The sequence below is a fragment of the Synechococcus sp. CCY9202 genome (assembly GCF_034931685.1).
Taxonomy (GTDB): Bacteria; Cyanobacteriota; Cyanobacteriia; order PCC-6307; family Cyanobiaceae; genus CBW1002.
The window spans coordinates 1-55389 of record NZ_JAYGID010000100.1; the positions used below are offsets into that span (position 1 = coordinate 1).

Consider the following 55389-nt stretch of genomic DNA (forward strand, 5'->3'; position numbering starts at 1 on the left):
GCGCCGCCGCCGCTGGCCGTTGGCCGCCAGCCATCCCAGGGCCCGCTGCTGGGGCCATGCCAGCGCCGCCCAGTGCCGGTCCGCCAGAGCTGCTGCCGTCCGGTCCGATCGGGTGCAGCCGCGAAAGGGTGAATTCCGCCCGCTTCTCCTTGACCCCATCGGGTCGGCTCACGGTGTTGATCCGCAGTCGACCTTCCAGCACCAGCCGCTGGCCCACCTGGACCCGGTTCTGCAGATCCTGGGCGAGGTTGCCCCAGCCCACCACCTTCAGCTGCCCCGGCGGATCATCGGGCCGCAGGCCATCGAGCCGCACCGCCATCTCCGCAATCGGGGTCTGGTTGTCCTGGGTGTAGCGGATCTGGGGAGCCTCCAGCACCTCCACTTCAAGCAAACAGTGATTCACGCCCCGCCGGCCGGTTGATCACCCCATCCTGATGCACCGCTCAAGCCCTGTCGCTGCTCCTGTGGCTCAGGATCGTCTCTGGTTGGTTGCCGGCACGGGCGAAGGGCCGCCGCTGGCGGCCGCTCTGCTGCAACGCGGCTGGCGGGTGCAGGTGAATGTGGTCACGGCCGCGGCCGTGCGCGCCTATGCCCCCCATCCCGCCCTGGAGATTGGGGTGGGCGCCCTCGGGCCGCAGGGTGTGGCGCAGGTGTTGCAGGAGGCCCAGCGGAAGGGGCGCCCCTTCCGCTGGGTCGTGGATGCCAGCCATCCCTTTGCGGTGCGGATCTCAGACGAGCTGCAAAGGGCCTGCGCTGCCCTGGAGCAGCCCCTGCTGCGCCTGCTGCGGGCCGACCCTGCGCGGGAGCCTGCACTGGAGCCGGCGACGGGCAGTGGTGCACCATGGCCGACCACGCCAAAGCCGTCCTCTCCAGAGCCTTTGCTGCTGGAGGGGGTGTCTGCCCTCGAGGGGTGCGGTCCCTGGCAGGGCCGACGGCTGCTGCTGGCGATCGGCTCGCGGCAGTTACCCGAGGCGCTGGCCTCCAGTGAAGGAGCGCGCCACTTCGCCCGGGTGCTGCCGGCTCCCAGTGCCCTGGCCTTGGCCCTGGCGGCCGGCTTGCCCCCCGAGAGGATCGCCTGTCTGCGGCCCGCCGTCGGTGCCGCGGTGGAACGGGCCCTGTGTCGCCGCTGGGCGATCAGTCACGTGCTCTGCCGCCAGTCCGGCGGGCGCACCGAAACCCTCTGGCGAACGCTGGCGGCGGATCTCGGACTGCACTTGCTGTTGCTGCGCGCTCCACAGGAACCACATGCGCGCCAGGGCCTCGCCTGGGCGGCTTTGCTGGAGCGGATCGGCTGGCCCGCTTGAGCCGCTCCAGCATGGGCAGCATCTGAAGCCCCCCATGCCCGCCATGGAGTCCAGCAAAACCGGTTGCCCCCAGGCAGCCGCCATGCAACAGGCGGATCCTCCGCCGGCCGCCATGCCGCAGGCTGGCCATCTGCCGGCCGAGGGTCCCCAGCCTGAACCCAGCGCGGATGGCTCCGCCGGCCCCGCTTCCCTGGTGCTGGCCCTCACCACGGAGGCCGATGTCGAGAGGGCCCAGGTCCTGGCTCGTGTCTTGGTGGAACGGCGGCTGGTGGCCTGTGTCGCCCTGACGCCGCTCCGTTCGATCTACCGCTGGCAGGGGGCGATCGAAACCGCTGAGGAGGTGCAGCTGCTGCTCAAGACCCATGCCTCCCGCCTGGTCGACCTGGAGAGCGCCGTGCGGGCCCTGCACAGCTACGACACGCCCGAGTGGATCCACTGGCCCGTGGCGGCCAGTGCCGCCTACGGGCGGTGGCTGGCCGAGAGCTGCGGGCTTGGCGAAGCTCCACTCAACCCAGGTGGGACGCCACCAGGTCCTTGAGTGAGCCCTGGGGGCGCGGACCCAGCTGGGTCACCACCGCACCGGCACAGAGCGATCCGAGCCGTCCGCAGCGCTCCAGGCTCTCGCCGCGGGTGTAGCCGTACAGGAAGCCGGCGGCGTAGAGGTCCCCGGCTCCGGTTGTATCGATCAGGTTGCCCAGCACCACCGGTTCCACCTGGATCGTGGTGTCGCCGCTGAGGATCAGGGAGCCCTGTTCACTGCGGGTCAGGGCCGCCACCTTGCAGCGGCCCCGCACCTGATCGGCGGCCTCCTCGAAGCTGTTGGCCCGGTAGAGGGCCGTGATCTCCATCTCGTTGGCGAACAGCAGATCGACGTGACCATCAACCAGCTCGAGGAAGCTGTCGCGGTGCCGTTCCACGCAGAAGGCATCGGAGAGGCTCAGGGCCACCTCGCCGCCAGTGGCGCGGATGGCTTCGGCCGCCGCCAGAAAGGCGCGCTTGGCCTCTTCGCTGTCCCAGAGGTAGCCCTCCAGGTAAAGCAGCCTGGCCTGGCTCACCAGGGTGAGGTCGAGGTCGGTGGGATCAAGCCCCACGGATGCCCCCAGATAGGTGCACATGGTGCGCTGGGCATCGGGGGTGACCAGGATCAGGCAGCGGGCCGTGGAGGGGCCGCTGCGGGCTGCGGGGGTGTCGAAATGAGCGCCCACCGAGCGGATGTCGTGGCTGAAGATCGCTCCGAGCTGGTCATCCCGCACCCGGCCGATGAAGCCGGCTCGGCCGCCCAGCTGGGCGATGCCGGCCAGGGTGTTGGCGGCGGAGCCGCCGGAGGTCTCCAGGCCAGGCCCGACACTGGCGTAGAGCTGCTCGGCCTGCTGCTCATCGATCAGGGCCATGGTGCCCTTGGTGAGGCCATGGTCGCCGAGAAAGCGGTCGTCGGCCTGCACCAGCACGTCCACGATGGCGTTGCCGATGCCCACCACGTCGAAGGATTTGGTCGTCATGGCGATGCCTCAGACGTTCAGGAGGGCGCGCTTGGGACCGTGGATCGGATCCTCGACCACGATCGTCTGATCCCGGCTGGCGCCGAGCGACACGATGGCGATCGGTACCTCCATCAGTTCGGCGAGAAAGCGGAGGTACGCCATCGCGGTGCCGGGCAGATCGTCGAGGCTGCGGCAGTCGGCGGTTGAGGTCTGCCAGCCGGGCAGGGTCTCGTAGATCGGTTTGCAGCGGGCGAAGGCTTCGGAGCTGCTGGGGAAATGGACGATGCGCTCGCCGTCGAGTTCGTAGGCGACGCACACCTGGATCTCGTCGAGCTCATCGAGCACGTCCAGCTTGGTGATCGCCAGGCAGTCGAGCCCGTTCACCTGTACGGCGTAGCGACCGATCACGCCGTCGAACCAGCCGCAGCGGCGGCGGCGGCCAGTGGTGGTGCCGTACTCGCCGCCACGATCGCAGAGGTGGTCGTTGAGGCTGCCCTCCAGTTCGGTGGGGAAGGGACCTTCGCCGACGCGGGTGGTGTAGGCCTTGGCCACGCCGATCACCCGGTCGATCAGGGTGGGACCCACGCCGGCTCCGATGCAGGCCCCACCGCTCACCGGGTTGGAGGAGGTGACGTAGGGGTAGGTGCCATGGTCCAGGTCGAGCAGGGTTCCCTGGGCGCCCTCGAACAGGATGTTCTTGCGGGCCCGGGCCGCTTCATGGATGGTGCGGGTGCACTCCACCACGTGGGGGGCGAGGCGCTGGCCGTAGCCCACGTATTCGGCCACCACCGCCTCGAAATCGAGCGGTTCGAGGCCGTAGAGCTTCTGGAGGATCTCGTTCTTCTCGGCCAGGGGGCCGGCGAGCCGGTCGCGCAGGCGGGTCTCATCGAGAAGATCGATCACCCGGATGCCGTTGCGTTCGGCCTTGTCCGCATAGGTGGGGCCGATGCCGCGGCCGGTGGTGCCGATGCGGCGATCGCCGCGCCGCTGTTCCATCGCCTGATCCAGCAGGCGGTGGTAAGGCATGGTCACATGGGCGGTGGACGCCAGCTGCAGGCCGCTCACATCGATGCCCAGGCCGAGCAGCATGTCGAGCTCGACCAGCATCACCTTGGGATCCACCACCGTGCCTGAGCCGATCAGGCAGGTGGTGTCGGCATAGAGAATTCCGGAGGGAATCAGGTGCAGCTTCAGCACCCGACCATCCACCACGATCGTGTGGCCGGCGTTGACGCCTCCCTGGTAGCGCACCACCACATCGGCGGAGCGGCTCAGCAGATCCGTGATCTTTCCCTTCCCCTCGTCACCCCACTGCGCACCGATGACGACAACGTTGGCCAAGGAAGAACACAGCGGCCCGAAGCCGCTTCAAAGCACAATCCGAAAGCCTCTCAGATCAGGTGGCTTTTCGTCAAAATCCCTGGGTCGACCGCCCTGGTGAGCCGGTTTCCATCCCTCCCTTTCGCCAACAGATTTTTTCGGGCCTGACTTCGCAGGCCGCCGCCATGAATCCTGCGACCCGCAGACAGAAAAAGCTGCCCAGACTGGAACGGCGTGTGCTCGTCGTTGGATTGACGCCGTCCTGGGGGGCAGCTCGACGGGCTGAGCGAGGACAGGGGGATCAGGTGCCTCGCACAACGTTGCGTTCGGCTTTCTGCAGCTCTTTCTCCAGCCGCTCCCTCAGGGCATCGGGCAGGGGCCGATTGGCGTAATTGGTGTAGTGGCCGGCCAGGGAGTTGAGCGCCGTCTGCATGGTGGTGAACGAGCTCAGGCCATTGACACTGCTCTGGGGCCGGTAGCGGGCCATGTAGCTGTTGATCAGGGCCCGGGCCTCGGTCTCGGCGGCGGCGTGTCCAGGATCGTCCTGCGGGATCGCGATCGTGGTCAGGAGGCTCTGCGCCACGGCCATGGTGTCGTCCACATAGTTGCCGCTCAGGCCCGAGGAGGCTCCACTGCAGGCCGTGAGCCCGAGCGCCAGGCACAGACCCAGAGCCACCAGTACAGCACGCAACCGGTGCTGGACGCGTTGCCAGAAGGCAGCCATGGGGAATTGGCAAAGGGTTGGGGAATCCTAGGGATTGGACATCGACAGGCCAGCGCTCAGCCCTGGGCCGGGTTGCGCAGACCCTGGCGGCCCGCCTGGATCCGGGGCAGCAGTTCGGCCAGGAGTTCGTCGGCGCTGAGATCCTGCTTGTCACCGCTGGCCCGTTCCACCAGCTCCACCTGGCCGTCAGCGGCGCCGCGGCCCACTACCAGACGCCAGGGGATGCCGATCAGGTCCGCATCCTTGAACTTGACGCCGGCGCGCTCGTTGCGGTCATCCAGCAGCACCTCCAGGCCCGCCTCCTGCAGCTCGCCATACAGCCGCTCAGCCAGGGTCACCTGCTGGCTGTCCTGGCTGCTTGCCACCACCACGATCACCTCGAAGGGCGCGATCGAGACGGGCCAGCAGATGCCGTTGCGGTCGTGGTTCTGTTCCACCGCGGCCTGGGCCAGCCTCGAGACCCCGATGCCGTAGCACCCCATCCACAGGGCCTCGTCGGCTCCGCTCTCGGCGGTGAAACGGGCGTCGAGGGCCTCGGAATACTTGCGGCCCAGCTGGAAGATGTGGCCCACTTCGATGCCTCGGGCCGCCTCCAGTTCCTGGCTCGGGTCGTGCTGGCAGCGGTCGCCAGGCTGGGCGGCGCGCAGATCCAGGGACTCCGGACAGGGGTTGGATGGCCCCCAGCGAGCACCGACGCGGTGGGTGTCGAGGCGGTTGGCCCCGCAGACGAAGCGTTGCAGAGAGGCGGCGGTTCCGTCGGCGAGCCGCAGGAAGCGCGGGGTCCAGTCCCGGGCTCCAGACAGAACCGCATCGCTCAGATCCGGGCCGAGGGAGCCGAAGGGAAGGGGCGCCAGTCCCTGTCGCTCCAGCTGATCGGCCGTGAGCGGGGCCAGCTCGAGCAGGCTGCCCCGTTCCGCACCCAGGCGGGCCTGAACGGCATTGGCCAGCTTGACCTCGTTGAGTTGCTGGTCTCCTCGCAGGCTCACCACCAGGGGCTGGTCAGCGCCATCGGCGAAGCGAGCCAGCAGCAGCAGCACCTTGACGATCTGGCTCGGATCGAAGCCATGCCCGCTGCACAGCTGTTCGATCGTCGTCTGCCCCGGCGTGCTCAGCTCCTGACAGGGCTGGTCCGTGAGCGCCACCGCTTCGGGTGCCAGGGAGACGGCCCGCTCCTGATTGGCGGCGTAGCGGCCGTCGGGGCTGGTGAGAATCAGGTCTTCGCCGGCCTCGGCGGTCACCATGAATTCCTGGCTGGCCGAGCCGCCGATGGCGCCGCTGTCGGCTTCCACCGCCACGGTCCGCAGCCCGCATCGGCTGAAGATGCGGCGGTAGGCCTGATCCATCGCTGCGTAGGTGTCCCTCAGGCAGGCTTCGCTGGCGTGGAAGGAATAGGCATCCTTCATGATGAATTCGCGCCCCCGCATCAGGCCGAAGCGGGGGCGGATCTCATCGCGGAACTTGGTCTGGATCTGGTAGAGGTTCACCGGCAGCTGCCGGTAGGAGCGCAGCAGCTCTGCCGCCAGCGCGGTGATCACCTCTTCATGGGTGGGGCCGAGGCCCAGCTCGCGGCCCTGGCGATCCTCCAGGTGGAACATGATTCCCTCGCCGGCGGTATAGCCGGCCCAGCGACCACTTCTCTCCCAGAGATCAGCAGGCTGGAGCTGGGGCAGCAGTGTCTCGAGGGCCCCGGTGGCGTCCAGCTCCTCACGCACGATCGTCGCAACCTTGCGCAGCACCCGCCAGAGCAGGGGGAGATAGGCGTAGATGCCCGAGGCGATGCGGCGGATGTATCCGGCCCGCAACAGCAGCTTGTGCGAGGCAATCTCAGCTTCGGCCGGATCGTCCCGGAGCGTCACCAGCATCAGGCGGGAGACGCGCATCGTTGTGGGGCAGTGGGTTTGGGAAATTACCACTGCCCAGGGCCTGACTGATGGTCGAAGAATCCTGCAAGGGTGAGCGGGACGGTTGCTGAAGGGGCCTGATCCCACGGCGGAGCCCCTGGCACACCTGGAAAGCTCTGCTAACGTCTGGCGCGTTTCCCACCTGTCTAACTGTCGTCTCATGCCACCCTTCCCAGGAACAAACGGTGGAGCGGGAGGGCTGGCTTCGAGCGCTGCGGCGCCTGTTTCGGCGGTGGCCAGCGGCTTCACCGGTCTGGCACCGGGCCTGCGCAGTGCCCCTGCTGCGACTCCCCCTTCTCCGCCCCGAGGGGTGGGTTATGGGGCAGTGGCTCCATCTGGATATGTTCTGGCCGCGTCCGGACCTGATCGCCCCGCCAGCGAACAGGAGCCGCCTGCCGCAGGGGCCGCTGCAGCGATTACCCCGGAGGGACTGATCGGCATTGATGAGGTCCAGAAGGCGCTCAACCGTTCAAGGGCTTCGGTCTATCGCTACACCAACACCGATCCGCGCAACCTCAATCCCCCCTTCAATCCACGCAAGCTCAATCCCGAGTACCGAAGCGACCAGAAGGATCCGCTGCTGTTCCATCCCCATGAGGTGGCTCGCTTCGCCCGGGATGTCCTGAGGATCAAGGAGGTGACCGTGGAGGTGCTCAACTCGCCGTCGACCGCGACCCAGCAGCTGCTCACATCGATTCTTGATGAGCTGCGCGCGATCCGCAGCCGTCTCGATGCGTTCGAGGAGGGCTCAGCCCCCCTGCCTGCGCCTGCCCACCGCGACAGCTTTGATCAGGCGCGACCGGCAGCCTGAGGAATCGCCAGCGAGCAGCCTGAGGAATCGCCAGCGATCCGTCATCGTCGACATCTGCCGTAGTGACATCCGCAGAGCCAGAAGCTGCACTGGCTCAATCGGCGGACTCAAATGAGGCGCTTGAGTTGTTGCCAAACTGGATGCATCGCTTGCCTGCAGGGAGACGTAAGATTCCTGTTCCTTCTTTCATCCCCGTCTTCAGGACCCCTCAGGCCGTTCGTCCCTTCCTGTGCTCCAGCTGCTGCGGCTCCTCATTCCCTCCTTAGGGCAGTGCCATGAGTTCCGCAGCTGAGCCGTCGCCACAGGTAGGACCCTTCAGGTCAGTTGCCCCTCCGGCCGCGGCTGACTTGCTCGTGGGTTCCGCTTTTTCATGGACCATCCTCCTCCTGCCACCGCCTCACTGATCGGGGCCTTGCTCCAGACCACTCCTGAAGATCAGAAGCAAGACGGTCTCGATACCGGTCAGGAATCCCTTGAGGAGCCCCCCAGTCCGGGGCTGATCCAGCTCTCGCTCTCTCCCATTCTGGGCTTCACCATCGCCCTTGCCACCGTTCTCGTGCCCCTCGGTAGCGTGATGGCTCAACGGCCCACCTGGCTGCCTTCCGCCGCGGCTCCAGGGCCTGCCGTGACAATCCCCCTGCGCGAGACGGGCCATGGATCTCAGCAAACTGGCGGCCTGTCCGGCACCGGGACTGGTCAATCTGATCGTTGAGATCCCGGCCGGCAGTCGCAACAAATATGAGTACAACGCGGAGGCCGGCATCATGGCCCTCGACCGGGTGCTGCACTCTTCGGTGCGCTACCCCTTCGACTATGGCTTTGTCCCCAACACCCTTGCGGAGGATGGCGCTCCGCTCGATGCCATGGTGATCATGGAAGAGCCAACCTTTGCCGGTTGTTTGATCACTGCGCGCCCGATCGGCATCCTCGACATGATCGACTGTGGTGCCAACGACGGCAAGTTGCTCTGCGTGCCGGCTGCCGATGCGCGTCAGGTTGGCGTGCGCAGTATCCGCCAGATCTCACCGAATCAGCTGGAGGATGTGGCTGAATTCTTCCGCACTTACAAAAGTATCGAGGGCCGCAAAACCACCATCACCGGCTGGCTGGATGTGGTGGAAGTACCCGCTCTGCTGCAGCGTTGTATGGAAGCTGCCCAGCTTGCCAACACCCCCATCTCGGTTCCATCCCTGGATCCCTGAGAGCGGGTGGGGGCTATATCACGACTTCCTCAACGTGCTCGCTGCAGCAGGAAGCCTTCGTAGTTGAGAGCCTGAAAGATCCGGGCAGGATCACTGAATCCCGCCGCGTTCACCAGGGCGCCGAGCCGGGCCAGGCCGATCGGGTGGGTCTGCTCCGTGAGAGGCGCCAGCTCCTCGGCGGCGGCATCAAGGCCGCTGGCCTCCTGGAAGCCGATCCAGGCAGCCTCGACCTGCTTCCGCAAGGGGGAACGCTCCGGCTGCATCCGATCCACCAGCACCAGCTGACCGCCCGGCTGCAGGCTGCGGCAGAGGGCGCTGAGGAAGGCCAGCTTGCTGCCGTCATCAGGGAGCGACTGCAACACCAGCACCGAAAGGGCGCCGGCAAAGCGTCCCTGCGACGCCTCGTCCTCGGCAAGTGCTTCAACCGTGCTCTGGCGCCAGTCGATCCTGCCGCCGCCTAAGAGCCGGCCCCGGGCGATGGCCAGCATCTCGGCGGAGGGATCGGTGGCGGTGAGGCTCCAATCGGGTCGCTGAGCCTGGGCTTCGAGCAGTTCGGAACCCGTACCGCAGCCGGCCACAAGGATGGCAGCTCCCTCACGGCTGGCCAAGGGCGAGGCTGCCAGCAGGGCCACGGCCAGGCGGGCCAGGCTGGCGTAACCCGGGATCAGCCGCTGGACCACCCGCTCGTAACCGTCATTATCGGCCGGGTGGCTGGTGTCGCTCTGGCGTTCCTCGACCACGGCTGGTGCGGATTGGAGGGTGAGCCGCGATGCTACGGGCGCTTTGCCTCCTCAACACTCCGTTTCAGGCGGGCCGTAACTGCAGGGGATGCTGCGGTGGGTGCCCTAAGTTGGGCGGCGCCCATTCCCCCCGGATCGACCGTGCCCACCATCCGTTTTGAACGCGAAGGCCAGCAGGTCGGTTGCATCGAAGGAGCCAATCTTCGTAAGGCAGCCTTGGATGCGGGCATCAACCCTTACAAGGGCCTCAACAACGTCAACAATTGCGGCGGCCTTGGCCAGTGCGGCACCTGCGTGGTCGAGGTGCTCGAGGGCCAGCGCAATCTCTCCCCCCGCAGTGATGTCGAGGAGGTGTACCTGGCTGATCGTCCGGCGAACTACCGCCTCAGCTGCCGCACGGCCGTCAACGGGGACGTGACCGTCCGTACCCGCCCTGATGCAGGCGTGGGCAAGGGCTCCAACAGCCTGGTGGGTGCACTCAAGGCTCTGGTCGGCAAGAAGTGAGCGGCTGGCGTCTCTACGCCTATGCCCAGTGCTCCACCTGCCGCAAGGCCCAGCAGTGGCTGGCCAGCCAGGGCCTCAAGCCTGAGCTGCTGGACATCACCCTCACCCCTCCCACACGCCTGGAACTGGCGGCGGCGCTGGAGCAGCTCGGTCGCCGTCGCCTGTTCAACACCAGTGGGCAGAGCTATCGGGCTCTCGGTGCAGCGGCTGTCAAGGCCATGGATGATGAGGCTGCCCTTGATGCCCTGGAAGCGGATGGCAAGCTGATCAAGCGGCCCTTCCTGGTGCGCGGCGACGGGCGGATCCTGACCGGCTTCTCGCTTGAAGAGTGGCAGACCTTCTGTCTGGATGCCTGAGGCTCAGGCTCCCTGTGGTTCAGGCTCTGTCGTGGACATGGGCAGGCAGCCATCCAGTCGTCACCGTCCTCCGCGCTTCGGATTCTGCCCCTGTCTGCCTGTGTCGCCTGGATCAGTCTCAACGCCTCCTGCTCCTTGAATGGTTCCGTCATGGCCAGCCAGTGAGGATGGCAGGGTGATTTCTTCGAGCTCCTCGATGAGGGCCTCGATGCTGGCTCGGTTGATCTGGCCGAGGTAGGTCCGCTTCAGCTGCTCCAGCAGCGAGCAGAGCAGCGCCTGGGATCGCAGCAGTGCCTCCCCATTTTCGAGGGCGGAGGCCAGTTCTTCCCAGAAGCGGTCGATGAAGCGCTGCAGCAGCTCCAGCTGTAGATCATCCCGGCGCTGCAGACGCTCGCCGGTGCCTCGGGAGACGTCCAGCAGACTTTCCACCATGCCGTTGGCCAGCTGCCGGCTCAGCCCCTGCTCCATCTGCATCAGCAGCTGAATCCGCCGCAGCGGCCCCGGCACGATCGTGTTCTGCAGGCTCTGCTGCAGGGCATGCCCCAGAACTCCCTGGATCTCTGGCTCCAACCGGGGCGCCACCTGGTTGAGCAGCAGCGGTGCCCAGATGCGCACCAGCTCCACCAGTTCCTGTTCGTCGGGGCTGATCACGCTCTGGTGGCTGCGCAGGGCCCGAAGCCGCTCAGGCCACCGCCGCGAGCGCACAAGCTGCTGGATCCCGTCGACCAGCTGCAGGGACAGCACCTCAAACAGTTCCACCGCCAGCATCGCCACCACCCCGCGGCTGATCACTGCCCGCAGCGGCTCGATGTTGATCAGGCCGCTGGACTGCAGGCGTTCCACCACAGGCACCAGGCGCAGCCAGCGCCAGAAGGGCAGCAGCAAGGGCAGATCAATCCAGCGTCGCAGCAGCGCATCCCTCCAGCTCAGCCCGGGCAGTCGCCGCCGGATCCGCAGGCAGCGCAGGAGGATGTCCAGGGCGAAGACGCTCTGAAACAGCACCAGGTCGTAGAACCAGAAGTGGTCGGTGGGGCGGCCGTTTTCGTCGATCGACCGCCAATAGTTGGTGGCGACCAGGGGCAGGAGCTGCTCCCGCCAGAAGACCCGCTCCGTGGCCCAGGGGTGGCTGCTCAGCCAGGCCGGATCGAGCAGTTCGGCCGAGGCCTGTTTGGCCGAGGTCTCGTCGGCCCGCTGCCGCAGCAGATTCTTGATCTTCTCGAGTGTGCCGGAGGCGTTGGCGGCCAGGAAGGGATTGCTGTCGATCATCTGCTGCGTCAGCTTCACCTGCTTCGCCAGCAGCCGCCGCTGCTCAGCGCTGAAGCTGTCTGCTGGTGAGCTTCCCTTTGGGGATGCGCCGGTCTGCAGGGAGTGATCCAGGCGCTCGAACTGATCGAGGTAGGCCTGGGTTTCGCGGTGGGGTTCGATGCCCTTGATCGGATCCACCAGGGGGGTGAGATCCGGCAGAAAGGGCACCGGCACCCGCAGGGGCAGGGATTGCAGTGGATACAGATTGCGCTGCAGCCAGAAATTGCGCAGGGGGATGTAGGTGAGATCAAAGGCCACCCACAGAAGATTCACCGTTGCCCACAGGGCCACAAAGCGATCCCACGCCAGGGCGAGGGTGCTGCGGGGGCGTGGGACCTGAGCTTGCCAGCGGGGTCGTGCCATGAAGGGGCAGCGGGCCGATCTCTGCCTAATCTGCCTTCCTCGGGCCAAGCCGCCGCCGTCGATGAGTGCATTGAGCGATCCCCTACCCCATCCGCCCAACGACGATGACGTTCCTGGGGCGCGGCCCGATCCACCCGCTGTTCAGGATGAAACGCCCCATCCGCATGCGGCCGAGAACCCCTGGGCCTTCTGGCGCAGTGTGCTGATCACCCTGGCGGTGGCCCTGGGTATCCGCCAGTTTCTGATGGAGGCCCGGTACATCCCTTCCGGGTCGATGTTGCCGGGCCTGCAGATCCAGGATCGCCTGCTGGTGGAGAAGCTCTCCTACCGCAGCCGCGAACCACGTCGCGGCGAGATCGTGGTGTTCCATTCCCCCTATCACTTTGATCCGGTCCTGACCGGCGAGAGCTCCCCCAATCCACTCCGTTGCCTCCTGGTCAACCTGCCCTTCATCGGCACCCTGCCGGGCCTGCAGGTGCCGGCCTGCGATGCCTACATCAAGCGGGTGGTGGCTGTGCCGGGTGATCGGGTTGCGGTGGATCCCCGAGGTCAGGTGTTCATCGATGGCAAGAGGCTGAACGAGCCCTACGTGCACAACTACTGCCCCGTGGACAGCCAGGGCATCGGCCCCTGCCGCACCCTCAACACCGTGGTGCCGCCTGGCCACGTTCTGGTGCTGGGCGACAACCGCGCCAACAGCTGGGATGGTCGCTTCTGGCCCGGCGGCAACTTCCTGCCCCAGAAGGAGATCATCGGCCGGGCGTTCTGGCGGTTCTTCCCCTTTGATCAGATGGGCAGCCTCAGCCCATCAGGCACCAGTCCGCAGGATCCATGAGTCCGCTGGCCCGCACCCGTCCCACCAGGGGCTGCCCCCAATGCAACTGGTTGGCGGCCAGCGACCGGCAACTCCCACCGTCCCAGTTCCAGGACGCTGCAGGATCGAACAGAATCCAGCGGTCACTGGGGACGATCAGGCTCTCGGGTCGTTCCCCCAGCAGGGCAGCCGGACCCCAGCAGAGCACCTGCCAGAGCTCCGCCACGGTCCAGCCCCTGCCCACGACCAGTTCTTGCCAGAGCAGGGACAGGGCCAGCCCATGGCCGGCCACGCCGGCGCGTCGCTGATCCACCGGCAGCAGCCGTTCCTCGGCATCAAGCGGCTGGTGTTGCACTGCCACCGCCGTGATCAATCCCTCCGCCAGGGCTGCGATCAGGGCCTCCCGATCGGCCGGATTGCCCAGGGAGGGGACCACCCGCCAGCCTTCATCACTTGGATCGAGACGGCCGCTGTCGGCCAGCAGGTGCCACCAGCTCACCGTCGTCGGCGGTGGCTGGCGATGGCGGCGCAGCTGCTCCACCGCTTCGCTGGTGGAGAGGTTCATCAGCACCAGTCGGGCTGAGGGATGGGCCTCGCCAAGGGCCAGTAAGGTCTGAAGGGGAAGGGTTTCGCTCACCACCGGATCCAGGGGCCAGCCGGCCCGCAGGCCCTCCACCCGTTCCCGAACAAACCCCTGACGCGTCAGCTGGGCCTCCCGCGGAGCCAGCAGCACCGGCCGTTCGGCCATCTCCGCCAGCCGAAAGCTGCTCTCCAGCAGCGCTAGGGGAGGCAGGTGGTCATCGCCGGCCAGGCCAAGGGCTCCGGTGGCCAGTTGATCGGCGTGGGGGGCCAGATCCTGATCGGCACCCTTGAGACTGAGGCTGCCCCAGAGGCGCAGGCGCAGGGGCTCTGGCCAGTGCAGCTTCAGGCGCTCGGGCCGGTCGCGCCAGTCGTGGGCACGCGGCAGCAGGGCCACGGTGCCATAGCCCCCAGTCACGGCTGCCGCAGCCAGGCTGCTCAGGGTTTCGGCGCGGCCGTCCCATGGATCTTCGAGAACGCTGTGGGGATCCACCAGGGGAGGCGCCAGCCAGCAGCCGCCAGCGTCGACACGCACAACGGGTGCCAGAGGCAGGAGACGGCGGGCCTCATCGCCCTCAGCCACCAGGCGACGGTCCTCGAGCAGCACGTCGGTGGTGCTGGGCTGCTGCTGCGGGCCTGGCAGCAGCGTCACTCCTTCCAGCAGATGGCGCACCATCGGCCGGATCAGAGGGCTCCCGCCGCGGTGCGGTCCAGGACCCCGCCGAGGTGGGCGGTCAGGTTGAGGCAGCTCACCACCGCTCCTGCCGCCACGCCGTGGGGATAGTCGATCACGGTCACACCACCGTTGCCCTGCTTGATCGCCCAGATGTCAGCCGGCCGGAGGCCCAGCAGGCCACAGAGGATCGTCTTGTTGACGGCGTCGTGGGCCACAACCAGGGCCGTTTCCTCGTGATCGAGGCTGGCGGCGATCACGTCCCAGGTGTGCAGGGAGCGATCCGACACGTGCTGGATCGTTTCCCCCTCCGGCATCAGCACCGTCTCCGGTGCCCGTTTCCAGTCAGCCAGCAGCTGCGGCCAGCGCTCAGCGATCTCGGCTTCGAGACAGCCCTCCCAGAGGCCATGGCCGATCTCCACCAGCCCGTCGGTGCTGGTGAGCGGCACACCGGGATGGTCTTCGAGAATCACCTCGGCGGTGCGACGCGGCCGTGACATCGAGCTGGTGTAGGCCCGCTGCAGGCTCTGATCCGCCAGGAAGGACCTGGCGGCCTGGGCCTGGGCCAGGCCATTGGCGTTCAAGGGAATATCGATCTGGCCCTGAAAACGCCCCTGGCGGTTCCAGTCGGTTTCGCCGTGGCGCACCAGCAGCAGCCTCGGTCCATCGCCCTTGACCGGCAGGCCGCGGCCGAGATGAACCGTGCCGTTCAGCGACTCGATCTGGACCTCCGGATCGCTGGCCGAGCCGCTCAGGTTCAGCACCGACACCGAGGCGTTATCGAGGCGCAGTCGGCGGAACTCACGGGCGGGCAGGCCCAGCAGGGTGAGCAGCAGGCAGCGCAGGATGCCGTTATGGGCCACCACCAGCACCGTGCTCGTGCTGGCGCTGGTCACGGCCTCGGCGTGATCCCGAAGCAACCCGTTCAGCCAGTCCCGGGACTGGACCATCAGCTCCTCGAGGGGGCGGTAACAGCTGCCGTCGGGGCGGCTGAATTCCAGGGTCTCGGGCGCCTCCCGCCAGCGGCGTTCCTCCTCGGGAAAGGTCTGCCTCAGCTCGCTGCGCAGCAGGCCGGTCCAGGGGGTCAGATCAATTTCCAGCAGCCCGTCGTTCGCTGTGGCCTGCAGGGACGTGCCCTGCGCCTGCAGCAGCTCTCGGGCCGTGTCACGGGCCCGGCTGAGGGGGGAGCAGTAGGCGGCGGCGAGGGGCAGATCCCGAAGGGCCTCACCGGTGCGGCGGGCCTGCTCGTGGCCCTCGGCGGTGAGGCTGGAGAGATCGTCGCGTCCCTGAATGCGGTGCTCGGTGTTGAAGGTGCTCAGCCCGTGACGGACCAGAACCAACCGGAGGGACACGGAGCTGTGGCGCAGGTGCGGCCATCGTATGGGAGGGGTCGGGAGCCAGGTCGCGGGGGGTGTGCGGCCCCTGCAGACCAGAATCCCAGGGCCACCGGCGCACTGCATGGCTCCGTCCTCCGCAACCTGGAAGCCCGCCCTGGCGTTCCTCAGCCTGGCTCTGAGTGCCCTGGTCTGGTTCAACGGCCTGCTCGACAGCCTGCAGCGGCCGTCGGTGGCCACCGCCCTCGATCTGCGCCAGCTGGAGCTGGCTGCTCTGGCGGCGCCGGCGGTTCCCGCTCCGTTGCAGCCCCTGCTGGTGGGGGCCGATCCGCTGGAAGCGTTGCGGAGGGAGTTGCAACGACTCGATGGCGACACGGCTGGACTGACCGCTCCGCCGCTGCGGCTGCAGTGGGCCCTGCTTGAGCGTGGCCGCGGCGACGACGCCCAGGCCCGGGCGTTGCTGCAGGATTTACGCGCAACCGCCGAGCTTCCCCCCTCCCGGCGCCCCCTGCTCGATGCCCTGCTGGGGTCTCCCTCCCCCTCCCGGTCCGGTGAGGAACCGGCGGCCAGCCCTTCGGCTCTGGCGGTCGCTGATCCCGCCCTGCTGGCCGCCCTGACGCCCGACGACCTGATCGCCACTCTGCTGGAGCCGTGGTCACCCTCGCCGCTGTTGCGGCGCCTGGGCTGCGAGCAGCTCAGCGCTGATGCCGAGGATCGGCCGCTGCGATGCCTGGAGGCGGGCCCTGCCCGTGCAGCCCTCTGGCGGCTGGTCGGCATCAACCTGCTGCCCGCTCTGCTGTTGCTGCTCGGACTGGCCCTGCTGGTGCGGCAGCTGTGGCTGGCCTGGCGTGGTCGCCAGGCGCCCCTTCCCCCCTTGCAGGGCCCCACCCTCTCCGGTGTGGATGTGACCCTGCTGATCGCCGGTGGTTTCGTGCTGCTGGGTGAAGTGCTCACCCCGCTGCTGCTCGGCCCGCTGCTCAGCTCCGCAGTGGCCGCACTCGGGGTGGACCTGGCTTTGGGCCAGGGGCTGCAGGTGCTCGGGCTCTATCTGGGGCTGATGGCCGCCCCCCTGACCCTGCTCGCTGTCCTGTTGGCTGGGTTGGGACCTGTACCGGAGGGTGGCTGGTTGCAGTGGCGCTGGCGGCCGCTCAGCCTCAGCCTCCGCTGGGCCGCCTCCCACCTGGTGATGGTGTTGCCGGTGGTGGCCCTGACCGGCTGGATCCTGCAGTGGATCTGGAGTGATCCAAGCGGCAGCAATCCTCTGCTGGAGCTGGTGCTCACCAGCGGCAACTCTGCGGCGCTGCTCTGTTTTGCCGCGACGGCCATGGTGCTGGCACCTCTGTTCGAGGAGACCCTGTTCCGAGGCGTGCTGCTGCCGGTCCTGGCGCGGCGTCTCGGTGGTACGGGAGGCGTGCTCGGCAGTGCGGCCCTCTTCGCCCTGGCCCACCTCAGCCTGGGCGAGCTGGCGCCCTTGTTTGTGCTGGGTCTGGGGCTGGGCTGGCTGCGGTTGCGCAGCGGCCGGCTCGGGGCCTGCGTCCTGATGCATGGCCTCTGGAATGCCCTCACCTTCTCCAACCTGCTGTTGCTTGGGGGCTGAGCCTGGAGCGGGCTGTGCTGTGCCGATTTGCGGATGGCGCCGCCACAGCTTGCGAGTGCCCCTGTTCAATGGTTCACTTGCGCAGATTCCATCCAGGCTTTGCTCGCCTCCCCCTCCTCCCCCAAACCCCCCCGGCGAGCCCCGATCCGGCGATCTCTGGAGCTGATCCAGGGATCAATGTCTCCGACCCGGATCGCACGCCGCTCGCCTTGGCTGGCGGGCCTTCACCGTGCGAGTGACGGAGCCTTGCTCGGTCTGGGTGTGGCCATGCTCGGCCTGAGTGCCCTCACTCTCTACTGGCAGGCCCACTGGGCCCGTAGCTATCAGGAACTGGAGACCTCTCAGGTGCTGGAGCATCGCCTCCAGGAAGCCACTGCTGTGCTGGAACAGCATCATCTCGGTGTGGCCAGGACTCCAGGCCTTGTCGAACCCACCAGCAGTGAGAAGCTGGTCTATCTGCCAGCTCCCCAGGCAGAGGCTGGACGACGGGGCCTGCCACTCTTGGCCAGTATCCAGATCGATCGCATCCCGTCTGGTTACTGAACGTTCCGGCTCACCGGTCTCTGCAGCGTCGATCCCTCCCATGGCGGCATCCTCGACCGATCTCCGCCCCCGTCGCCGCCCCCCGGGTCGGGTGGTTGATCTGCATCCGATCTCCCCAGGCCGGTTGCTGTCCGTCTATCTGATCCTGGCTGTTGGCCTCACTGGTCTGGCGGCACGACTGGCCTGGCTGCAGGTGGTCGATTCGCCCCGGCTGCAGGCCAAGGCCCGGGCTATCCAGACCCATTCCCAGGTGCCGATCGGCAAGCGCCGCACCATCGTGGATCGCACCGGACGTCTGGTGGCCCTGGATGAGGAGCGCTACACCCTCTGGGCCCATCCCCGGTACTTCAACCTCCCGGGTGACGATCCCCAGAAGCTGAGGCCCCCAGCCGACGTGATCGAGCGCCTGGCTCCAGTGCTGGCCGTGCCTCCGGCCAGCCTGGAAGACCGTATCGGTGGCCGCCGCAGCGGAGTCAAGCTGGCCACCGATCTCGACCCTGACACGGCCGAGCGGGTCCGGGAACTGGGCATCAGCGGCCTGGATCTCGAGGCCTATCCACAGCGGCTCTATCCCCAGGGTTCCTTGTTCGCCAATGTGGTGGGCTTCCTCAACCTGGAGCGGGTGCCGCAGGCCGGCCTGGAGCAGAGCCGCGACCGGGATCTCAAGCGCCATGAGGCGGTGCTGCGCATGCGACGCGGCGCCGATGGCACCCCCCTGCCGGAGGGTCTGCAGGCTGGCGTGCTCTACGGCGACGATCTGCGCCTTCAGCTGACCCTTGATGCCCGCCTGCAACAGGTGGCCCAGCAGGCCCTCAGCAAGCAGGTCAAGCAGTGGAAGGCGAAGCGGGGGGTGGCCCTGGTGATGGATGTGCGCAACGGAGAGCTGCTGGCCCTTGCGTCCACGCCGACGTATGACCCCAACAAATTCTGGAAGTTCAACCCCGGTCTGTTCCGCGAGTGGTCGGTGCAGGATCTTTATGAACCGGGTTCCACGTTCAAGCCGATCAACCTGGCCCTGGCCCTGCAGGAGAAGGCGATCGATCCCAACGGACGGGTCAACGACAGCGGCTCCCTCACGATTGGCGGCTGGCCGATCTTCAATCACGACAAGCGGGCCAACGGGGTGATCGATTTCCCCACCGTGCTGCAGGTGTCGAGCAACGTGGGGATGGTCAATGCCATGGCGCTGGTGAAGCGTGATCGCTTCTGGCACTGGCTGCATACGCTCGGCATCGATGCGGTGCCAGACACCGACCTGCCTGGTGCGGTGGCCGGCCAGCTCAAGGATCGCCAGCAGTTCGTCTCCCATCCGATCGAACCGGCTGTGGCGTCCTTCGGTCAGGGGTTCTCGCTGACGCCCCTGAAGCTGCTGCAGATGCACGCCATGCTGGCCAATGGTGGCCGGCTGGTGAGTCCCCACATCACCCGGGGACTTCGTTCCGGTGATGCCTTGGCCAGCCCGGCGTCGCGCTCCGGCGTCCAACTCCTGGATCCGGCTGTGACCAAGGTCGTGCTGGGTTGGATGGAATCGGTGGTGGAGAAGGGCAGCGGCAAGGGCGCCAAGCTCGCCGCCTATCGCATCGGTGGCAAGACGGGCACGGCCCAGAAGGCCCGCAATGGCGTCTACATCCCGGGCGCCCGGATCTGCAGTTTTGTCGCGGTGCTGCCCATCGAGGATCCCCGCTTTGCCGTCCTGGTGGTGGTGGATGAACCCCAGGGCGCTAACGCCTATGGCTCCACCGTGGCCCTGCCGGTGTCGCGCCAGATCATGGAGGCCCTGCTGGTGCTGGAGAAGATCCCCCCCAGCAAGCCGGCCGCCGCCGCCGCGGCCACTGCCAGGCCCGCCGCCTGAGGTCCGTGGGATCGGGCTGATCAGGCCTGTGGCCATTCCCACAAGTGGCTCAGGCCGCTGCTAGGGGTCTGGCTAGCCTTCAGGGAGCGGACGATATCCGATGGCCAATCTCCTGGATCAACTCGCCGCCATGACGGTGGTGGTCGCCGACACCGGCGACATCGATGCGATTCGACAGTTCACACCGCGGGATGCCACCACCAACCCGTCGTTGATCCTGGCGGCGGCCCAGATTCCCACCTACCAGAACCTGATCGACCGCTCGCTGCAGGAATCGCGGGCAGTGATCGGCGCGGAGGCTCCGGCCGAGGAGGTGGTGAACGAAGCCCTCGACGAGATCTGCGTCACCTTCGGCAAGGAGATTCTGCAGATCGTGCCTGGTCGTGTCTCCACCGAGGTGGATGCCCGCCTCAGCTACGACACCGAGGCCACGGTGGCCAAGGCCCACAAACTGATCGGTCTCTACGAGCAGGCGGGGATTGGTCGCGAACGGGTGCTGATCAAGATCGCCTCCACCTGGGAGGGCATCCAGGCTGCTGAGCGGCTGGAGAAGGACGGCATCCACTGCAATCTCACGCTGCTGTTCGGCTTTGCCCAGGCTGTGGCAGCGGCTGAAGCCGGCGTCACGTTGATCTCTCCCTTCGTGGGGCGCATCCTGGATTGGTACAAGAAATCAACCGGTCGCGATCACTACCCCGGTGCCGAGGATCCCGGCGTGGTGTCGGTGACACGGATCTTCAATTACTTCAAGACCTACGGCTACCGCACCGAGGTGATGGGAGCCAGCTTCCGCAACCTGGACGAGATTCTTGAGCTGGCGGGGTGTGATCTGCTGACGATCTCACCGGCCCTGCTGGATCAGTTGCGCAGCACCGAGGCAGAGCTGCCCCGCAAGCTCAACGGCAGCGATCCGGCGCCGAGTGAGCCGCGCATCAGCCTGGATGAGGCGGGGTTCCGCGCCATGCTGGCGAAGGATCCCATGGCCTCCGAGAAGCTCGATGAGGGCATCCGCGGTTTCTCCAAGGCGATCGAAACTCTGGAGGCCCAGCTGGCCCACCGACTGGCGGTGCTGGAGGGCGGAGCTGCCTTCACCCATGCGGTGCAGGAGATTTTCCTGCTCAACGATCTTGATGGCGATGGCTGCATCACCCGTGAGGAGTGGCTCGGCAGCGATGCGGTGTTTGATGCCCTCGACACCGACAGCGATGGCCGGCTCGCCCCTGAGGATGTGCGCGGCGGTCTGGGAGCCGCGCTGGCCCTGAGTCGTTGAGGGAGTGAGTCACTCCTGCCGCGTCTCCAGTCGCCGGCCTTGAGGCACCGTTAACCCGATCGGGCCCGGCATCGGCGACACTGTGGGGTCACTTCTCCCTGCTTTCTGTGAACGCCCTGGATACGATGCGCGCCCTGGCCAGCACCGGCGAGGTGGTCTCCGTTCCCCAGGGTGAGCTGATCTTCCGCTCCGGCGAATCCGGCGACTGCATGTTCGGCGTTCTGGAGGGCACGGTCCAGCTCAGCTGGAATGGGGACACCGGCCACGAGCAGATCGAGGCCGGTGATGTGTTCGGGGCCGGCGCGCTCGTCACCCACGACCACCGCCGCTATGGCAATGCCCGTGCCCTCAGTCCCTGCAGGCTGCTGGTGATGAACCGGGAGAAGTTCCTGTTTGCGGTGCAGGAATCTCCCATGTTCGCCATTGAGCTGCTCGGCTCGATCGATCAGCGGCTGCGGCACCTCAAAGACTGCATCAAGCCCTGATCACGCCAGCCGGCCCGGCCATGGAGCCTGGCGCTGTCGAGGCTGTACGCCAGAGGCTCTCAAGTGCCTTCGGATGTGCTGCGCTGGGTCAGCTCTGTTTCAGCCCTGTTGCAGCAGCAACCTGCGGATCACCCGTTGGGCGATGTCGCCGTAGCCCATCGATCCTGAAAGGATCTGGGCGATGCGCTGCGGCGCGGTAGGGCGTTTGATCCCCAGCTGATAGCCCACCCGCGGGAAGCGGTAAAACACCTGGGCGATCCGCCGGCCCCAGGCCATCGACTCGCCCCAGTCGGCTCGCATCTGGCTGGTGTAGGCCCCGAGAGCCTTGGAGTCTCCCGCCAACCAGCGCTCCAGGCAGGCGGCGCCGCTGCTCCCGCTCATCAGGGCCGGTCGCAGCCCTTCCGCCAGGAATGGATCGCAGAGTGAGGCGGCATCTCCCACGGCGATCACTCCATCGCCATGCAGGCGGTGGTGTCCGTCCCAGACGCGCAGGGGAGCGCCACGGCGCTCACCGGCCGTGGCGGCATAGCCGAGGCTGGGCAGCATCCGCTCCAGCACGGCCGCATGGTCGGCCGGGTCCCGGCCGATGAAGGTACCCACCCCCAGGCTCATGCCCCTCTGGCGGGGGAAGGCCCAGCAGAAGCCGTGGTGCACCAGGCCGAACTCGAAATGGGCGGTGTCATCGTCATGGGCGCTGGCTTCGTCTGCCGGGGTTTGGGTGGTTCGATCCACCTCGGCGGCCAGGGTGGTGGCAAAGCGGGGCCGGGCCGGGCCCAGCCCCAGCGGTGCACTGAAGGCGGAGGTGGAGCCATCGGCAATCACCAGGGCGTTTGCCCGAACCAGGCGGCCGTCGTCACTGCGCACCTGCCAGAGGGAGCCATGGCGGCTCACGTCGCTCGCGCTCCAGCGGCTCTCCAGGCTGCAGCCCGCCGCCACCGCCTGCTCGACCAGATATTGATCAAGCCGCTGGCGGCGCACGATCCAGAACGGCGCCTCTCCGGGGAGCTCGGCCGTGACAGGATCCTCCAGATTCCAGGTGAAGCGCACCCGGCGGATCACCCGGTCCACCGCCGGGCTGAGATCGAAGGGGAACCAGCGCTGCACCGATGCGGCCATGCCGCCGCCACAGGCCTTGGGCCGCGGCCAGCTCTGGCGCTCCAACAGCAGCACCCGGCGGCCGGCGTGGCTGAGATGGAAGGCAGCGGCGGCGCCGGCGGCGCCAGCCCCCAGCACGATCACCTCGGCATCACGCGTCAAAGGATCAGCCCTCAGACCTTGAGGATCTCAGCTTCCTTGGTGGTCAGATGCTTCTCCAGTTCGCTGATGAAGCGGTCGGTGAGCTTCTGCACCTTCTCCTGCTCGTCTCGGCTCTGATCCTCAGAGAACTCTCCCTCCTTCTCCAGTTTCTTGATCCGGTCAATGCCATCGCGGCGGATGTTGCGCAAGGCCACCTTGCCTTCCTCGGCGTATTTTGAGGCGAGCTTGCAGAATTCCTTGCGCCGATCCTCGGTCAGGGGTGGGATGTTGATGCGGATCGATTTGCCGTCGTTGTTGGGGGTGAGCCCCAGATCGCTCATGGCGATCGCCTTTTCGATCAGGCTGATCGAGCCGCTGTCGAAGGGCTGGATCTGGATCGTCTGTGAATCGGGGGTGGTGATCGTGGCGAGCGATTTCAGCGGAGTTTCAGCGCCGTAGTACTCCACACTGATCTTGTCGAGCAGGGAGGGGTTGGCCCGACCGGTGCGGATGGTGTTGAAGGTGCGCTGGGTGGCTTCCACCGACTTGCGCATGCTGGCTTCGAGATCCATGACGGGATGACGCAGAAGGGATGCAGTCGAAACGGCGCGAAGGTCACGCCACGGTGCTCAGCGCACGGTGATGCTCAGCACAACAGTGGTCAACGCGAGGGAACGATACGGGTTCCGATCGACTGGCCTGAAACGGCCCGCCCGATGTTGCCCGCACCAAACAGGTCAAACACCACGATCGGGATGGCATTGTCCTTGCACAGCGCGATCGCGGTGCTGTCCATCACTTCCAGTTCGCCGCTGAGCACGTCCATGAAGGTGAGCGTGTCGTAGCGCACCGCGTCAGGGTGCTTGGCCGGATCCTTGTCGTAGACGCCGTCAACCTTGGTGGCTTTGAACACCACATCGGCATTGATTTCAGCGGCTCGCAGGGCGGCGGTGGTGTCGGTGGTGAAGAAGGGATTGCCGCAGCCGGCCCCGAAGATCACCACCCGGCCCTTTTCGAGGTGTCGGATGGCACGGCGACGGATGTAGGGCTCCGCCACCTCCTGCATCGAAATGGCGCTCTGCACCCGGGTCGGGATGCCGGCCTGCTCGAGGCCATCCTGCAGGGTGATGGCATTCATCACGGTGGCGAGCATGCCCACGTAGTCGGCGGTGGCCCGGTCCATGCCGGCGGCGGAACCTTTAAGGCCCCGGAAGATGTTGCCGCCGCCCACCACGATGGCCAGCTCCGTGCCGCTGGCCACCACCTCGGCCACATCCCTGGCGATCGACTGAACGATGGCGGGATCGATGCCATAACCCTGGTCGCCCATCAGCGCCTCGCCGCTGAGCTTCAGGAGGACGCGCTTGTAGGCCATCGACATCCACAATCGCCCGCACCGTAGCAACCATGCCAACCCCGATCCAAGGAAGGCTTGAGGGTGGTGCTGGTTCCATGCGGCCCCAGAGGTCCTCGGCTCCGTCCTTCGCCCCGTGCCCGATGGCCAGCGATCCCCAGGCACCGCGCTCCAGCGCCGTGCTGGCCCGGCTCACTCTCTCAGCCCTGGAGCGGGGCAACGACCAGCCGGGTTTCTGGAGTGAACCGGAGGTGCATCGTGCTGTGCTGGTCAGCGGTCTGTCAGTGCTGCTGCATGCTCTGACGCCGCTGCAGCGGGACCTGGGCTGACCTCGGTCACCCGACGGAAACAGGCTCAGAATTCGATGCCCGCCTGGGCCTTCACCCCCTGCTCGCGGAAGGGGTGGCGGACCAGCTTCATCTCCGTGACCAGATCGGCCCGTTCCAGCAAGGCTGGCGGCGCCCCCCGGCCCGTCAGGGCCACGTGGGTGAGGGGCGGGCGCTGGGCCAGGCCCTCGATCACCTGCTCGATCGAGAGGTAACCCAGCTTGAGAGCCACGTTCACCTCATCCAGCACCACCAGCTTGCGCCCCCCGTCCGCCAGGTAGGAGAGGGAGCGCTGCCACGCCTGTTGCACCAGTTGACGGTCGCGCTCCCGGTCCTGGGTCTCCCAGGTGAAGCCCTCTCCCAGGGCGTGCCAGGCCAGGGCCTCGCCGAACAGCTGCAGTGCCTTGGCCTCGCCAGGCTGCCAGCCGCCCTTGATGAACTGCACCACCGCCACCTGCTCGCCGTGGCCGAGGGTGCGCAGCACCAGCCCCAGCGCTGCGGTGGTCTTGCCCTTGCCGTCGCCGGTGAACACCAGCACCAGGCCCTTTTCGAGGTTGCGCTCTCCGACGCGCTGCCGCTGCACTTCCTGGCGGCGGGCCATGCGGCGGCGGTAGGACTCCTGGTCGGCTTCGGGGGCCAGGTCGCCGCCTGGACCCAGCTCGGCGGCCACCTGATCGAGGCTGTTCGCATCGGGCGTCGTCGAGGAGGCTGCCGGATCGCTCATGCGCTGGTCGTGGGACCGCAGGACTGGGCCCACTCTGGCGGAAGGCGGCGGCGGTCTGAATCAGGTGGTCTGGATCAGGCGCGCTGAATCAGGCGGCCTGCTGGCCGTAGCGGCTGCGGGCCAGGGCCGCATCCACCGCCTGCTGCTGATCGCGCCGGGTGATCCAGTGGTGATAGGTGCGGGTGTGGATCGCCACCGAGTGGCCCATCATCCGCGCCGCCACCGTGTCCGGCAGGCCGATGTGGATCGTGCGCACCGCCCAGGCATGGCGCAGGTCGTAAGGGGTGAGCGGCAGGTCATAGCGGCGGAACTGCTCGGCCACTCGCCGACCCACCTGCTGCAGAGTGGTGCGGCGGAGGTCGGTGCACACCTTCGGCAGGGCCTCCGGCTCGAGCACGAGCCGTTCCAGCCCGAAGCGCTCCACCCAGTCGGGCTGGAAGGGCCAAACCTGGTGCTCGCCGGTCTTGCTGGTGGGCAGGACCCGCAGCACCCGATCACCGCCGGGGGCCAGGGCCGAGAGATCGCAGAAGAACACTTCGTGGTTGCGCAGCCCGTAGGTGGCCATCAGTCCGTAGGCCAGGCGCCAGCCGGGATTGGGAATCCGCTCGACCCACTGCTGCACCTGCGCGTCACTGGGGAGATGGCGGAACTGGGCGGTGTGGAGGCCGTAGCCGGCGGCGCGCTCGGTCCAGTCCGCCGGCAGGTCCAGGTCCAGGTGGCGCGCCAGGGCGGCCAGGGCGGTGCCGCACTGCTGGCGGCTGCGGCTGGTGGGGGCGTAGCTGTCCAGCACCTGCTCGAGCAGGGCCGCATCCAGAACGCACCGGCGGCCTGATGAAGCTCCGTCGCTGCTGCACTGGACCGCCAGACGCCGTAGGTAGGGCTGGTAGGCGCTGCTCCAGGTGGTGCGACTGCCGGCGGGATTGCGCCGCCGCTTCGGATCGCTGAAGAAGGCCGTTTCGAAGTCATCGATCAGGGCTCCCATCCCCCCGATCGTCGCTGTGGTGGTCGGTGCGGTGATCCGGCTGGCGATGGTGCGGCTGTTGGCGCTGCTGAGCTGGGACTGGCTTTGTCGGCGGAGCCGTGCGCTCTCCTGCCGCGCCGTGGCGCGGCGCCTGGATGTCGTGGTCGTACCGGTGGCAGCGGCGGTTGCCTGGCTACTGCCGATCGACCGCACGCTGGGCTTGGCTCCGGTTTTGACGGATCTCAATGGGGCTGCCTGGCTGGGGCGATCCCTACCGGCGCGGCTCCAGTCATCCCAGCGGAACCGCTGGTGTTGCAGCTCCTGCACCACCTGCCGCAACTGCTGCTCGGCCTCCTCCAGTCCCGCCTCGCTCAAGGGCAGACCGAGGCTGATCCGCTGCACCCGCATGCCGTCGCCGTTGCGGCAGGGCAGCGGCCCCCGCAGGCCGAGCCGCTGGCCGCGGGCCTCCAGCCGCAGGGCGATGCCGCTGCTGGCCATCAGGGCGTTCCGGCGGAGGATGCGCTCCTGAAGGGCGGGATCCACGGTTGATCCTGCGGTGGCGGGCGCTGAACTTACCGATCCGACTGCCGCGACACCAGGGGCAAAGGGACAGCGTTACGCTCGACCTCGTCTTTCGCCGCTTTTCGCCGGGCATGACTCAGGTCGACAGCAGCCCGGTCGAGACCAGCACGGGCGCAGGCACCAGACAGGAGGGCGGCTGTGCCGAGGGGCGCGGCAAGGTGGGCGTGGTTCTGCTCAACCTGGGCGGACCGGAGCGGATCCAGGATGTGGGGCCATTCCTCTACAACCTTTTTGCCGATCCGGAGATCATCCGCCTGCCGACGCCGGCGCTGCAGAAGCCCCTGGCCTGGCTGATCAGCACCCTGCGCAGTGGCAAATCCCGGGAGGCCTACCGCTCGATCGGCGGTGGTTCCCCCCTGCGCCGCATCACCGAACAGCAGGCCCGCGAGCTGCAGAGCGTGCTGCGCCAGCGGGGCCTGGAGGCCACCACCTACGTGGCGATGCGCTACTGGCATCCCTTCACCGAATCCGCCGTGTCGGATATGAAGGCCGATGGCATCCACGAAGTCGTGGTGTTGCCCCTCTATCCACACTTCTCGATCAGCACCAGTGGCTCCAGCTTCCGCGAGCTGCAGCGTCTGCGCCAGAGCGATCCGGATTTCGCCCACCTGCCGATCCGCTGCATCCGCAGCTATTACGACCACCCCGGCTACGTGAATGCCATGGCCGGCCTGATTGAACGGCAGGTGGCGGCCTGCCCCGATCCCGCCAGCGCCCATGTGTTCTTCAGTGCCCATGGTGTTCCGAAGAGCTATGTCGAGGAGGCCGGTGATCCCTACCAGCAGGAAATCGAGGCCTGCGCGGCCCTGATCATGGATCGCCTGGCGGAGCGGCTGGGCCACCGCAATCACTTCACCTTGGCCTACCAGAGCCGGGTCGGCCCGGTGGAATGGCTGAAGCCCTACACCGATGAAGCCCTGCATGAGCTGGGGGAGCAGGGGGTCAAAGACCTGGTGGTGGTGCCGATCAGCTTCGTGAGTGAGCACATCGAAACCCTTGAGGAAATCGATATCGAATATCGCGAGATCGCCACCGAATCGGGCATCACCAACTTCCGCAGGGTTCCGGCCCTGGATATCGATCCCACCTTCATCTCGGGTCTGGCGGATCTGGTGCAGCAGTCGATGGCAGGCCCCGAGGTGAACCTCGATCAGGCGGCGGCCCTCTCCACCACCGTGAAGCTCTATCCGCAGGACAAGTGGGCCTGGGGGTGGAACAACAGCTCGGAGGTGTGGAACGGCCGGCTGGCCATGGTGGGATTTTCCGCGTTCCTGCTGGAGTTGCTCAGTGGTCGGGGTCCCCTCCATGCCATTGGTCTCCTCTAAGCAGTTGTTCCGCTTCCGCGCCGCAGCCGGTTCCTGGCGGTGGCCCGTCATGGCTCGCCGTGGGCTCAGCGGTGCTCTGCTGGCAGGCCTGTGGATCAACGCGGCGGTGGATCGTCCGGCGGGGGCCAGCAACCGCACCCGCTGGCAGCAGGGAGCCTTCCCTGTGGCCAGTTTTTCGGGCTACACCAGCCATTTCGGCCTGCGGGTGCGCTCCGGCGGCTGGAGCGAGCCCCACTACGGCCTCGACATCGCCGCACCGATGGGCTCAGGGATCCACAGCTGGTGGGGCGGCGTAGTAACTGATGTGATCCACGATGGCGCCTGCGGTGTGGGCCTGGTGATCCGCTCCGGTGCCTATGAACACATCTATTGCCACCTGGCCGGATCCGGATCCGGCGGCATCTACCGCAGCGGTCCTGTGCAGCTGAGGTCAGGCCAGGCGGTCCGAACCGGCCAGCTGATCGGCCATGTGGGCATGAGTGGCCGCACCACAGGTCCCCATCTGCACTGGGGCATCCGCCATCAGGGTCGCTGGCGCGATCCTGCCCTGATCCTCAGGGCCATGGCCGAGAGCCGGCGCCGCAGCCAGGCGGCCCAAGCGGCGCGCTGATCCCCAACTCCAGTCCCGACGCTTAAGGTTGAGCCAGTCCATCAGAATGGCCAGAAGCCTGGCCTGCTGCAGCCGTGACGCTCACGCCCCTTACTCCGGCGGCCCAGGCCGCGGTCACCCCGTCCTCCGCTGGGCAGCCTGCTCAGGAGCTAGCGCCGGTAGCCGCATCGACGCCGCTGCGGGTCACAGGGGCCTATGCCCTGATGGATGCCCTCAGGCGCCATGGTGTCGACCATATCTTCGGCTATCCGGGCGGCGCGATCCTGCCCATCTATGACGAGCTGCACAAGGCGGAAGCCCGCGGCTGGCTGAAACACATCCTGGTGCGGCACGAGCAGGGCGGCACCCACGCCGCCGATGCCTACGCCCGCGCCACCGGCAGAGTCGGGGTCTGTTTCGGCACCTCCGGCCCCGGCGCCACCAACCTGGTGACCGGCATCGCCACGGCCCAGATGGATTCGGTGCCGATGGTGGTGATCACCGGCCAGGTTCCCCGCGCCGCGATCGGTACAGACGCCTTCCAGGAAACCGACATCTTCGGCATCACGCTGCCGATCGTGAAGCACTCCTGGGTGGTGCGCGACCCCGCCGACATCGGCCGGATCGTCGCCGAGGCCTTCCTGATCGCCGCCACCGGTCGGCCCGGGCCCGTGTTGATCGATGTGCCCAAGGATGTGGGCGTTGAGGAGTTCGACTATGTGCCGGTGGAGCCCGGTTCGGTGAAGCCGGCCGGCTACCAGCTGCCACCGGCGCCCAGGCCTGAGGCGATCCGCGCCGCCCTCGATCTGATCCGCCAGGCCCGCCGGCCCCTGCTCTACGTGGGTGGTGGCGCGATCAGCAGCGGCGCCCATGCGGCGGTCCATCAGCTGGCCGAGCGCTTCCGGCTGCCTGTCACCACCACCTTGATGGGCAAGGGTGCCTTCGATGAGACCCATCCCCTGGCGGTGGGCATGCTCGGCATGCACGGCACCGCCTACGCCAACTTTGCGGTGACCGAGTGCGATCTGCTGATCGCCGTCGGGGCCCGCTTCGACGACCGCGTCACCGGCCGACTCGACAGCTTCGCCCCCCGGGCCCAGGTGATTCACATCGATATCGATGCCGCCGAGGTGGGCAAGAACCGAGTACCCGAGGTGCCGGTGGTGGCGGATGTGAAGCAGGCCCTGCAGGCCCTGCTGGCGGCGTCCAGCGGCGACGATTCGGCCGGTCGCACCCAGGTCTGGCTGGAGAGAATCGACACCTGGAAGCACCACTACCCCCTGGTGGTGCCGGCCCCCGAGGGCGAGATCGCTCCTCAGGAGGTGATGGTGGCCCTGCGGGACCTGGCGCCCGAGGCCTACGTCACCACCGATGTGGGCCAGCATCAGATGTGGGCGGCCCAGTTCCTCCACAACGGCCCGCGCCACTGGATCAGCTCCGCTGGCCTGGGCACCATGGGCTTCGGCATGCCCGCTGCCATGGGCGTTCAGACCGCCTTCCCGCAGGCGCAGGTGATCTGTGTGGCTGGCGACGCCAGCATCCTGATGAACATCCAGGAGCTCGGCACGATCAGCCAGTACGACCTGCCGGTGAAGGTGGTGGTGATCAACAATGGCTGGCAGGGCATGGTGCGCCAGTGGCAGGAGAGCTTCTATGACGAGCGTTACTCTTCCTCCGAGATGACCGGCGGCATGCCGGACTTCGTCACCCTGGCCGAGTCCTTTGGTGTTCGCGGCGTGCTGATCAAGGAGCGAGAACAGCTTCACCTGAAGTTGCGCGAAGCCCTGGCCCATCCAGGCCCCGCTTTTATCGATGTTCGGGTGCGGCGAAATGAGAACTGCTACCCGATGGTTCCCCCCGGCGCCAGCAATGCCCAGATGGTGGGTCTGCCCAGCCATCCCGAACTGGCCATCGATACCACCCGTCACTGCAACGCCTGCGGATCCAGCACCTCCAGCGCCCACCTCTACTGCCCCAGCTGCGGAGCCAAGCTCTGAACATCGTGCTGCTGCTGCCTACGGCCTGCCCTGCTCACAGAGCGCAGGCTTCAGGCTCCGGCTCCGCTCGCCGCCAGGATCTTCTCCTGGGGATAGTGACTCGCCTGGTCGGCCTCGGCCTGCTGATGGCGAGCCTCCTCACCGTCGGGGTGCCCATTGCAGGGGCCGCCGATGTGCTGCAGGTCCGCAACGGCACATTGCTTCAGGTGGGTGACGGCAATCGCAACTATGAGGTCGAGATGGCCTGTATCCATGTGCAGCCAGAGCAGCAGGAGGCCGCTCAGGCCTGGTTGCGGCAGCAACTGCCCCGCAGAACAGCTGTGAATCTCCGCCCCCTTGGACAGGAGCAAGGTCGCTTGCAGGCAAGGGTGCGCCGCATCGACTCCTCCGACTATCTTGAAACCGGTCTGATGGCTGCTGGTCTGGCTGAGCCGGCCTCTTCCGCCCCTGCGGGCTGTCCGGTCTGAAACTTGCGCGTGGGACCAGACCTTCAGATCTAGACATCCATGAGCCTGAACCGCACCGCCAAGGGCATCGTGCTTGTTCCCACCCTGCTGCTGGGCGGAGCCTTTCTGGCGACAGGAATCTGGCTGGATGGGCCTGCGGCGGCAAACCGCGGCTTAGCCCTCAGCCTGGGCGGGGTGTTGATCGGAGCCGGGCTGCTGGCCCAGCTCTTGCCGGAGCAGTCTCCAGAAACGGAGAAGACTCAGGAAACCCCCAACCGCCCCAATGCCTGAAGGGTCTCCAGAATCCTCTCCCTGAGGGAGAAGACCGTGGGCGTCACTTGCTGCCTGGCGCTGCGGCGTTGCGCTTCTGCTCTTCAACCAACCTGAAGTATTCGCGGGTCGGAAAGAAGACGTAGGAGTCGTCCTTGGCCTTGATGATCTCGCGCATGACAGCGGTCATGTCAGCGGCCTGTACTTGGAGCTTCGCCCGGTCGGGCACCTCCGCCAGGGCCTTCTGCAGATCTGCATAACTGAGGAAGAACACACCACGGGGTCCCTGCGGTGTGTTCACCGTGAGGAATGGCTTGGTGAAGAACACCGGGATGCTGAGCCCCTCGTTGATTTCCTTCTCGGCCAAGCCCTGCTGCTTGAGAATCTGAACGGCCTGGTTCCGATCGGCGTCGGCAGGGATCACCGGTGCGATCAGGGTGCGACCATCCTTCACTTCCTTGCTCAGGGCAGTGACCTTTTCATTGGCCACATTCATGGGCAGGGGAACCACCCGCGCCTTGATCGAGGGATTGGCCTTGGTGAAATCCGCCAGAGCCTGCTCGGCTTTGGCCCGCTCCAGATACATCGGCAGGATCAGGGTCTTGTCCCGCGGGATCGGCAGAGGTGCCCCCTTCTCGTTGGTGAGGATGAATACCGGCACCACCGCCAGCTTCTTCACCGCTTCGGATTCGGGGATGGCCTGGGCCGGGATCGGGGCCGTCAGAGCCAGGCCACCCGTTGCTGCGATCAGGGCGGTCTGAAGGCCCAGGGCCAGACCGGCAAAGCGGCGTCGCACCAATGGGCGCAGCCTGGGGCGATCGATGGTCATGACGGCCGGCCAGTGCAAAGAATCACCCTAAGCACGGCGGCCCGGGCAACCCCCATGCCACTGGACGGTAACGGTCATGACCACCGGCGTGGATCCATGGTCAGAGTTGCGTCAGCAGCCCGTGGCCGCGGATGAAGCGTTCCGACAGTCTGGTGGTGCCCTTCGATCAGGTGGGCATCGATGCGATTGCTCAGGTGGGAGGCAAGAACGCATCCCTTGGTGAAATGATCCGCCAGCTGGGCCCCCGCGGGGTGAAGGTGCCGGGCGGCTTCGCGATCACCGCCGCGGCCTACCGCCACGTTCTGGCTTCCAACGGACTCACCGCTCCTCTGGCCGCGCTGCTGGGGGGGCTTGACGCCAACGACCTGCAGGCGCTGCAGGCCGCCGGTCAGGCGGCGCGGCAGCTGCTGCTGGCAGCCACCCTGCCGCAAGATCTGTGCGAGGCGATTGCAACGGCCTACCGGGCCCTGACCGCTGGGACTGGGCGGGCCGGGGTGGGGGCTGCGGCAGCGGCTCCGGTGGCCGTGGCCGTGCGCTCCAGTGCCACCGCCGAAGACCTGCCGGACGCCAGCTTCGCCGGGCAGCAGGAGACCTATCTCCACATCGAGGGGGAGGCGGCCCTGCTGGAGGCCTGCCGCCACTGCTACGCGTCCCTGTTCACCGATCGGGCGATCTCCTACCGCCAGCTCAATGGCTTCGATCACCTGGAGGTGGCCCTCTCGATCGGCGTGCAGCGGATGGTGCGCTCCGATCTGGCCTGCTCGGGGGTGATGTTCAGCATCGACACCGAGACCGGCTTCAAGGACGCGGTGCTGCTCACCGCCGCCTATGGCCTCGGCGAGAACGTGGTGCAGGGGGCCGTCAATCCAGACGAGTACCTGATCTTCAAGCCCACCCTGGAGCAGGGTTTCGCGCCGATCCTGAGCAAGCGGCTCGGCAGCAAGGCGATCCGGATGGTCTATGGCGATGGCGATGTTCCGGTGCGCAATGTGGATGTGCCCGAAGCCGAGCGGGATCGCTTTGCCCTCACCGATGCCGAGGTGCTGACCCTGAGCCGCTGGGCGGTGGTGATCGAGCGCCACTACAGCGAGCAGCGCGGTACTCCCACGCCGATGGACATCGAATGGGCCAAGGACGGCCTCAGCGGCGAGCTGTTCATCCTGCAGGCCCGACCGGAAACCGTGCAGTCCCACCGTCAGGAGGCGGTGCTGCGCAGCTGGCATCTGACGCCCCATGACGCTGAGCAGATCTGCCGCGGTCGGGCGATCGGCTCCTCCGTGAGCAGCGGCCGGGCCCGGGTCATCCGTGATCCCTCCGAGATCGATCGTTTCGAGCAGGGGGATCTGCTGGTGACCGAGCGCACCGACCCCGACTGGGAACCGATCCTGAAGCGGGCCAGCGGCGTGGTGACCGACCAGGGGGGCCGCACCTGCCACGCGGCGATCATCGCCCGGGAGATGGGGATCACGGCGATCGTGGGAACCGGGGATGGCACAACCCGCATCGCCGATGGGGAGGCAATCACGATCAGCTGCTGTGAGGGGGATGTGGGACACGTCTACCGCGGCACCCTGCCCTTCCACGTGGAGGAGCAGGCCCTTGGGCATCTGCCGGCCACCGGCACCGCGATCCTGATGAACGTGGGCAACCCCGAGGAGGCCTTCAACCTGGCGGCGATTCCCTGCGACGGCGTTGGCCTGGCCCGGCTCGAATTCATCATCGCCAATCACATCAAGGTCCATCCCCTGGCCCTGCTGCAGCCGGATCAGGTGAGTGACCCGGTCGAGCAGGAGGCGATTGCCCGGCTGACGCGCGGCTACGCCCATCCGGCCGATTACTACGTCGATCTGCTGGCCCAGGGCATGGGGCGGATCGCGGCCGCCTTCTTCCCGAGGCCGGTGATCCTGCGCTTCTCCGATTTCAAGAGCAATGAATACGCGCGTCTGCTGGGGGGCGCGGCCTTCGAGCCCGTGGAGGAGAACCCGATGCTGGGCTGGCGCGGCGCCTCCCGCTACTGCAGCCCCGTGTTCCGTGAGGCCTTTGCCCTGGAGTGCACGGCCCTCAAGGCGGTGCGCGAGGGGATGGGCCTCACCAACGTGATTCCGATGATCCCCTTCTGCCGCACACCGGAGGAGGGGGATCGGGTGCTGGCGGAAATGGCCCGGTCGGGCCTGGTGCGCGGCGAGGCGGGCCTGCAGGTGTATGTGATGTGCGAACTGCCCAGCAATGTGATCGCCGCCGAGGCCTTCGCCGAGCGGTTTGATGGCTTCTCGATCGGCTCCAACGACCTCACCCAGCTCACCCTGGGCCTGGATCGCGATTCCGCCCTGGTGGCCGATCTGTTCGACGAGCGCCATCCCGCCGTGATGGCGATGATCCGCCTGGCGATCCAGACCGCCCGGCGCTGCGGCCGCAAGATCGGCATCTGCGGTCAGGCCCCGAGCGATTACCCCGAATTCGCCCGGTTCCTGGTGGCCGAGGGCATTGATTCGATCAGCCTCAATCCCGATGCCGTGATCGCCACCCGCATCCGGGTGGCGGAGATGGAACGCCAGTTGGAGGAGGCTGCTGCAGGGGCCCTGTCTGCTGAGGCACCGTCCTGACCAAGGAAAGTTCCCAGCACCTTCGAGCCATCATGGCGACCAACCCGCCGCTGGCTGCCCGCCAGATCCGCCTGTCTCCCCCCTGGCGATCCGCTGCAGGCCTGCAGGCCATTGGAGGGCTGCTGGCGGCCGGGGCCCTGCTGCTGGAGGTGTTCGCTCCAGCGATGGCGCGGGCCGAGCGGATCGAGCTGCAGCTGGTGCAGCTCAACGACGTCTACGAGATCACGCCGATTCCCGGTGGCGGCGGCGACCTGGCCCAGGTGGCAGGGTTGGTGCGGCAGTTGCGGGCCCGCAATCCCCGCACCCTGGTGCTGATGGCGGGCGATTTCCTCAGTCCCTCGGCCGTGGGCACTGCGGTGGTGGAGGGTCGCCGCCTTGATGGTCGCCAGATGGTGGCGGTGTTGAACGCGATCGGGCTGGATCAGGCCACCTTCGGCAACCACGAATTCGACCTGGCTGAGGGGCCTTTTCGTGACCGTCTGCGGGAGGCTCGTTTCGGCTGGATCTCGAGCAATGTCAACGACACGGCTGGTCGCCCCTTCCCTTCAGTGGTGCGTCAACGGCTGATCGAGCTGCGTGGGTCCGGTGGCGCATCCCTGCGCCTCGGGTTGCTGGGGGTGACCCTGCCCAGCAACCCGGCGGCCTATGTGCGTTACAGCGATGCCGTCGCCAGCGCCATCGCCCAGGCCCAGCGCCTGCGGCAGCACGGGGCCGACGTTGTCGTGGCTCTCACCCACCAGGCCCTGGCCCAGGATCAGCAGCTGGCCAGCTCGGCGGCGCCGATCGATCTGATCCTCGGCGGCCATGAGCACGAGAATCTGCTGCAGCTGCGCTTCCGCAACCCTGCTGTTCAGGGTTCGGCCGCTGAGCTGACCGCCGCTGGTGGGACCGCCGCCGCTGCCCGGGCACCTTCTCCTCCGGGATGCCGGCCAGCCGGAGTGCCCATCGCCAAGGCGGATGCCAATGCCCGCACGGTGTGGCTCCACACCCTGGCCTACGACACGGTCAGCCGCTGTCTGGAGATCCAGTCCAGTCTGCTGCCGGTTGATGGGCGGTGGCCAAGCGATCCGGCCGTGGCGCGGCAGGCCGAACACTGGCTTCAGAAGGCTGAGGCGGCCTTCCGCCGCCAGGGGCTGGAGCCCGAACGGGTGATCGGCATCAGCGGCGTGTTGCTCGATGGCCGCGACGCCCCGGTGCGTTCCGGCTCCACCACCCTCACCCGCCTGATCACGGCTGCCATACGCGCCGCCGATCCCGCCAGTGCGGCGGCGATTCTCAATGCCGGCGCGATCCGCCTCGATGACGTGCTGCCCCCTGGCCCGATCCGGGAGATGGAGGTGATCCGGGCACTGCCCTTCGGCGGTGGTCTGAGCAGCGTCGACCTCGAGGGGGCGCTGCTGCAGCGGGTGCTGGAGGTGGGGATGACCAACCGTGGCAGCGGCGGCTATCTGCAGGTGGATGGCGCCGCGTTGGGGACCGATGGCCGCTGGCGGCTCGATGGCGAGCCGCTCGAGCCAGGCCGGCGTTACAGGGTTGTGCTGCCCGATTTCCTGCTCACCGGCCAGGAGGTGAATCTGGGCTTTCTGCGCCAGGGGGCCGCCGGGGTGGACGTGATTGCTCCGGCCGGAGATCTGCGCCAGGCCGTGATTCGCTGGCTGCGGCAGCACCCTCCGGGCGCTGACCAGCCTGCGGCTGGCTGATGCGGATGTCCAGGGGCGGTGCGTCCACCAGCTGCACGGTGGTGGAGGCGAGCTGCACGCGGCTGTCCGGCCGGTTCACCGCATCCAGCAGCTGGGTGTAGAGGTGGTCCTTGGTGGAACGGCGGCGTTTCACGTCGACCAGATAGCGGAGCGTGAATTCCATCCAGTTGTCGGTCAGCACCAGGGTCACCTGGGGTTCGAGGGTGGCGTTCTCCAGCAGGTATTTATGCACCATCACGCTCCAGGCGACCCGGGCTGAGGTGGTGATAGCGTCGCCGGCCACTTCGGCACCCACCTGCTCGAGCAGGTGGCGGGCTTCGTTGTGATCGCTGCCGTATTTCACGGGCAGGCGGATCTCATCCCAGAGGAAGGGAAAGTCGCCGGAATAGTTGAACACGGGTGCCTTGAATACGAAGCTGTTGGCGATCCGCACGATCCGGCCGGTGTAGAGGTCGGAGGCCACCCATTCCCCCAGTTCCATCAAAGTGGTGCGCAGGATCCCGATGTCGATCACATCGCCTTTGATGCCGCCCAGCTGCACCCGATCCCCCGGTTTGTAGAAGCCACCGAAGGAGATGGCGATCCAGCCGGCCACGCTGCCGATCACTTCCTGCAGCGCGAAGGCAATGCCGGCGCTGGCCACACCGATCGCCACCGTGAGCCCCCCCAGTCGGTCCTTGAAGACCAGGGACAGAAAGACGATGCCCACGGCATAGCCGCTCAGGCTCACAAGCTTGCGGCCGTAGTAGCGGCTGTCGGGGTCGTCGAGCCGGCGGATCAGGGAGCCCTGGGTGAGCCGCACCAACAGGATCAATGCGCCGACGCCCAGCAGCGCCGTGGCCAGCTTGGCCACCAGGGGGTCGCTCCACCAGCCGGAGGTTGGCACGGCTTGAACCCTCAGACCGGCGTTGTGGTTGCGCAGCCCGACAGCACATACCGTTCGCCGGGCACGGGATCAATGAGCCGGCAACGCTCTGGGCCTGTCTCGCCCATGGAGCCGCTCGAGCTCCCTCCGCTCGCGGTCGTGGCGCTCACCGTCGCGGCGCCTACGACGCGGCGGCGGCCTGCTCGGTGGAGCCTTTCTGCCAGAGGATCTGGCTGAGCCAGCCCTGGAAGCGCACGTCGCCGCCGGCGGTGCTGGCCAGCACCACCGCCGGTTGCAGCCGCTCCAGCAGCTGGGGCAGCACCTGGGCGCCCTTCACGAAGGCTCCGGCCAGGGGGAGGCCCAGATCCACCACCGGTGTGATCGCCACATCCACCGGGCCCCGGGGCGCTGTGGCGGGATCCGTGGCCAGAAAGCCGTGGGGCTCCAGGTAGATGGACCCGGCGGGATGCACCAGGCGGTAGCCGTTCTCCACCTGGGGTACCGGTGCCCCGGCCGTGGCCTGGATCTGCAGGGGGCCATGGCTGTGCTCCTGACCCGGGCTGACGGCCGTCACCCGCGTGAAACCCAGGGCCCGGGCCCTGGCGGCGGCACTGCTGGAGCCCACCACCGGCAGCTGGCGATCCAGCAGCGACAGGGAGGCCGGATGGCAGTGGTCGGGGAGGCCCTGGGTGAGCAGGAGCAGATCCAGACCCTCCGGCACGGGCCAGGGGTGGGGCAGTTCGCCGCGGAAGAACCAGTCGCCGGGGGGAAAGCGCAGGGGGCCGGTGAGCCAGGGATCGACCAGCACCCGCAGCCCCTCGAACTCCAGCAGCCAGCCGTTGGCGCCGAAATAGGTGGCATGCAGGGTCATCGGGTTGGGGCGCGGCGAAGGGCCGGACCCTAGACCCGTTGCAGCCGCAGAGGAGGCTGGGGATGGGGCGCCGCGATCCAGAGTCTCCAGACCAGCAGGGCGTGAGCGCCGCCCCGGAGGGCTGAAAGCACCGCCAGGGCAACGCAGAGGGGGCAGTGGGTGAGACCCATGGCGGAATCCGTAGCCGTTGGGCTCGATCAGCCCTTCCACCCTTGCATTGATTGAGGTGTGCTGCTGCTGCTGCTGCTGCATTGCAACAGCGACCCTGCGCTGGCCTACAAGAGGGCAGGCCCGTGAATCTCCAGCCGTGCTGCGCCTGAGTGAGCTGAAGCTGCCGCTGGATCACAGTGAGGCCGATCTGCAGCTCGCGATTTGCCGGCGCCTGCGGATTCCGCCCGGGCAGCTGCTGCAGCACCGACTGGTGAAGCGCAGTGTCGATGCCCGGCGCCGCTCCGCGATTGCGCTGGTCTACAGCCTTGATCTGGTCCTGGACCTGGATGCGCGGGCCGAACAACGGCTGCTGCAGCGGTTTCGTGGCGATCCCCATCTGCGCCCCACCCCTGACACCACCTATCGCTTCCCGCTGGAGCCGCTGCGGGCGGAGCGATCAGACTCCGGCGCGGCGGCTCCTGAGGCATCGGCACTGGGCCGGCGCCCGCTGGTGGTGGGAGCCGGTCCCTGCGGCTACTTCGCGGCTCTGCTGCTGGCCCAGATGGGTCTGCGGCCGCTGCTGCTCGAGCGCGGTCGGCCGGTGAAGCAGCGCACGGCCGACACCTTCGGCTTCTGGCGGGGGCAGCGTCCCTTCGATCCGGAGTCGAATGCCCAGTTCGGCGAAGGCGGAGCCGGCACCTTTTCCGACGGCAAGCTCTACAGCCAGGTGAGTGAACCGCAGGCCTATGTGCGCAAGGTGCTCGAGGAGCTGGTGGCCGCCGGCGCCAACCCCGAGATCCTCACCCTGCACCACCCCCACATCGGCACCTTCAAGCTGGCCACGGTGGTGCGCGGCCTGCGGGCCCGGATCGAAGCGCTGGGCGGTGAGGTGCGCTTCGAGGCGCGGGTGGAGGAGCTGCTGCTGGAGGGGGCCGATCGGCGGGTGCGGGGGGTGCGGCTGGCCGGTGGCGAGACGATCGCCGCCGATCAGGTGGTGCTGGCTCTGGGCCACAGCGCCCGCGACACCTTCGCCGCCCTGCATCGGCAGGGGGTGGTGATGGCCCCCAAGCCCTTCGCGATCGGCCTGCGGATCGAACATCCCCAGCCCCTGATCGATCGGGCCCGCTGGGGGGAGGCTGCCGGCCATCCTCGGCTGGGGCCGGCGGAGTACAAGCTGGTGCATCACTGCGCCGGGCCCACCACCACGGGCCGCAGCGTCTACAGCTTCTGCATGTGTCCGGGGGGGCTGGTGGTGGGGGCCACCTCCGAACCGGGGTGCGTGGTGACCAATGGCATGAGCCAGCATTCCCGCAATGAGCGCAATGCCAACAGCGGCCTGGTGGTGACCGTGGAGCCGGCGGATCTGGCTCCCTATGGCACAAGCCCCGACGATCCCCTGGCCGGGGTGGCCTTCCAGCGTCACTGGGAGGAGCGGGCCTTCAGGGCCGGTGGCGGCGACTACCGGGCGCCGGCCCAGTGGGTCGGGGATTTCCTGGCGGGACAGACCAGCCATGCGGCGCCGCAGCAGACGGGGCCTGGCGATCCCAGCGCCTCCCCGCCGTCGGTGGCGGCGTCCTATCTGCCCGGCGTGCGGCTGGGATCGCTCGAGTCCTGTCTGCCGCCGGTGGTGCTGGATGCCTTGCGGGAGGCGCTGCCCGCCTTTGAGCGGCGCCTGCCCGGCTACACGATGGCCGGCGCCCTGCTCACGGGCGTCGAGACCCGCACGTCCTCGCCGCTGCGCATTCCTCGCGATCCGCTCAGCCGCGAGAGCCTCAACACGCCGGGGCTCTATCCGGCCGGGGAAGGGGCGGGCTATGCGGGCGGCATCCTCTCGGCCGCGATCGACGGCATTCAGGTGGCCGAGGCGGTGGCCCTCTCCCGGTTGTCGGGTCCGCCGGACAGCGACTGATCCTCAGCCCTGCGCCACGATGCCGCTCCACTGCACCGCCTTCACCTGATCGCGGCGCCAGGAATGGAGCAGATCCACTTCGCTGGCGGTGCAGAGCGGGCAGACCGCGATTCGCTCCCTGGCGATCCCTTCCCGCTCCAGTTGCTGCACCGTGGCAGCGCGGATGTCGAGGCGATGGCGCCCTGGCTCGGGATCCTCCAGCAGGGCGCCGGAGTGCCGCAGGCTCTCGATCAGGCTGGCGTCCGCCAACCCTGGTGAAGGCTCGAGGCTGCGGGCCACCGCCGTGACCACGGCCTGGTCCACCTGATACCGGGGCCCACTGATGGCCGGTCCGAGGGCCGCCCGCAGGTCCTGGCGGCGGCTGCCGTTGCGCTCCAGGGCCTCGATCGCCGCTGGCACGATCCGGCCCGCCACCCCGCGCCAGCCGGCATGGCAGGCCGCGGTCCGGCCGCTGCCTGGATCGGCCAGCAACACCGGTGTGCAATCGGCGCCGCAGACCCAGAGGCTCTGGCCACCCGCATCGCTGCAGAGGCCATCGGCATCCGGCCAGGGATCCGTCCTCGCCGCGGAGGCGGCGACCACCTCCGCCCCATGCACCTGGCGGGTCCGATGGATGCTGACACCGGCGCTCAGATAGCCGGCCAGAACCTCGGGGCCGCGGCCCTGCCACTGCCGGGTGAAGAAGCCGTGCTCAAAGCCGTCGAGCAGATCGGCCTGCAGGTAGTAGCCGCCGTAACAGCCCACCCAGGTCCAGCCGGCCAGGTCGTTGAAGCCCGCATCGGGGCGCTGAAACGGGGGCGGAACGTGTTCGGCCATGGCGAAGCGACGCCTCAGGCGTCCGGCAGATCCCGCAGCAGCCAGAAGCCCTGAAAGCGCGGTTCGGTCTCGCTGCTCTGAACGGCCAGGAACTGCAGCCCCCCCGCTTGTGCACGGGCGGCGGCGAAAGCGGCGGCAGACGCCCTGGCTTCCTCGGCTGGCAGCCGGGCCAGCAACCAGCGATCCTCGAGGCCCGCCTCCAGCACCAGCTGATCGCCGCTGATCTCCAGTCTGACCGGCTCCAGCCCGGCGAACCAGGCGGCCAGGGCCAGGGAGCGGTGGCGGCTGAACAGACGCACACCGGGAATCGGGGTGTCGTCAGCCAGGTTGTCGGGGCGGCGGATCAGCCCGGCGAAGTCGATGTCCCAGCCCGCAGCATCAGCGATGGCTGCTGCCGGCAGGCTGGCCCAGCTCCAGCTGTCGCCACGGGCCGCTTCCGGCAGGGGAATGGCCACCGGCTGGATCGGTGCCGGCGGGGGTGCCAGGGGGCCAGCCATGTAGCCCTCCTCGGCGGGATACACGATGGCCTGACGCTCCTGCAGCCACTCCACCAGGGCGTAACAGCGGCGGCTCGGCACCAGTTCCACCCCCAGGCCCTCAGCAGCCCGCTGCACCATCGTGCGCATCGAGGCTCGCCAGCAGCGCAGCCGACGTGGTGGATCCAGACCTTGGTCGGTGGCCTCGGCCAGAGCCTCTTCGATGGCCTGTTTCAGCCAGATCGAGTTCACGCTGTTGGACGGACAGGTGCGATGCCAGCGGAAGGGCAGACCGGTGTCGGTCGCTTCAGGCGTGGCACAGATCAGCAGCTCCCAGCGTTTCTTGCCGTCGGCTTCGAGGATCGGGCGGGAATAAAAGTCGAGCTCCCAGTCCGGGGCGGATCGGGCGGTCTCGATCGGTGCCGCGGGCTGGGCAGAGGCGGTCGATCCGCTCATCCGGCGTTCTGCTCCTGCTGGCGCAGCACGGATCGCGCCCGATTGGCGCGGTCGGTGGCCTCGGCCATCACTTTCTCCTTTTCAATCAGCAGCTCACCGGGCTGGCCCTCCAGCAGGGCGGTGTTCAGGGCGATCCGTCCGCGGCCCGGATCCAGGTCTGTGATCAGGGCCTTCACCCGGTCGCCCTGATCGAACACCTCGCGCAGGTCGCGCATCTGGCCACCGGTGATGGAGGAGTGGTGCAGCAGGCCGCTGACGCCACCGAGGTCGACGAACAGGCCATAGGGCTTCACCGCCACGACCTGACCCTCCACCAGCTGGCCGATCTCCAGGGCGGCGAACCTCGCGGCGGAAGCGGCCTTCTTCTCGGAAAGCACCAGCTTGCGGGTCTCGGGGTTGACCTCCAGGAACGCGGCGCCGATGGTCTTGCCCACCAGGGCCTCGTGGTTCTCGCCTTCGTTGAGCTGGGAGCGGGGAATGAAGCCCCGCAGGCCCTCCAGGTCGCAGGTGACGCCACCACGGTTGAAGCCGTTCACCTTCACCTGCACCACCTGGCCATCCTTCTCCAGCTGGCGCACCTTGTCCCAGCTCTGGCGCAGGGCGAGGGCGCGGGCACTCACGGTCACCATGCCGTCGGCATTCTGCTCGCGGGTGACCAGCACTTCGACCTCAGCCCCCTTGGGGAAGCGTTCCTTGAGGTTGGTGATCACCCCGAGGCCGCATTCGTTCTTCGGCATGAAGCCCGGGGCCTTGCCGCCAATGTCCACATACACCCCATCGCTCTCCAGAGCGATGACCACGCCACGCACCACTTCACCGGTCGTCCCGACCGGCTCGTTCTCGTCGAGGGCCGCGAGGAAGGCCTCCTCGTCGAAATCGAAATCGTCAACCGTGCGGCTGGGCTGAGTGGGCCGATCACCACTGGCATCGGAACCGGGTCGTCCCTGGCCGATGGAGCGGGCAGACCCGGACCCGCCGCTCGGGCGGCGGCGCTGGCTGGAGTCGGGCCCCAGCAGATCGGCCATGGTGAGCCCCTCGAGCTCTCCCATGCCGAACAGGTCATCGTCGCTGCGGGCGGGCCGCTGCTGCGTTGGGGCCGCCTGAGGCTGGGCCGTGGTGGCGTCGTTCCGGACCGGCGGCGCCAGTGGAGCAGCAGCGTCCTGCGCAACAGCGTCAGGGGCGGCTTGCTCCTCCTTCTTGAGCATCAACACCTGGGGCAGCTTGCGCACTGGTGCGCCTGCCTGGGGCCTGGACGCTCCCGGCGGAACGGGGCGCTGGGAGGGCGTGCGCGGCGAGGGGCTGCCGGTTCCGGCCATGTCCACAGTGCTTGCGGGAGCCACACACTGTAGGCACCCTGCCTCTATCCCATGGAGCGACGCCTGGAGCGACTGAGCTGGCCGGCCCTGCAGGCAGCAGCATCCCGACCCGGCAGCACCGTGGTCTGGCCCTTCGGTGCGATCGAGCAGCACGGCCCCCATTTGCCTCTGGGCACCGATGCCCTCTTTGCCGAGAAGGTGCTGGAGGCGGTGCTGGAGGGTTGGGCCCGTCAAGGCCCTGACGAGCCCGCCTGGCCCCTGTGGCGGTTACCGGTGCAGGCGATCGGCTTCTCGCCGGAGCATCAGGGCTTTGCCGGCACCCTCAGCCTCGATGCGGAAACCCTGATCGCCATGGTCCAGGCCGTGGGCCGCGATCTGGCGGCGGCGGGCTTCCGCCGGCTGGTGCTGTTCAACGGCCATGGCGGTCAGATCGCCCTGCTGCAGGTGGCGGCCCGGCAGCTGCGGGCCGCCCATCCGGCCCTGGCGGTGTTGCCCTGCTTCCTCTGGAGCGGGCCGGAAGGCATCGCTGACCTGATCCCGGAGCCGGAACGGTCCCAGGGGCTGCATGCCGCCCTGGCCGAAACCAGCCTGATGCTGCATCTGGCCCCCTCCCTGGTGGGGCCGCTGCCGCCTGCTGATGGTCTGCCGTCCCAGGCGCCTCCCACGGGCTGGAGCCTGGAAGGGGCCGCCCCTTCCGCCTGGCTCAGCCGTGATCTGAGCCGGTCCGGCGTGATCGGCGATCCGGGTGAGGCCAGCGGCGAGCTGGGCCAGGAGCTGTTCGAGCGACTGGTGGCCGGCTGGCGGAGCCGCTTCGAGGCGCTGCTGGCCAGTGACTGGCCCCCCGGAAGCCCAGGGGGTGACTACAGTCCAGGCCAGCATCCCTAAGTTGAAAGCGAGGTCGCCATGTCCCCACTCCCCAGTGCCGTTGAGTCTGCTGCGCCCGACCTGGCGCCCACAACGGTGGCCGAGGGGGGGCTGCCCGATTTCCAGAGTTCCAGTTACAAAGATGCCTACAGCCGCATCAATGCGATTGTGATTGAGGGTGAGCAGGAAGCCCACGACAACTACATTTCGCTCGGCAGCCTGTTGCCCGATCAGGCCGAGGAGTTGTCCCGCCTGGCCCGGATGGAGCTGAAGCACATGAAGGGCTTCACGGCCTGTGCCAACAATCTCGGTGTGACGGCTGACATGCCCTTCGCCAAGGAGTTCTTTGCGCCGCTGCATGGCAACTTCCAGGCGGCACTGGCCGAAGGCAAGGTGGTCACCTGTCTGCTGATTCAGGCCATCCTGATCGAAGCCTTTGCGATCTCGGCCTATCACATCTATATCCCGGTGGCCGATCCGTTCGCGCGCAAAATCACCGAAGGTGTGGTCAAAGACGAGTACACCCACCTCAACTACGGTCAGGAGTGGCTCAAGGCCAATCTTGAAGCCTCCCGTCAGGAGCTGGAGCAGGCCAACCGCGAAAATCTGCCCCTGGTGCGCAAGATGCTCGAACAGGTGGCTGGGGATGCTGCCGTTCTGCAGATGGAAAAGGAAGATCTGATGGCCGATTTCCTCAGCTCGTACCAGGAGGCCCTGATGGATATCGGCTTCACCGGCCGTGAGATCGCCAAGCTTGCTGCCGCTGCCCTGGTGGGCTGAGGCCTGGCCAAGGCGCAGGGCCTGAGAATGCCCATGGCAAGATGTGGCGCGCGTCCAGGGGGCGCGCCTTTGTCCTAGTAGCGACGGAAGACCTGATGTTCGGCCTGATCGGTCACTCCACCAGTTTTGAGGAGGCCAGAATCAAGGCCAGGTCCCTGGGCTACGACGAGTACGCCGATGGCGACCTCGACATGTGGTGCGCCGCTCCTCCTCAGCTGGTGGAGGAGGTGACGGTCACCAGTGCCACCGGCAAGACCATCCGAGGCGCCTACATCGATTCGGTGTTCGTTCCGGAAATGCTGCGGCGCTTCAAAACGGCGAAGCGGAAGGTGCTCAAGGCCATGGAACTGGCCCAGAAAAGTGGGATTGACATCACGGCCCTGGGAGGCTTCACATCAATCATTTTCGAAGATCTCAATCTTCTGCGCGAAGAGCGGGTCAGTGCGGTGCAGCTGGATTGGCAGCGCTTCACCACCGGCAACACCCATACGGCCTGGGTGATCTGCCGGCAGGTGGAGATCAACGCTCCCCGGCTGGGCATGGATCTGGCCACGGCCAAGGTGGCGGTGGTGGGTGCCAGTGGCGACATCGGCAGTGCGGTCTGCCGCTGGTTGCAGCGACGCGGCGTGGGTGACTTGCTGCTGGTGGCACGACGGCCCCAGCCATTGGTGGACCTCCAGGAGAGCCTCGGCAGCGGCCGGATTCTGCCGTTGGATCAGGCCCTGAGCGAAGCCGACGTGGTGGTGTGGGTGGCGAGCCTGCCCCAGAGCCTGCAGATCGATACGGCAACGCTGCGCAAGCCCTGCCTGATGATCGATGGCGGCTACCCCAAGAACCTCGACAGTCGCGCGGCGGCTGAGGGGGTGCATGTGCTCAAGGGGGGCATCGTCGAGTTCTGGCAGGACATCGGTTGGCAGATGATGGAAGTGGCGGAGATGGCCAGACCTCAGCGTCAGATGTTCGCCTGTTTCGCTGAGGCGATGCTGCTCGATTTCGAAGACATCCATACGAACTTCAGCTGGGGTCGCAACAACATCACCCTCGAGGCCATGGACCTGATTGGCGCTGCTTCCCTCCGCCATGGCTTTTCAGCCCTCGCCTTGGACTCGGATCAGGCCCCCGAATCCGCTGACCCCGCCGCCGCCCCCGCCCTGGCTTCGGCCTGAATTCCTTCTCCTCCTTTCCGATCGCCATGGCCCGCCGCGCCCTGCTGGACTTCGAAAAACCCCTGGTGGAGCTCGAGGAACAGATCGACCAGATTCGCCAGTTGGCGCGGGATTCCGAGGTGGATGTGAGCCAGCAGCTCCTGCAGCTGGAAACCCTGGCCACCCGTCGCCGCGAGGAGATCTTTCTGGCGCTCACTCCGGCCCAGAAGATTCAGGTGGCGCGCCATCCCCAGCGGCCCAGCAGCCTCGATTACATCCAGCTGATCACCGACGAGTGGATTGAGCTCCATGGCGATCGGCGGGGCTCCGACGACAAGGCCCTGGTGGGCGGGGTGGGCCGTATCGGCGATCGGGCCGTGCTGTTGATCGGCCATCAGAAGGGGCGTGACACCAAGGAGAACGTGGCTCGCAACTTCGGCATGGCCTCGCCGGGTGGCTATCGCAAGGCGATGCGGCTGATGGAGCACGCCGATCGCTTCCGGCTGCCGATCCTCTGTTTCATCGACACGCCCGGGGCCTATGCCGGCGTGCTGGCCGAGGAGCAGGGGCAGGGCGAGGCGATTGCGGTCAACCTGCGCGAGATGTTCCGCCTGCGGGTGCCGATCGTGGCCACCGTGATTGGTGAGGGCGGCTCCGGTGGAGCCCTGGGCATCGGGGTGGCGGATCGGCTGCTGATGTTCGAGCACAGCGTCTACACGGTGGCCAGTCCCGAGGCCTGTGCCTCGATTCTCTGGCGCGATGCCGCCAAGGCACCGGCAGCGGCCGAGGCCCTCAAGATCACGGGGCCCGATCTGCTGCGGCTTGACATCATCGATCGGGTGCTGCAGGAGCCCTCGGGTGGGAATCACTGGGCACCGCTGCAGGCTGCCGCCACGCTCAAGGGCGCCCTGCTGGAGTCGCTCGAGGAGCTGTCCAGCCTGTCTGAGCACGACCTGCTGGAGCAGCGCTACGCCAAGTACCGGGCCATGGGCCGGTATGAGGCGGCTTCCCCTACCCCAGAGGCCGTCGCTCCTGTTTAGGGTCTGAAGGAACGCGCGAGCACCTTGGTTGCTGCTCTGATCACGGGTGCCTCCAGAGGGATCGGCGCAGCGGCCGCCCGCAAGCTGGCGGCCAACGGCTATGACCTGCTCCTGCTGGCGCGCTCCCTGCCGGACCTTGAGACCCTGGCCGATGAACTCCGTCCCCTGGGTCGAACCGTTGAGGTGGCCGCCATCGACCTGGCGGATGCCGCAGCCATCCCCGTCGGGCTGGATCAGCTCTGCAGCCGGGGCCTTCTGCCACAGCTGGTGATCAACAATGCCGGCGTCGCCTACACCGGCGCCCTGGCCTCGATGCCTCTGTCGCAGTGGCAGTGGCTGTTTCAGCTCAACGTCACCAGCGTTTTTCAGGTGTGTCAGGCCGTTCTGCCGCACCTGCGTGCCGCCGGCCGTGGTCACATCATCAATGTGAGCAGCCATGCCGCCCATCAGGCCTTCCCGGACTGGGGCGCCTACTGCGCCAGCAAGGCGGCACTGGTTTCGTTCAGCCGTTGTCTGGCTGTCGAGGAACGCACCCACGGGATTCGAGTGAGCACGCTCACTCTGGGTGCAGTCAATTCAAGCCTTTGGGATAGCGAAACCGTCCACAGTGACTTTGACCGGCGTGCCATGCTTGATCCCGAGCAAGCGGCCGATGCACTGCTGTTTCTGGCTCAACAACCCGCCACCCAGGTGGTTGAAGACCTCACGCTCATGCCGGCCGCCGGCGCTCTCTAACCCTCTTTCATGACCTCCACCCTCCCCTCCCGCTTTTCAACCGGTGCCATGGCGACGCCTGAGGCTGCTCCCCTGCCGGCGAGCCACCGTATCCGTGAGCGGCTGCGGGAAGCTGGTGTCTCCTTCCTCGCCAACGACAACATCTCCGCCTATCTCGGCGAGGGTGAACTTGACCAGCTCGAGATTGAGGTGGCAGGCAAGGTGCGCGATCTGCTGCGCAGTCTGGTGATTGACATCGAAAATGATCACAACACCGAAGAGACAGCCGAGCGGGTCGCCCGTATGTATCTTCACGAAGTCTTCAAAGGGCGCTATCACGAGCAGCCCAAGATTGCCAGTTTCCCCAATGTGAAGAAGCTGGATGAAATTTATACGGTTGGGCCAATTTCCGTGCGTTCGGCCTGTTCGCACCACCTCGTGCCGATTCTCGGCAACTGCTGGATTGGAATCAAGCCGGGTGACCGCGTGATCGGGCTTTCCAAATTCTCTCGTGTCGCCGACTGGGTCTTCTCCCGTCCCCATATCCAGGAAGAGGCCGTGATGATTCTGGCCGATGAGATTGAGCGGCTCTGTGAGCCCCAGGGATTGGCGATTCTGGTGAAGGCTCAGCACTACTGCATGAAATGGCGCGGCGTCAAGGAACCCCAGACCAGCATGGTCAATTCCGTGGTGCGTGGCGATTTCCGCCTCGATCCCAGTCTCAAGCAGGAGTTCTTCGAACTCGTGAAACAGCAGGAAGCCGTTCTGTCCACCTGAAATGGGCTTGGGTTGTCAACGGGACGGATGTGGAACAGGGTCTCGGCTGAGCAGGATCCACGTCCCCCAGCAGACCAAGACCACCGTCTCAACGGAACGGATCACTGAGCCTTAATCATGGATCTGCTGGCTAGTTCAGGGGGTGATTGAGGGTCTGGCCACGCCGATCGGTCCCACGGGTGCTGAGGCCAGGCGCCTGGTTCCGTTCGGTGTCTCGCTCACCACCACCACCATCACCTCATAGGCCAGATCGTTGGTGGTGGGCTGGTAGCTGGGGCCTGAAGCTTCAGCAATCAGCTCCCAGTGGTTGCGGCCTGGCGCCAGTCGGTACCAGTGGTACTGGCTGGCGGCGAGGGCCGCTTGGCCATCGGCCACGATCGTGGCCTGCAGCAGCGAGCCCACCCGAGCCTCTCCCTGGAGCTCCAGCCGTCGCAGCCCATCGATCTGCTGCTCCACCGCCCCCTCCAGCTGCTGGTCAGCCCCGATCTCGCCCCGCAGGATCCGGATCTGCTGTTGCGGTGTTCCCGTTACTCCCGGCACGCACTGCAGGGCGCCCTCAATCAGCTGGCAGCCGACCAGATCCTGGGCTTTCAGCGCCGCCGGGCCGCCCAGGGGCAGGGCGGTGGCCAGGATCAGGCCAGCAAGCTGACGCATGCGGGCAGGCTGCCACAGGCCCATGGCCCTGGCAGGGCGGGCCTGAGACGCGGAAGAGAGGGGGATCGGCACGGGCGGCGGCAACCGGCGGGAGTCCTGATCCTGCCGCCGCGGCGGCGATTCGTCAGCCGATCGGTGCGGCAGTCCTGGCGCTGGCTGGCCTGGTCCCCTCGCCCTTCACCAGCCGCACCAGGGCCGCCACCCGGGCGAGATCCTTGTCTCCGGGGCTGCGTTCCACGCGGCTGGAGGCGTCGAGGCCATCGGGGCTGAGCGTCTCCAGCACCGCGCCGACGGTCTCCGGCCCGATGCCCCCGGCCAACCACCAGGGCAGGGAGGGGCGGAACTCCTGAAGCCACTGCAGCGGGATGGCGCGGCCCGTGCCGCCCAGCTGTCCTTCCACCCAGGCATCGAGCAGCAGCGCGTCCACCACCTCGGTGTAGGCCTGCGCTTTCACCAGGTCGTCTGCCGAACCGATCCGCAGGGCTTTCCAGAGCTGAACCCCCGCGCCCAGCCGCTGCCGCAGGTCGCGGCAGCGAGCCACCGATTCACTGCCGTGCAGTTGCACCACGCGGTGACCGCCCTCACCCAGTTCCGCCAGACGGTCGTCGCCCGGATCGGCCACCACCAGCACGCCGCGGCAGAGCGGGTTGGCGGTCTGCATGGCAGCGAACAGCGCCGGACGTCGCTCGGCCGCCAGAAACCGGGGTGAACGCTCCACGGCGATCACGCCGATCGCATCGACGCCCAGGGCCGCCACGGCCGAGGCCTGGTCCGGCTGCCGCAGGCCGCAGATCTTGAGCTGGGGGCGGGCCATCCGGGGCGGGCGGTGCAGGAGCCTTTCTAGGATTGGAACCAATCTTCCTTGGGTCCGGCCTGAGGCTCTTGAACGCGGCGGCTGTGGGTGAAGGCTTGAGCAACGGCTGGCAAATCCTGCGGATCCGCGGCATTCCGCTGCGGATCCACCCCAGCTGGTTTGTGATTCTGATGGTGGCCACGGTGGCGTTCCAGCAGCACTACGCCATGGCCTCCGGCGAGACGGGGGGAAGCTTTGCCACCTGGTCCGTGGGCCTGCTCACGGCCGTGCTGCTGTTCGTCTCGGTGCTGCTGCACGAGCTGGGACATGCCCTGGTGGCCCTCAATCAGGGGGTGCGGGTGAACGCGATCACCCTGTTCCTGCTTGGCGGAGTGGCCAGCGTGGAGCGGGAGTGTTCCACAGCCCGCGGTGCCCTGCTGGTGGCGGCGGCGGGCCCGGCCGTCAGCCTGGTCCTGGGCGTCACCTTGCTCTCCCTTCAGCACGGAGCAGCCCATCTCGCCCCCCTGCTCGGCGAGATGGTCCAGGAGCTCGGGATCCTCAACCTGGTGCTGGCTTTGTTCAACCTGCTGCCCGGTCTGCCCCTGGATGGTGGCCTGATCCTCAAGGCCCTGGTCTGGCAGGTCACGGGCAGCCAGCGCCGCGGTGTGGAGGTGGCGATGGCCTCCGGCCGTTTCCTCTCTTTCCTCGCCGTGGGTCTGGGCACCGTGCTGTTGCTGCGTGGCGGTGGCATCTCCGGTGCCTGGCTGATTCTGCTCGGCTGGTTTGGTCTGGGAGCTGCCCGCAACCAGCGCCAGATGCTGGCTCTGCAGCAGGCGCTCAAGGATCTGCGGGTGAGGGATGCGGCCCAGCGCCGCTTCCGGGTGCTGGAGTCGTCCGACAGCCTGCGCCAGCTCAGCCAGCTACGCCTCAGCCAGGACAAGGGTCCGAGCGACTGGGTGCTGGTGTGCGATCGGGGCCGTTGGTGCGGTGTGATCGATGACGACCCCCTGCAGGCCCTGCCGGTTCAGCGCTGGGACACCGAGCGCATCGCCGATCACCTCAAACCGCTGGCTTCGTTGCCCTCGATCGGTGAGGGTGATGCGTTGTGGCAGGCGGCCCTGCGCCTGGAGGATGGTCCAGAGTCCCGTCTGCTGGTGCTGAGTCCCGCCGGGCTGCCCAGCGGCACCCTGGAGCGCCCCGAACTGAGTGAGGCTGTGCTGGGGCGGTTGGGTGTGAAGCTGCCGGCACCCATGCTCGAGCTGGCGCGGCGCCAGGGCACCTATCCCCTCGGTCTGGCCCTCGGTCAGGTGGCGCGCTCAATGGTGGCTTCCGGGGAAGTGAGCGTCAGCCCTTCCCTGTAGCGCTGCAGCCGCCCCTCCACAGCGTTCCATTCGGTGTCGCTGAGCGGCTGGGGTTGCAGCACGACCGGAGCGCCCGGCAGGGCCGACCGGGCCGCGGTCAGCAGTTGTTGCCGGAGCGGATGGTGGGGATCCTCCACTCCCAGGGTGCTGCTGAGTCGTCCTGCCGGCGGCGGCGGCGGAGGTTCCCCGAAGATCTGCCGCCACAGCTCCGGCTCCGGCGTCACCAGGATGGCGCCGTGTTGCAGCAGCTGGCCGCGGCGCCAGAGCTGGGCGCTGCCGATCCGCTTGAATCCAGCGGCGTCCACCAGATCCGCCGCGGTGGCGCTGGCAAAGCAGTTCGGTGCATGGGCCCCCTGGGAGCCGCTTGGCTCGTTGCCGAACTGGAGCGGCAGCCCCAGGGCGGCGAAGGCGTGCTGCAGCCAGCGGCAGGCCAGGCGGTAGGCCTCCAGGCGCTGGCCAGGGGGATCGGGCCAGATCAGGGCGTAGGTGAGATCGCCGCAGCCGTGCAGCACCGCCCGGCCGCCAGTGGGTCTGCGGACCAGGTCGATCAGGCCGTCCGCCGCCAGGGCCAGCCAGTGGGGCGGCAGACGCCGCTGGTGGTAGCCCAGCGACAGGGTGGGGCGGCTCCACCGGTAGAGACGCAGGGCCGGTTGGCCCTGATCGAGCATCCACTCATCGATCGCCATCTGCCAGGTTCCGGTGAGCGCCGAATCCGGCAGCAGGCGCCAGACCTGTGCTGTGCTGCCGTCCCGTACAGGATGCTGGGACCCGTCCATCGCCTCAGGTTGCCGCGCCGATGTCCTGGACCCTGCTGGCGCTGGTGCCCCTGGGCCTGCTGGCCGGGCTGCTCTCCGGCCTTCTGGGCATCGGTGGTGGGCTGATCTTTTCTCCGATTCTGCTGCTGATCGGCCTTGAGCCCCATCAGGCTCTGGCCACCAGCAGCCTGGCGATCGTTCCCACCACCCTGGCTGGCACATGGACCCATCTGCGCAGCGATCAGCTGCCCCGCAGCGGTGGCGTCGCCATTGCCGCCGGCGCTGCCATCAGCGCGGCCCTGTTCAGCCGTCTGGGTCAGGGCCTGGAGGGCTGGATGCTGCTCGGCCTTCAGGCGCTGATGTATCTGCTGCTGGCGATCACGATCGAGCCGAAGGAGGCATCAGCAACCCATGACTCTCGACCTCTGCCTCTGGCCGGCCTGACCTCGGTGGGTGGCGTCGCCGGTCTGGCCGGTGGCCTGCTGGGTGTGGGGGGCGGCCTGATCATGGTGCCGCTGATGGTGAAAGCTCTGCAGGTGCCGATCCGTCTGGCGATCCGGTTCAGCACCCTGGGAGTGCTGGTGTCGTCCAGTGCGGCCTCGGTGGCGTTCCTGCAGGACGGCCGCGGCCAGCTTGTTCTTGCCGTGCTGCTGGGGGGAACGGCAGCCCTGGCGGCCCAGTGGTCGGCGGGCCAGTTGAATCGTTTCAGCGAGAGCTCTCTGGCCTGGATGCTGCGTGGCCTGGCCCTGCTGCTGGCGATCGACAGCAGCCGCCGCGCCGTGATGCTGCTGCTGGCCGGCTGAATCGGGCCCAACGGCCTCAGTTCTCACCCATCGGGGGGGAGGGGAGAGACTGCCAGAAGCCTGGATCCAGCTCGAAGCCGAGCACGGCGGCCATCTGGCTCAGGCTCTGACGGCAGTGCAGGCCGGCGGCACCGGCCCAGTCGTCCAGCAGAAAGAGGCGATGGGTGATCCACAGATCGAGGCTTTCCGGCGCGAAGCGGAGCCCCTCGTTGCGGCTGAAGCCATGGGGCAGCAGCATCGCCACGTGGCGGATCAGGTCGCCGTCCCTGCGGTCCAGCAGCAGCGTCAGCCAGGGGCAGAGGGCATCGGCGCGAAGGCTCCAGAGACGTAACTCAGGGATTTCCGAGAGTTCCCGGGGGTCATCGTCGGCGCGGGGCCATTCGTAGGAGAGGCGGAGCTTGCCTGTGCCGGCCAGCAGCTCGGCCGGGCTGAGCCGGCGCCACGGTTCCAGGGGGCTGAGGTCGAGGCGGCGGAGGCTTTCGGCCGGAATCCGCACGAGCCAGTCTTCGGAGGCGGGTGGGGTGGCCATCAAGAGCTGTGACAGCGCGGCGAAGAAGGCTGGACCGTAGCGAGCCGGCGGCAAAGAATGGTGCCGATTCCGTTCATGCTCCCCCAACCATGGTTTCAACCCTGAACCAGGCCGAAATCCTGATCGCTTTGGTGGTGGCCGCCCACGCCGGCGTCCTGGCCGTCCGTCTTTGCTTCAGCCTGTACAAGGCCTGATTCGGCGCTGAATCTGGGTGGGGGATTGGCATCCTTTCCTCCGCCTGCTAAAAGCAAGTCAGTTCGACAGCGGCCCTGAGGGCCCGATGCCCGTGCCTGCCCCCCGTCGTTCCCGTTCTTCCCCGCCGCAGCGGCGTGCTGAGTCCCGTGGCACAGTCCGGGCTGGCTCAGGCGATCGCCGGTCCAGCCCCGTTGGACGAGCGCTCACGCAAGCCCGTCCGTTGCGGGCCGTCGATCCTGATCCAAGTGGGCTTGCCAGCCCGGTCATTGCAAGCGTCACCGCATTACCGGCCCCCAGCCTGAGTGAGGAGCAGAAGGAGTCGCTCTGCAGTGTCATCGGTCTGGTGGTGAAAATCGGTCTGGTGTCGGTGGTCGGAGTCAGCTTGGTGCGTCTGGCCGCGGCCTATCAGGACCGCATGGAACGCCAGGGTGAACTGGCCGCTGTTCTTGATATCGAGAAAGCCAAACTTCACCGGGCTCGCGAACGTTTCGATCAACTCTTCAGCGTCGACGGAGAGCAGCGCCTCATCCGGGAGCAGGATCAGTGGATTGCTCCCAATCGCCTGCGGATCGTCTGGCAGTCCCCCGCCGCGTTTCCTTCTGTTGAGCAGCCTTCCGGCACCAAGCCTGCCGTCAGCCCGGTTCCTTAGGTTGTCAGGCGCCTGCTCGCCCGCATGATGGCCCTACCCGCCGCCGCCCCCGGAACGGTCCTGATCACCGGTACGACCTCGGGGGTCGGTCTCAACGCCGTCAAGGCCCTCGTTGATCGAGGCTGGACCGTGGTGACAGCCAATCGCGACCCCGTTCGGGCCGCTGCCGCCAGCGACTCCCTCGGCATTCCCGCCGACCGGCTCCACCATCTGCGCATTGATCTGGGCGATCTCGAGAGTGTGCGGGTCGGCGTTGAGGCGCTGGTGGCATCTCTGGAGCAACCGCTGGATGCCCTGGTGATCAATGCGGCTGTTTACAAGCCGCGTCTGAAAGAGCCCGAACGCTCACCTCAGGGTTATGAGCTCTCGATGGCCACCAACCATCTTGGTCATTTTCTGTTGATTCAGTTGCTGCTTGAGGATCTGCAGCGCTCCACCCATCCCTCCCGCCGGGTGGTGGTGCTGGGCACCGTCACCGCCAACTCCAAGGAGTTGGGTGGCAAGATCCCGATCCCCGCCCCTGCCGATCTGGGCGACCTCTCCGGCTTCGAACTCGGCTTCAAGGCTCCGATCAGTATGGCCAGCGGCAAGCCCTTCAAGCCGGGCAAGGCCTATAAAGACAGCAAGCTCTGCAACATGATCACCACCCAGGAGCTGCACCGCCGCCTCAATGCCTCCACGGGAATCGTGTTCAGCTCTCTCTACCCGGGCTGCGTCGCTGACACACCCCTGTTCCGCAATACACCGAAGCTGTTTCAGAAGATCTTCCCCTGGTTCCAGAAGAACATCACCGGTGGCTACGTGAGTCAGCAGTTGGCCGGTGACCGGGTGGCACAGGTGGTGGCGGAACCCGAATTCGCCGTTTCGGGAGTGCACTGGAGCTGGGGCAATCGCCAGAAGCGTGGTGGCAAGCAGTTCAGCCAGGAACTCTCCTACAAGGCCAGCAATCCAGTCACTGCCCAGAAGATGTGGGAGTATTCGATGGACCTGGTGGGTCTGGGCTGAGGCCTGATTAGCGGCCTGCTCAATCCTGCGCAGGCCTAGCACGATTCCTCCTTTCAACGGAAGGAATCAAGATCTGTCCGGATTGAAGATCCAATCAGCACAAATCAATGGCTAGAATCAATGCCTTGCTAGAGTAAAGTCTCGGCCGGAATCAGTGTCTGTTCAATATTGATGGCCATCCACTGTTGACATCCGGATGACATCAACCACCGCCATCTGCTGAAGATGGCGGTGGTTGACCGCAATGGACGACGAACGTCAGTCGAAGCCGAGCAGATCGAAGATCTCGCGATCCTTGAGCGACTCAGCCTCCAAAGGCTCGACATTGTCGAGCATCCGTTGGGCGAGGTTGAGATATTCCTGCTG

The 55389-nt window shown here is 67.2% G+C and carries 58 protein-coding genes and 1 pseudogene (1 of these 59 only partly in view); 33 read left to right on the forward strand and 26 right to left on the reverse strand.

Annotated elements, in window-relative coordinates:
- Window positions 1-403, reverse strand: a 403-nt coding sequence (locus VB777_RS12840; RefSeq protein WP_323249442.1) for a single-stranded DNA-binding protein, incomplete at its 3' end; no start/stop codon positions are given.
- Window positions 404-464: 61 nt separating this feature from the next.
- On the opposite strand from VB777_RS12840, the gene VB777_RS12845 reads away from it, so the two are divergent.
- Together VB777_RS12845 and cutA are read left to right on the forward strand one after the other, a co-directional pair.
- Window positions 465-1304 carry a precorrin-6A/cobalt-precorrin-6A reductase gene (locus VB777_RS12845; RefSeq protein ID WP_323249444.1) on the forward strand — a complete coding sequence of 280 codons (840 nt, stop codon included), beginning with the start codon at window positions 465-467 and terminating at the stop codon, window positions 1302-1304.
- 43 nt (window positions 1305-1347) lie between these two features.
- Window positions 1348-1842: a divalent-cation tolerance protein CutA gene (gene cutA, locus VB777_RS12850; RefSeq protein ID WP_323249446.1), complete on the forward strand. Its 495-nt coding sequence runs from the start codon at window positions 1348-1350 to the stop codon at window positions 1840-1842.
- Here the strand turns inward: cutA and VB777_RS12855 are convergent.
- From VB777_RS12855 to VB777_RS12870, 4 genes are all read right to left on the reverse strand, one after another.
- On the reverse strand, window positions 1811-2803 hold the full coding sequence (locus VB777_RS12855) for an adenosine kinase (RefSeq protein WP_197156687.1): 993 nt from the start codon (window positions 2801-2803) through the stop codon (window positions 1811-1813). The genes cutA and VB777_RS12855 overlap by 32 nt on opposite strands.
- Before the next feature lie 9 nt (window positions 2804-2812).
- Window positions 2813-4126: an adenylosuccinate synthase gene (locus tag VB777_RS12860; RefSeq protein ID WP_197156685.1), complete on the reverse strand. Its 1314-nt coding sequence runs from the start codon at window positions 4124-4126 to the stop codon at window positions 2813-2815.
- Between the two features lie 280 nt (window positions 4127-4406).
- A complete protein-coding gene (gene psb27 / locus VB777_RS12865; protein WP_197170538.1) occupies window positions 4407-4829 on the reverse strand; it encodes a photosystem II protein Psb27 in 423 nt (140 codons plus the stop codon).
- Window positions 4830-4885: 56 nt separating this feature from the next.
- Window positions 4886-6709, reverse strand: coding sequence for a proline--tRNA ligase (locus VB777_RS12870; protein ID WP_322758474.1), 1824 nt, complete (start codon window positions 6707-6709; stop codon window positions 4886-4888).
- A gap of 436 nt (window positions 6710-7145) precedes the next feature.
- Between VB777_RS12870 and VB777_RS12875 the strand changes: the two genes are divergently transcribed.
- The 3 genes from VB777_RS12875 to VB777_RS12885 all read left to right on the forward strand — a co-directional run bounded on the left by VB777_RS12875 (window position 7146) and on the right by VB777_RS12885 (window position 8743).
- Entirely contained in the window at window positions 7146-7541 is a 396-nt protein-coding gene (locus VB777_RS12875) for a hypothetical protein (RefSeq protein ID WP_197158870.1), read from the forward strand.
- Window positions 7542-7911: 370 nt separating this feature from the next.
- Window positions 7912-8253 (forward strand): hypothetical protein, encoded by a 342-nt coding sequence (locus VB777_RS12880; protein ID WP_323249450.1) that lies wholly within the window; start codon window positions 7912-7914, stop codon window positions 8251-8253.
- Entirely contained in the window at window positions 8195-8743 is a 549-nt protein-coding gene (locus tag VB777_RS12885) for an inorganic diphosphatase (RefSeq protein WP_197156679.1), read from the forward strand. Before VB777_RS12880 ends, VB777_RS12885 begins: the two co-directional genes overlap by 59 nt.
- A 29-nt stretch (window positions 8744-8772) precedes the next feature.
- Here VB777_RS12885 and VB777_RS12890 read toward each other — a convergent pair whose 3' ends face one another.
- Window positions 8773-9483, reverse strand: a complete 711-nt coding sequence (locus VB777_RS12890; protein WP_197156678.1) for a class I SAM-dependent methyltransferase — start codon at window positions 9481-9483, stop codon at window positions 8773-8775.
- Between the two features lie 141 nt (window positions 9484-9624).
- On the opposite strand from VB777_RS12890, the gene VB777_RS12895 reads away from it, so the two are divergent.
- A complete protein-coding gene (locus VB777_RS12895; RefSeq protein ID WP_197156676.1) occupies window positions 9625-9987 on the forward strand; it encodes a 2Fe-2S iron-sulfur cluster-binding protein in 363 nt (120 codons plus the stop codon).
- A complete protein-coding gene (locus VB777_RS12900) occupies window positions 9984-10343 on the forward strand; it encodes a Spx/MgsR family RNA polymerase-binding regulatory protein (RefSeq protein WP_197156674.1) in 360 nt (119 codons plus the stop codon). The genes VB777_RS12895 and VB777_RS12900 overlap by 4 nt, the downstream gene beginning before the upstream one ends.
- A gap of 60 nt (window positions 10344-10403) precedes the next feature.
- Here VB777_RS12900 and VB777_RS12905 read toward each other — a convergent pair whose 3' ends face one another.
- Entirely contained in the window at window positions 10404-12011 is a 1608-nt protein-coding gene (locus VB777_RS12905; protein ID WP_231605374.1) for a hypothetical protein, read from the reverse strand.
- 61 nt (window positions 12012-12072) lie between these two features.
- On the opposite strand from VB777_RS12905, the gene lepB reads away from it, so the two are divergent.
- On the forward strand, window positions 12073-12846 hold the full coding sequence (gene lepB / locus VB777_RS12910) for a signal peptidase I (RefSeq protein WP_197170535.1): 774 nt from the start codon (window positions 12073-12075) through the stop codon (window positions 12844-12846).
- Here the strand turns inward: lepB and VB777_RS12915 are convergent.
- Window positions 12812-14080: a dihydroorotase gene (locus VB777_RS12915; RefSeq protein WP_323249454.1), complete on the reverse strand. Its 1269-nt coding sequence runs from the start codon at window positions 14078-14080 to the stop codon at window positions 12812-12814. The two genes, lepB and VB777_RS12915, sit on opposite strands and share 35 nt — an antisense overlap.
- An 8-nt stretch (window positions 14081-14088) precedes the next feature.
- Entirely contained in the window at window positions 14089-15429 is a 1341-nt protein-coding gene (locus VB777_RS12920) for a histidine phosphatase family protein (RefSeq protein ID WP_322758477.1), read from the reverse strand.
- A 106-nt stretch (window positions 15430-15535) separates the two neighbouring features.
- On the opposite strand from VB777_RS12920, the gene VB777_RS12925 reads away from it, so the two are divergent.
- The 5 genes from VB777_RS12925 (at window position 15536) to VB777_RS12945 (ending at window position 21158) form a co-directional block, all read left to right on the forward strand.
- On the forward strand, window positions 15536-17008 hold the full coding sequence (locus VB777_RS12925) for a CPBP family intramembrane glutamic endopeptidase (RefSeq protein ID WP_323249456.1): 1473 nt from the start codon (window positions 15536-15538) through the stop codon (window positions 17006-17008).
- Between the two features lie 177 nt (window positions 17009-17185).
- Window positions 17186-17551, forward strand: coding sequence for a hypothetical protein (locus VB777_RS12930; protein ID WP_231597990.1), 366 nt, complete (start codon window positions 17186-17188; stop codon window positions 17549-17551).
- A 40-nt stretch (window positions 17552-17591) separates the two neighbouring features.
- On the forward strand, window positions 17592-19403 hold the full coding sequence (locus tag VB777_RS12935; RefSeq protein ID WP_197156663.1) for a peptidoglycan D,D-transpeptidase FtsI family protein: 1812 nt from the start codon (window positions 17592-17594) through the stop codon (window positions 19401-19403).
- Between the two features lie 100 nt (window positions 19404-19503).
- Entirely contained in the window at window positions 19504-20673 is a 1170-nt protein-coding gene (locus VB777_RS12940) for a transaldolase (protein WP_323249458.1), read from the forward strand.
- Window positions 20674-20780: 107 nt separating this feature from the next.
- On the forward strand, window positions 20781-21158 hold the full coding sequence (locus VB777_RS12945; RefSeq protein WP_322758480.1) for a Crp/Fnr family transcriptional regulator: 378 nt from the start codon (window positions 20781-20783) through the stop codon (window positions 21156-21158).
- A 99-nt stretch (window positions 21159-21257) separates the two neighbouring features.
- Here VB777_RS12945 and VB777_RS12950 read toward each other — a convergent pair whose 3' ends face one another.
- The 3 genes from VB777_RS12950 to pyrH all read right to left on the reverse strand — a co-directional run bounded on the left by VB777_RS12950 (window position 21258) and on the right by pyrH (window position 23769).
- Window positions 21258-22415, reverse strand: coding sequence for a geranylgeranyl reductase family protein (locus VB777_RS12950; protein WP_323249460.1), 1158 nt, complete (start codon window positions 22413-22415; stop codon window positions 21258-21260).
- 11 nt (window positions 22416-22426) lie between these two features.
- On the reverse strand, window positions 22427-22966 hold the full coding sequence (gene frr / locus VB777_RS12955; RefSeq protein WP_197156655.1) for a ribosome recycling factor: 540 nt from the start codon (window positions 22964-22966) through the stop codon (window positions 22427-22429).
- Window positions 22967-23055: 89 nt separating this feature from the next.
- Window positions 23056-23769: a UMP kinase gene (gene pyrH, locus VB777_RS12960; RefSeq protein ID WP_322758481.1), complete on the reverse strand. Its 714-nt coding sequence runs from the start codon at window positions 23767-23769 to the stop codon at window positions 23056-23058.
- Window positions 23770-23891: 122 nt separating this feature from the next.
- Between pyrH and VB777_RS12965 the strand changes: the two genes are divergently transcribed.
- Window positions 23892-24077 carry a hypothetical protein gene (locus VB777_RS12965; RefSeq protein ID WP_197156651.1) on the forward strand — a complete coding sequence of 62 codons (186 nt, stop codon included), beginning with the start codon at window positions 23892-23894 and terminating at the stop codon, window positions 24075-24077.
- Between the two features lie 25 nt (window positions 24078-24102).
- Here VB777_RS12965 and cobO read toward each other — a convergent pair whose 3' ends face one another.
- Entirely contained in the window at window positions 24103-24798 is a 696-nt protein-coding gene (gene cobO / locus VB777_RS12970; protein WP_197170529.1) for a cob(I)yrinic acid a,c-diamide adenosyltransferase, read from the reverse strand.
- An 88-nt stretch (window positions 24799-24886) separates the two neighbouring features.
- Entirely contained in the window at window positions 24887-26257 is a 1371-nt protein-coding gene (locus tag VB777_RS12975; RefSeq protein WP_416223888.1) for a site-specific integrase, read from the reverse strand.
- Window positions 26258-26412: 155 nt separating this feature from the next.
- On the opposite strand from VB777_RS12975, the gene hemH reads away from it, so the two are divergent.
- From hemH to VB777_RS13000, 5 genes are all read left to right on the forward strand, one after another.
- Window positions 26413-27666: a ferrochelatase gene (gene hemH / locus VB777_RS12980; RefSeq protein WP_323249462.1), complete on the forward strand. Its 1254-nt coding sequence runs from the start codon at window positions 26413-26415 to the stop codon at window positions 27664-27666.
- Window positions 27667-27715: 49 nt separating this feature from the next.
- Window positions 27716-28276, forward strand: a complete 561-nt coding sequence (locus VB777_RS12985) for a M23 family metallopeptidase (RefSeq protein ID WP_323249464.1) — start codon at window positions 27716-27718, stop codon at window positions 28274-28276.
- Window positions 28277-28479: 203 nt separating this feature from the next.
- Window positions 28480-30252 (forward strand): biosynthetic-type acetolactate synthase large subunit, encoded by a 1773-nt coding sequence (gene ilvB / locus VB777_RS12990; RefSeq protein WP_231605676.1) that lies wholly within the window; start codon window positions 28480-28482, stop codon window positions 30250-30252.
- A gap of 95 nt (window positions 30253-30347) precedes the next feature.
- The gene (locus VB777_RS12995; RefSeq protein ID WP_322758483.1) at window positions 30348-30719 is read left to right on the forward strand and encodes a nuclease; all 372 of its coding nucleotides are present in this window, start codon (window positions 30348-30350) and stop codon (window positions 30717-30719) included.
- A gap of 39 nt (window positions 30720-30758) precedes the next feature.
- Complete coding sequence (locus VB777_RS13000; RefSeq protein ID WP_197156641.1) at window positions 30759-30989, forward strand: GIVxVP protein; 231 nt, start codon at window positions 30759-30761, stop codon at window positions 30987-30989.
- A gap of 43 nt (window positions 30990-31032) precedes the next feature.
- Here VB777_RS13000 and VB777_RS13005 read toward each other — a convergent pair whose 3' ends face one another.
- Complete coding sequence (locus VB777_RS13005) at window positions 31033-31797, reverse strand: Tic22 family protein (RefSeq protein WP_197156640.1); 765 nt, start codon at window positions 31795-31797, stop codon at window positions 31033-31035.
- Between the two features lie 131 nt (window positions 31798-31928).
- Between VB777_RS13005 and ppsA the strand changes: the two genes are divergently transcribed.
- Together ppsA and VB777_RS13015 are read left to right on the forward strand one after the other, a co-directional pair.
- The gene (gene ppsA, locus VB777_RS13010) at window positions 31929-34400 is read left to right on the forward strand and encodes a phosphoenolpyruvate synthase (protein WP_322758484.1); all 2472 of its coding nucleotides are present in this window, start codon (window positions 31929-31931) and stop codon (window positions 34398-34400) included.
- Window positions 34401-34564: 164 nt separating this feature from the next.
- Window positions 34565-35908, forward strand: a pseudogene (locus tag VB777_RS13015) (bifunctional metallophosphatase/5'-nucleotidase); the annotation flags it as partial.
- 46 nt (window positions 35909-35954) lie between these two features.
- Here VB777_RS13015 and VB777_RS13020 read toward each other — a convergent pair.
- The 3 genes from VB777_RS13020 to VB777_RS13030 all read right to left on the reverse strand — a co-directional run bounded on the left by VB777_RS13020 (window position 35955) and on the right by VB777_RS13030 (window position 38006).
- Window positions 35955-36986, reverse strand: coding sequence for a mechanosensitive ion channel family protein (locus VB777_RS13020; RefSeq protein WP_322758485.1), 1032 nt, complete (start codon window positions 36984-36986; stop codon window positions 35955-35957).
- A 160-nt stretch (window positions 36987-37146) separates the two neighbouring features.
- Window positions 37147-37836: an MBL fold metallo-hydrolase gene (locus VB777_RS13025; protein WP_323249469.1), complete on the reverse strand. Its 690-nt coding sequence runs from the start codon at window positions 37834-37836 to the stop codon at window positions 37147-37149.
- A 29-nt stretch (window positions 37837-37865) separates the two neighbouring features.
- On the reverse strand, window positions 37866-38006 hold the full coding sequence (locus tag VB777_RS13030) for a hypothetical protein (protein ID WP_197156636.1): 141 nt from the start codon (window positions 38004-38006) through the stop codon (window positions 37866-37868).
- Between the two features lie 137 nt (window positions 38007-38143).
- On the opposite strand from VB777_RS13030, the gene VB777_RS13035 reads away from it, so the two are divergent.
- Complete coding sequence (locus VB777_RS13035) at window positions 38144-39895, forward strand: NAD(P)/FAD-dependent oxidoreductase (RefSeq protein WP_197156635.1); 1752 nt, start codon at window positions 38144-38146, stop codon at window positions 39893-39895.
- 3 nt (window positions 39896-39898) lie between these two features.
- Here VB777_RS13035 and pgeF read toward each other — a convergent pair whose 3' ends face one another.
- The 3 genes from pgeF to VB777_RS13050 are packed head-to-tail and all read right to left on the reverse strand — an operon-like array spanning window position 39899 to window position 42959.
- On the reverse strand, window positions 39899-40711 hold the full coding sequence (gene pgeF / locus VB777_RS13040) for a peptidoglycan editing factor PgeF (protein ID WP_323249471.1): 813 nt from the start codon (window positions 40709-40711) through the stop codon (window positions 39899-39901).
- A 14-nt stretch (window positions 40712-40725) separates the two neighbouring features.
- Window positions 40726-41643, reverse strand: coding sequence for a Tab2/Atab2 family RNA-binding protein (locus VB777_RS13045; protein ID WP_322758488.1), 918 nt, complete (start codon window positions 41641-41643; stop codon window positions 40726-40728).
- Window positions 41640-42959, reverse strand: a complete 1320-nt coding sequence (locus tag VB777_RS13050; RefSeq protein ID WP_322758489.1) for a S1 RNA-binding domain-containing protein — start codon at window positions 42957-42959, stop codon at window positions 41640-41642. Before VB777_RS13050 ends, VB777_RS13045 begins: the two co-directional genes overlap by 4 nt.
- Window positions 42960-43010: 51 nt before the next feature.
- On the opposite strand from VB777_RS13050, the gene VB777_RS13055 reads away from it, so the two are divergent.
- The 6 genes from VB777_RS13055 (at window position 43011) to folE (ending at window position 48279) form a co-directional block, all read left to right on the forward strand.
- On the forward strand, window positions 43011-43844 hold the full coding sequence (locus VB777_RS13055) for a creatininase family protein (protein ID WP_197170520.1): 834 nt from the start codon (window positions 43011-43013) through the stop codon (window positions 43842-43844).
- An 18-nt stretch (window positions 43845-43862) separates the two neighbouring features.
- Complete coding sequence (locus VB777_RS13060; RefSeq protein ID WP_231597987.1) at window positions 43863-44603, forward strand: aldehyde oxygenase (deformylating); 741 nt, start codon at window positions 43863-43865, stop codon at window positions 44601-44603.
- Between the two features lie 95 nt (window positions 44604-44698).
- Entirely contained in the window at window positions 44699-45769 is a 1071-nt protein-coding gene (locus tag VB777_RS13065; RefSeq protein WP_322758490.1) for a long-chain acyl-[acyl-carrier-protein] reductase, read from the forward strand.
- 26 nt (window positions 45770-45795) lie between these two features.
- Complete coding sequence (locus VB777_RS13070) at window positions 45796-46788, forward strand: acetyl-CoA carboxylase carboxyltransferase subunit alpha (RefSeq protein WP_197156627.1); 993 nt, start codon at window positions 45796-45798, stop codon at window positions 46786-46788.
- Window positions 46789-46812: 24 nt separating this feature from the next.
- The gene (locus tag VB777_RS13075; RefSeq protein WP_322758491.1) at window positions 46813-47523 is read left to right on the forward strand and encodes an SDR family oxidoreductase; all 711 of its coding nucleotides are present in this window, start codon (window positions 46813-46815) and stop codon (window positions 47521-47523) included.
- Between the two features lie 9 nt (window positions 47524-47532).
- Complete coding sequence (gene folE, locus VB777_RS13080; protein ID WP_197170517.1) at window positions 47533-48279, forward strand: GTP cyclohydrolase I; 747 nt, start codon at window positions 47533-47535, stop codon at window positions 48277-48279.
- Between the two features lie 135 nt (window positions 48280-48414).
- Here the strand turns inward: folE and VB777_RS13085 are convergent, their stop codons facing one another.
- Both VB777_RS13085 and VB777_RS13090 read right to left on the reverse strand, forming a co-directional pair.
- On the reverse strand, window positions 48415-48933 hold the full coding sequence (locus VB777_RS13085) for a hypothetical protein (RefSeq protein ID WP_323249476.1): 519 nt from the start codon (window positions 48931-48933) through the stop codon (window positions 48415-48417).
- Between the two features lie 124 nt (window positions 48934-49057).
- Window positions 49058-49747, reverse strand: coding sequence for a phosphoribosylanthranilate isomerase (locus VB777_RS13090; protein ID WP_323249478.1), 690 nt, complete (start codon window positions 49745-49747; stop codon window positions 49058-49060).
- Between the two features lie 95 nt (window positions 49748-49842).
- On the opposite strand from VB777_RS13090, the gene VB777_RS13095 reads away from it, so the two are divergent.
- Complete coding sequence (locus VB777_RS13095; RefSeq protein WP_197158865.1) at window positions 49843-51087, forward strand: site-2 protease family protein; 1245 nt, start codon at window positions 49843-49845, stop codon at window positions 51085-51087.
- Here VB777_RS13095 and VB777_RS13100 read toward each other — a convergent pair.
- A complete protein-coding gene (locus VB777_RS13100) occupies window positions 51030-51863 on the reverse strand; it encodes a lipoate--protein ligase family protein (RefSeq protein WP_322758494.1) in 834 nt (277 codons plus the stop codon). The genes VB777_RS13095 and VB777_RS13100 overlap by 58 nt on opposite strands.
- Window positions 51864-51883: 20 nt before the next feature.
- Between VB777_RS13100 and VB777_RS13105 the strand changes: the two genes are divergently transcribed.
- Complete coding sequence (locus VB777_RS13105; RefSeq protein ID WP_323249480.1) at window positions 51884-52645, forward strand: sulfite exporter TauE/SafE family protein; 762 nt, start codon at window positions 51884-51886, stop codon at window positions 52643-52645.
- Between the two features lie 16 nt (window positions 52646-52661).
- On the opposite strand, the gene VB777_RS13110 is transcribed toward VB777_RS13105, so the two are convergent.
- Entirely contained in the window at window positions 52662-53174 is a 513-nt protein-coding gene (locus tag VB777_RS13110; RefSeq protein ID WP_322758496.1) for a CRR6 family NdhI maturation factor, read from the reverse strand.
- An 89-nt stretch (window positions 53175-53263) separates the two neighbouring features.
- Between VB777_RS13110 and psaM the strand changes: the two genes are divergently transcribed.
- The 3 genes from psaM (at window position 53264) to VB777_RS13125 (ending at window position 55023) form a co-directional block, all read left to right on the forward strand.
- Window positions 53264-53368 carry a photosystem I reaction center subunit XII gene (gene psaM, locus VB777_RS13115; protein ID WP_197156612.1) on the forward strand — a complete coding sequence of 35 codons (105 nt, stop codon included), beginning with the start codon at window positions 53264-53266 and terminating at the stop codon, window positions 53366-53368.
- A gap of 347 nt (window positions 53369-53715) precedes the next feature.
- Window positions 53716-54018, forward strand: coding sequence for a hypothetical protein (locus VB777_RS13120; protein WP_231605368.1), 303 nt, complete (start codon window positions 53716-53718; stop codon window positions 54016-54018).
- A gap of 24 nt (window positions 54019-54042) precedes the next feature.
- Window positions 54043-55023: a protochlorophyllide reductase gene (locus VB777_RS13125; protein WP_322758497.1), complete on the forward strand. Its 981-nt coding sequence runs from the start codon at window positions 54043-54045 to the stop codon at window positions 55021-55023.
- A 258-nt stretch (window positions 55024-55281) separates the two neighbouring features.
- Here VB777_RS13125 and bchL read toward each other — a convergent pair whose 3' ends face one another.
- On the reverse strand, window positions 55282-55389 hold the 3' end of the coding sequence (bchL, locus tag VB777_RS13130) for a ferredoxin:protochlorophyllide reductase (ATP-dependent) iron-sulfur ATP-binding protein (RefSeq protein ID WP_231598341.1). It continues 816 nt past the right edge of the window; the window shows 108 of its 924 coding nt (coding positions 817-924); its start codon lies off the right edge, out of view; the stop codon is at window positions 55282-55284.

Bases quoted from the DNA above. Each gene is read 5' to 3' on its own strand.
- VB777_RS12855 (WP_197156687.1), bottom strand. From the start codon at position 2,803: ATGACGACCAAATCCTTCGACGTGGTGGGCATCGGCAACGCCATCGTG.
- VB777_RS12935 (WP_197156663.1), top strand. From the start codon at position 17,592: ATGGCGGCATCCTCGACCGATCTCCGCCCCCGTCGCCGCCCCCCGGGT.
- VB777_RS13050 (WP_322758489.1), bottom strand. From the start codon at position 42,959: ATGGCCGGAACCGGCAGCCCCTCGCCGCGCACGCCCTCCCAGCGCCCC.
- VB777_RS12985 (WP_323249464.1), top strand. From the start codon at position 27,716: ATGGCTCGCCGTGGGCTCAGCGGTGCTCTGCTGGCAGGCCTGTGGATC.
- VB777_RS13025 (WP_323249469.1), bottom strand. From the start codon at position 37,836: ATGACCCTGCATGCCACCTATTTCGGCGCCAACGGCTGGCTGCTGGAG.
- cutA (WP_323249446.1), top strand. From the start codon at position 1,348: ATGGAGTCCAGCAAAACCGGTTGCCCCCAGGCAGCCGCCATGCAACAG.
- VB777_RS12915 (WP_323249454.1), bottom strand. From the start codon at position 14,080: ATGGTGCGCCATCTGCTGGAAGGAGTGACGCTGCTGCCAGGCCCGCAG.
- VB777_RS13105 (WP_323249480.1), top strand. From the start codon at position 51,884: ATGTCCTGGACCCTGCTGGCGCTGGTGCCCCTGGGCCTGCTGGCCGGG.
- VB777_RS13045 (WP_322758488.1), bottom strand. From the start codon at position 41,643: ATGAGCGGATCGACCGCCTCTGCCCAGCCCGCGGCACCGATCGAGACC.
- VB777_RS13110 (WP_322758496.1), bottom strand. From the start codon at position 53,174: ATGGCCACCCCACCCGCCTCCGAAGACTGGCTCGTGCGGATTCCGGCC.
- VB777_RS12880 (WP_323249450.1), top strand. From the start codon at position 7,912: ATGGACCATCCTCCTCCTGCCACCGCCTCACTGATCGGGGCCTTGCTC.
- psb27 (WP_197170538.1), bottom strand. From the start codon at position 4,829: ATGGCTGCCTTCTGGCAACGCGTCCAGCACCGGTTGCGTGCTGTACTG.
- VB777_RS12885 (WP_197156679.1), top strand. From the start codon at position 8,195: ATGGATCTCAGCAAACTGGCGGCCTGTCCGGCACCGGGACTGGTCAAT.
- VB777_RS13000 (WP_197156641.1), top strand. From the start codon at position 30,759: ATGAGCCTGAACCGCACCGCCAAGGGCATCGTGCTTGTTCCCACCCTG.
- VB777_RS12975 (WP_416223888.1), bottom strand. From the start codon at position 26,257: ATGGCCAGCAGCGGCATCGCCCTGCGGCTGGAGGCCCGCGGCCAGCGG.
- VB777_RS13090 (WP_323249478.1), bottom strand. From the start codon at position 49,747: ATGGCCCGCCCCCAGCTCAAGATCTGCGGCCTGCGGCAGCCGGACCAG.
- frr (WP_197156655.1), bottom strand. From the start codon at position 22,966: ATGGATCTCGAAGCCAGCATGCGCAAGTCGGTGGAAGCCACCCAGCGC.
- lepB (WP_197170535.1), top strand. From the start codon at position 12,073: ATGAGTGCATTGAGCGATCCCCTACCCCATCCGCCCAACGACGATGAC.
- VB777_RS13085 (WP_323249476.1), bottom strand. From the start codon at position 48,933: ATGCGTCAGCTTGCTGGCCTGATCCTGGCCACCGCCCTGCCCCTGGGC.
- VB777_RS13125 (WP_322758497.1), top strand. From the start codon at position 54,043: ATGATGGCCCTACCCGCCGCCGCCCCCGGAACGGTCCTGATCACCGGT.
- ppsA (WP_322758484.1), top strand. From the start codon at position 31,929: ATGAAGCGTTCCGACAGTCTGGTGGTGCCCTTCGATCAGGTGGGCATC.
- VB777_RS13055 (WP_197170520.1), top strand. From the start codon at position 43,011: ATGGAGCGACGCCTGGAGCGACTGAGCTGGCCGGCCCTGCAGGCAGCA.
- VB777_RS13060 (WP_231597987.1), top strand. From the start codon at position 43,863: ATGTCCCCACTCCCCAGTGCCGTTGAGTCTGCTGCGCCCGACCTGGCG.
- VB777_RS13100 (WP_322758494.1), bottom strand. From the start codon at position 51,863: ATGGACGGGTCCCAGCATCCTGTACGGGACGGCAGCACAGCACAGGTC.
- cobO (WP_197170529.1), bottom strand. From the start codon at position 24,798: ATGAGCGATCCGGCAGCCTCCTCGACGACGCCCGATGCGAACAGCCTC.
- VB777_RS12905 (WP_231605374.1), bottom strand. From the start codon at position 12,011: ATGGCACGACCCCGCTGGCAAGCTCAGGTCCCACGCCCCCGCAGCACC.
- VB777_RS12965 (WP_197156651.1), top strand. From the start codon at position 23,892: ATGGCCAGCGATCCCCAGGCACCGCGCTCCAGCGCCGTGCTGGCCCGG.
- VB777_RS12930 (WP_231597990.1), top strand. From the start codon at position 17,186: ATGTCTCCGACCCGGATCGCACGCCGCTCGCCTTGGCTGGCGGGCCTT.
- VB777_RS12925 (WP_323249456.1), top strand. From the start codon at position 15,536: ATGGCTCCGTCCTCCGCAACCTGGAAGCCCGCCCTGGCGTTCCTCAGC.
- folE (WP_197170517.1), top strand. From the start codon at position 47,533: ATGACCTCCACCCTCCCCTCCCGCTTTTCAACCGGTGCCATGGCGACG.
- VB777_RS12870 (WP_322758474.1), bottom strand. From the start codon at position 6,709: ATGCGCGTCTCCCGCCTGATGCTGGTGACGCTCCGGGACGATCCGGCC.
- pgeF (WP_323249471.1), bottom strand. From the start codon at position 40,711: ATGGCCGAACACGTTCCGCCCCCGTTTCAGCGCCCCGATGCGGGCTTC.
- VB777_RS13070 (WP_197156627.1), top strand. From the start codon at position 45,796: ATGGCCCGCCGCGCCCTGCTGGACTTCGAAAAACCCCTGGTGGAGCTC.
- VB777_RS13030 (WP_197156636.1), bottom strand. From the start codon at position 38,006: ATGGGTCTCACCCACTGCCCCCTCTGCGTTGCCCTGGCGGTGCTTTCA.
- ilvB (WP_231605676.1), top strand. From the start codon at position 28,480: ATGGATGCCCTCAGGCGCCATGGTGTCGACCATATCTTCGGCTATCCG.
- VB777_RS13065 (WP_322758490.1), top strand. From the start codon at position 44,699: ATGTTCGGCCTGATCGGTCACTCCACCAGTTTTGAGGAGGCCAGAATC.
- psaM (WP_197156612.1), top strand. From the start codon at position 53,264: ATGGTTTCAACCCTGAACCAGGCCGAAATCCTGATCGCTTTGGTGGTG.
- VB777_RS13005 (WP_197156640.1), bottom strand. From the start codon at position 31,797: ATGACCATCGATCGCCCCAGGCTGCGCCCATTGGTGCGACGCCGCTTT.
- pyrH (WP_322758481.1), bottom strand. From the start codon at position 23,769: ATGGCCTACAAGCGCGTCCTCCTGAAGCTCAGCGGCGAGGCGCTGATG.
- VB777_RS12940 (WP_323249458.1), top strand. From the start codon at position 19,504: ATGGCCAATCTCCTGGATCAACTCGCCGCCATGACGGTGGTGGTCGCC.
- hemH (WP_323249462.1), top strand. From the start codon at position 26,413: ATGACTCAGGTCGACAGCAGCCCGGTCGAGACCAGCACGGGCGCAGGC.